The organism is Aeromonas sp. BIGb0445 (genome assembly GCF_024809075.1).
In the GTDB taxonomy this organism is placed as follows: Bacteria; Pseudomonadota; Gammaproteobacteria; order Enterobacterales; family Aeromonadaceae; genus Aeromonas; species Aeromonas rivuli.
Genome location: NZ_JANUES010000005.1, coordinates 111,520 through 169,190 on the forward strand (window position 1 = coordinate 111,520; position 57,671 = coordinate 169,190).

Here is a 57,671-nt window from a genome sequence, read left to right on the forward strand (position 1 = left end):
GTATTCGAAGTGGCTGGCGCCGCACCTGCCGCCGTGGCTGCCCCGGTTCAGGCTGCTGCTCCCGTGGCTGCTGCCCCGGTTGCCGCCGCTGCCAAAGAGGTCAATGTTCCTGACATCGGTGGCGATGAAGTCGAAGTGACCGAGATCATGGTCGCCGTCGGTGACAAGGTCGAAGCCGACCAGTCCCTGATCGCCGTGGAAGGTGACAAGGCCTCCATGGAAGTGCCAGCGCCCTTCGCCGGCATCATCAAAGAGATCAAGGTGAAGGCGGGTGACAAGGTCTCCACCGGCTCTCTGATCATGGTGTTCGAAGTGGCTGGCGCTGCCCCTGCTGCCGCCCCGGTTGCCCAGGCTGCTGCCCCCGTTGCCGCACCTGTTGCTGCCGCTGCGCCAGTTGCCCAAGCTGCCGCTCCGGCTGCTGCGTCCTCCGACTTCGTTGCCAACGATGCCTACGTGCACGCCTCTCCGGCTGTGCGCCGCCTGGCCCGTGAGTTCGGCGTCAACCTGGCCAAGGTGAAAGCCTCGGGTCGCAAGGGTCGCATCGTCAAAGAAGACGTGCAGGCTTATGTGAAGGATGCGGTCAAGCGCGCCGAGTCCGCCCCGGCCGCAGGTCAAGGCACTGGCAACGGCATGAGCGTCGTCGCCTGGCCCAAGGTTGATTTCAGCAAGTTCGGCCCGGTCGAAGAGCTGGAACTGACCCGGATCCAGAAGATCTCCGGTCCTGCCCTGCACCGCAACTGGGCCATGATCCCTCATGTCACCCAGTTCGACGAAGCCGATACCACGGATCTGGAAGCGTTCCGCAAAGAGCAGAACATGCTGGCCGAGAAGCAGAAGCTGGATGTGAAGATCACCCCGCTGGTGTTCATCCTGAAAGCCGCCGCCAAGGCCCTGGAAGCGCACCCGCGCTTCTGCAGCGCCCTGTCCGCAGACGGCAGCAAGCTGATCATGAAGAAGTACATCCACATCGGTGTGGCGGTAGACACCCCGGGTGGCCTGGTGGTTCCGGTGGTTCGCGACGTCAACAAGAAGGGCATCCATGAGCTGTCCCGCGACTTGGCCGAGATCTCCAAGAAGGCCCGTGCCGGCAAGCTGACCGCTGCCGACATGCAGGGCGGTTGCTTCACCATTTCCAGCTTAGGGGGCATCGGCGGTACCAGCTTTACCCCGATCGTCAACGCGCCGGAAGTGGCCATCCTCGGTGTTTCCAAGTCCGAGATGAAGCCGAAGTGGAACGGCAAAGAGTTCGTGCCGCGTCTGATGCTGCCGCTGGCACTGAGCTATGACCACCGCGTCATCGACGGTGCTGACGGTGCTCGCTTCGTCACCACCCTGAGTGGTGTGCTGTCCGACATTCGTCGACTGGTTCTGTAAATGTAAATGAGAGGGCGAGCACAGAGCTCGCCCTTTTCACTTCTCATTTCATTAACAAAATTATAAACTTGCCCCGTTTTTTTCACGGCTGCAGCCGCCTTCTTTGGCATAAGACTGTGCTGTCCGGGGATATAGAACGACAAAGAGGTCATGATGAGTAAAGAAATCAAAACTCAGGTCGTAGTACTGGGTGCTGGCCCTGCCGGTTATTCCGCTGCTTTTCGTGCCGCCGATCTGGGTCTGGAAACCGTTATCGTCGAGCGCTACTCCACCCTGGGTGGCGTCTGCCTGAACGTGGGTTGTATCCCGTCCAAGGCGCTGCTGCACGTCGCTAAAGTGATCGAAGAAGCCAAGGCGCTGTCCGATCACGGCATCGTGTTCGGTGCCCCCCAGACTGACATCGGCAAGGTGCGTCTGTGGAAAGAGAAGGTCATCAATCAGCTGACCGGCGGTCTGGCCGGCATGGCCAAGATGCGTAAAGTTCAGGTTGTGAACGGCTTCGGTAAATTCACCGGCCCCAACACCCTGGAAGTGACCGGTGATGACGGCAAGACAGTCGTTACCTTCGACAACGCCATCATCGCCGCGGGTTCCCGTCCGGTGAAGCTGCCGTTCATCCCCCATGATGACCCCCGCGTATGGGATTCAACCGATGCGCTGGAACTGACCACAGTACCGGGCAAGCTGCTGGTTATCGGTGGCGGCATCATCGGTCTGGAGATGGGTACCGTTTACTCCTCCCTGGGTTCCGAGATCGACGTGGTGGAATTTGCCGACCAGCTGGTACCGGCTGCCGACAAAGACATCGTCAAGATCTACACCAAGCGCGTTGCCAAGAAATTCAACATCATGCTGGAGACCAAGGTCACCGCAGTTGAAGCCCGTGAAGATGGCCTGTACGTCTCTTACGAAGGCAAGCACGCCCCGGCCGAGCCGGTTCGTTACGACAACGTGCTGGTCGCGGTCGGTCGTGTACCGAACGGCAAGCTGATGGACGCCGAGAAAGCCGGTGTTGCCGTCAACGAGCGCGGTTTCATCGAAGTGGACAAGCAGCTGCGTACCAACGTCGCTCACATCCACGCCATCGGCGACATCGTCGGTCAGCCGATGCTGGCCCACAAAGGTGTGCATGAAGGCCACGTGGCGGCCGAAGTCATCGCCGGCAAGAAGCACTACTTCGACCCGAAAGTGATCCCGTCCATCGCCTACACCGAGCCAGAGATGGCATGGGTTGGTCTGACCGAGAAGGAAGCCAAGCAACAGGGCCTGAACTTCGAAGTCGCCACCTTCCCCTGGGCAGCTTCCGGCCGCGCCATTGCGTCCGATTGCTCTGACGGCATGACCAAGCTCATCTTCGACAAGGACAGCAACCGCGTCATCGGGGGTGCCATCGTCGGTACCAACGGCGGTGAGCTGCTGGGCGAGATCGGTCTGGCCATCGAGATGGGTGCCGACGCCGAAGATCTGGCGCTGACCATCCACGCTCACCCGACTCTGCACGAGTCCGTGGGTCTGGCCGCCGAAGTGTACGAAGGATCCATCACCGATCTGCCGAACGCCAAGGCCAAGAAGAAGAAGTAATGCTCTTCTCGCACTCCATATGAAAAAGCCGCTCTTTTGAGCGGCTTTTTTGGTTTACAGGGTCTGCGAGCGAAAGCGCTCAGCAACGGCTCTGCTTGGCCTGGCCCGGCGGGCAGAAGGTACCATTGCCCCCGATCGCCATCCCTGACCCGGATATCGTCCAGGCTCACATCGACATCGTGCACCCGGAGAGGGCCACTGCGGTCGCCCGAGCCAGGATAATGCTCATCACCCGCTCGTTCATGACACTGCCACGATTTTCCTGATTATGCCGCAACGGGATAGCAATAAGGATGGGCAGGCACAGGGCTGCGGCATGACGTCAAGACAAGAGGGAGCACCATGGTGCTCCCTCTTGTGTCAGACATGCTCCATGTGGCTCAGAGCCGGAAGTTGCCTACCAGCTTGTCGAGCTGGCCGGAGAGCTGCTGCAGTCCGCGGCTGGAGTCGGTGAGCCTGTGGGCAATGTCCGTGGTCTCCATGGTGAGCTGGTTGATGTCCTCCACGTTGCGGTTGATCTCGCCCACCACGCTGGACTGCTCCTCGGTGGCGGTGGCGACCTGGATATTCATGTCGCTTATCTGGGTGATGTGCGAGGTGATATGACCCAGGGCCTCGTTGGCCTTGTCGGCTTGCGCCACCACGGCCAGGCTCTGGCTGCGCCCCTCGGCCATGGCGCTCACGGCGCGGGCGGACTGTGCCTGCAGGCTGTTGATCATTTTCTGGATCTCCTCGGTGGAGGCGGCGGAGCGGCTGGCGAGGTTGCGCACCTCATCGGCCACCACGGCGAAGCCACGACCCTGCTCACCGGCCCGGGCCGCCTCGATGGCGGCGTTGAGTGCCAGCAGGTTGGTCTGCTCCGAGATGCTGCGGATGGTATCGAGTATGCTGCCGATGGCATCGGTCTGACCGGCCAGGGAGCCGATCACCCCGGAGACCTCCTCCAGCTCATTGGACAATCCCACTATGCCATGGCGGGCTTGCGCGACCACGTCCGCCCCGGATTCGGCCTGATCGTTGGCCTGCTTGGCCACCTCGGCGGCCAAGGAGGCATTGCCGGCTATCTCGCCGACGGTGGCGCCCATCTCGTGAATGGCGGTGGCGACCTGCACGGTGCGATCCCGCTGGGCGGTGCAGTTGTGTTGGGTGAGCTGAGCCTGGTTGGCGACGTCGGCAGCCGTGCTCGCCAGCTGGCGCGAGTTGTTCGCCACCTCTTCGATGGCGCCATGGATGCGGGACACGAAGTGGTTGAAGCTGCGCGCCACCTTGGCCAGTTCATCCTTGCCCTCGATCTGGGCCCGGCTGTCGAGGGCCAGGTGTTCGGCCGCCTCGCCGATGTGCCGTTGCAAGAAGCTGACCCGACGGCGCAGGCTGGTCAGGATCTGGCTCGAGACCAGCAAGGAGATGAGGATGGCGACCACTATGATGATCATCATCTGGTTGCGGCCGCTGCCATAGCTCTCTTCACTGAGCTGGTTGCGCTGCTGGGCCTGGCCGATGAGGCCATCGAGCAAGGCGTTGGCCCCCTTGCGCATCTCCCCATAGGTCTGGCTATAGCGATCGCGATAGATGCCGCGCGCCACCTCCATCTGATCACTCTCCAGCGCCTGCAACATGGGGGTCAGCTCGTTGCGCTCCATCTGCTCGAACTGGCTGAGCAGTTTCTGGGCCTCGGCCCGCGCGCTGGGATCAACCTGGGCGTCCACCGCCTGTTGCATGGCCTGACGCATCTCGGGAATGTCTTCGGTGCGCGTCTCCTTGACCCGGGTCAGCACCCCCTTCTCGTCGCGCAGGGAGCTGTCTTGCAGCAGCATCATGTCGATGCCGACCCGCATGCGCGGGATGCGCGAGGCCACTTCGGCCATGGCCCGCATCGGCGTGGCCGTATTCTGATAGAGCTCATCGGCCTGATGCTTGATGTCGCCCATGCTGCGCAGGCTGGCGCCGCCGACCAGCAAGAGGGCAATACAGGGCACGGTGACGGCCAGGATGAGTTGAGACTTGAGGGTGATCTTTCCTGCGAGCATGGTGACTCCTTTAAGCTGCTGGGTTGGCCGCTAATCTAGCCGCTGTCGATGACAATTAGCGGTCTGGCACTGGGTGGGCCGCCGGATATCCCTACCCGGTCGATGTGCCCGCGCGGGGCCAGGGTCATCTCAATCGTTGCAAAGAGCGCCCCTGGCGCTCTTTGGTCAATGTCATAGCCGGAAGTTGCCGACCAGTTGATCCAGCTCGCTGGAGAGCTGCTGCAGACTACGACTCGATGCCGTCAACTGGTGGGCGATGTCCGCCGTCTCCATGGTGAGCTGGTTGATGTCCTCTACGTTGCGGTTGATCTCGCCGACCACGCTGGACTGCTCCTCGGTGGCGGTGGCGACCTGGATGTTCATGTCGCTTATCTGGGTGATGTGGGCGGTGATCTGGCCCAGGGCCTCGTTGGCTGCATCCGCCTGGTTCACCACGGCCAGGCTCTGGTTGTGACCCTCGGCCATGGCACTCACGGCGCGAGCGGATTGCGCCTGCAGGCTGTTGATCATCTTCTGGATCTCCTCGGTGGAGGCGGCGGAGCGGCTGGCGAGGTTGCGCACCTCGTCGGCCACCACGGCGAAGCCCCGACCCTGTTCACCGGCCCGGGCCGCCTCGATGGCGGCGTTCAGCGCCAGCAGGTTGGTCTGCTCCGAGATGCTGCGGATGGTGTCGAGTATGCTGCCGATGGCATCGGTCTGGCCGGCCAGGGAGCCGATGACCCCGGAGACCTCTTTCAGTTCACCGGAGAGCCCGACGATACCGTGACGAGCCTGGGAGACCACACCGGCCCCGGCCTCGGCTTGCTCGTTGGCCTGCTTGGCCACCTCGGCGGCCAGGGAGGCATTGCCGGCTATCTCGCCGACGGTGGCGCCCATCTCGTGGATGGCGGTGGCGACCTGCACGGTGCGATCCCGCTGGGCGGTGCAGTTGTGCTGGGTCAGCTGGGCCTGGCTGGCAACCTGGGCGGCGGTGGCCGCCAGCTGACGGGAGTTGCTGGCCACCTGCTCGATGGAGCCATGGATCTTGGCGACGAAGTTGTTGAAGCCCTTGGCGACCTCGCTCAGTTCATCCTTGCCCTCGACCTTGAGGCGCTGGGTCAGGTCGCCATCACCGCTGCCGAGTGCCCGGAACAGGCGGGCCAGTTCGTTGAGGGGGCGGCTGACCGACCCCGCCAGCACCATGCCAAGCAGGCCCATGCCCAGGGCGATGACCAAACTGACCAGCACTATGTTCAGGCGGGCCTTGTCGAGTTCCCCATAGATCTCGGCCTCGGGCACTTGTACCACCAGGTACCAGTCGAGCAGGGGGATATAGGTGGTGGCGAGCACCACGCCCTGGCCATCGACCTCGGCGTGGCTGGCGGAAAATGCCTGCTTGGTAAGCAGGGCGGCGGCATCCGGGCCGGCCAGCTGACTCAGCGTATCCCGGTCGATGCGGGCGGCATCCGGGTGCAGCTTCACCTTGCCACCGCCATCGGTCATGAACACGAAACCGCTGTCGCCGACCCGGAAGTTGGAGAGGGTGGCGACCATGGTATCCAGAGACTTGGCGAGCCCGGCCAGGCCGCGACCATTGAGCTGCTGGAAGTTGACGAACAACTTCATCTCGCCATTGGCTTCGCGAAAGATGCTGAGCATCAGATCCTGGGGACTCTTGGTATAGCCATAGAACCAGGCGTCCTGCTCCGGGGTCAGGTTGCGCAGGAAACCATCCTGGTTGTAGTAGGCGGCGCTCTGCCGATCGGCGAAGGAGGCGGTCACCAGGTCATATTGCGCCGTGAGATCCTTGAGCTGACCAATAAGGATGCTCTCTTGCTCCTTGGGCATGCCGCGGGCGACCCAGTCCAGCACGAAGCGGTCATTGGCCAGCTGTTTGGCGGCGTTGGCCACCGAGTTGAGATCCTTTTCGATGTCCTTGCTGATCCGTTGGGTCAGGTTCGGCAGCTCCTGTTCGAACATGCGGCTCTCGATCAGCTGCTGGGCCGAGCGCTGACTGAAATAACCCACCAGCAGGCAGGAGAGCACCACGGCCAGGGTGACGGTAGCAATAATTTTCTGTTTGAGGGTCAGGCTTGCAAGCATGGCGTTGACTCGGGATCCGGTTGAAAAGGAGGTCATGATAGTAGCGGCCGGGGGAGGGCATTCTTGAGGCTGGACGGGTTTTTATTCAGGGTTTGCGTTTGCGCGCACAGCAGACGAGGGGGGCTCGGTGTCATCTGGCATCAGCGTTCGTGTGCCTGGGCCCTGGCTCGGGTGGATAGGGGCTCCGGGATCGGTGCCGGGCGCCATGGCACCTGGTCGGGATAGAGGCTTGCTGTTCCTTGATTGGCTCTTATAGTAGGCTGCAATCATTGCAATGCCGCATCGACCCCATGGACACTCATATGTACGCTGCTCGCCGGGAATGGACCCGCACTCTGCTTCTGCTGCTCGGCTGTCTGCCGTTGCTTGCCCTGTTTGGTGGCCAGGCCATGGCGAGTGAACGCCCCAAAATCGCACTGGTACTCAGTGGTGGCGGCGCCAAGGGCTCGGCTCACATAGGGGTGCTCAAGGTGCTGGAGGAGAAGCGGATCCCGGTCGACATCATCGTCGGCACCAGCATGGGCTCCTATGTGGCGGGCATGTATGCCATGGGCTATAGCGCCGAGGAGGTGGAGCGCACCACGCTGGCCATCGACTGGAACAAGGGTTATCAGGACAAGGTGGGGCGCAACGAACTCTCCTTGCGCAAGAAGCAGCAAAATGAGCAATACCAGCTGCGCGCCGACATCGGCGTCAACGGCAATACCACCCAGTTGCCGGATGGTTTCTTCCAGGGCCAGTCCATGGCCAGCCTGCTGCGTTTCGCCACCTCCAACCTGCCGGTACAAAAGAGCTTCGACGATCTGCCGATCCCTTACCGTGCGGTCGCGACCGACATGGAGACAGTCACCCCTTATGTGCTGGACCACGGTAGCCTGGCCAAAGCGATGCAGGCTTCGATGTCGATCCCCGGTGCACTCAAGCCGGTGGAGTGGGAGGGGCATATCCTCGCCGATGGCGGCTCGGTCAACAACATGCCGGTCGATGTGGCCAAGGCCATGGGCGCCGACATTGTCATCGCCATCGACATCGGTGCCAAGCTGCGCACCCGGGAGGAGCTCAAGTCCGGGCTGGCCATGATAGATCAGCTCACCACTTACATGACGCAAGTGGGCACCGACAAGCAGAAGGCGCTGCTGGGCCCCAAAGATATACTGCTGGTGCCGGAGTTCGGCGGCATGGGCATCGCCGATTTTGCCCTGATGCCGGAGGGCATTGAAAATGGTGAAGCTGTGGCCAGGCGGGCCGCCAGCCAGCTCGACGGGCTCTCGCTCTCCAAGGCGGACTATGCCGATTATCGCAATCAGAAGCTGAGTCGCCGCGCCGAGCGCAGCGGCCAGCCAGCCTACTTCATCGACAAGGTAGAGCTGGTCAACAAGTCCCGTCTCTCTGACGAGACCATGATAGCCACCCTCAAGGTTCGCCCCGACAAGGTGCAGACCAACGAGAGCCTGGAAGCAGGTATTCGCCGCCTCTACGCCCTGGAGTCCTTCGATCGCATCACCTATCAGGTCGAGGAGCGCAACGGTGAGAACGTGTTGGTGGTCGATGCCAGCGAGAAGAACTGGGGGCCGGGCTATCTCAACTTCCAGCTCGGCTTCTCCGATGATTTCCAGAGCGACTCCAACTACAACGTCGGCATGTCCTACACCCTGACCAATGTGAACGATCTGGGGGCCGAGTGGCTGACCGAGGCGTCGCTCGGCACGGCCAAGCACGTCAAAACAGACTTCTATACCCCGCTGGAGTCGTCGCAGACCTTCTATGGCGAGGCGAGCCTGGGCTATGACAAGACCCAGCGTCGGCTCTTTGTCTCACCGGACGAGGCGGGGTTCTTGCCGGTCGACTTTGTGGAGTCGGAATATAACTTCTTCAGTGCGGATGCCTCCCTTGGCTGGAACCGCCAACCCTGGAGCCGCGTCTCCATCGGCTTGAACGGCAAGATAGGCAAGATAGATCTGCAAAACTTCAAGGATGCCACTGTCGATGCCACCGCCTGGGGTCCCTACGTGCGCTTCGAACACGACACCCTCGACAGCCGCTACTTCCCCTATGAAGGGGTGCAGTGGGATGTCAGAGCGGGTTATACCCGGGTCTCAACGGACGATAACACCGGTCTGGATGGCGACAACCATTCGTCGGGTGTCAGCTATCACCTCTCCCTCATCAAGCCCTGGTCCTGGGACAGGCACAGTATCAACCTGTTGCTCGAGGGCGGAGGCCTGGACACCGATGAGGTTATCCCCCTCGACATTCAGGATCTCGGCGGCCTGTTCCGTCTATCCGGTTACCAGCGCTATGAGCTCTCCGGGCGCTACAGCCTGTTTGGTGGCCTGCGCTATATCTACCGGGTGGCGGATAACGACTTCGGCGCGCTGCGGGCGCCCCTCTATCTGGGCGGCTCCATCGAACGGGGCGGGGTCTGGAACAAGGGCGAGGATATCAGCCTGGAGAGCTCCATCCTCGCAGGTTCCGTCTATGTGGGGATAGAGAGCTTCCTCGGCCCCATCTTCCTGGGCTACGGCATGGCGGAGGGCGGGAATGATGTCATCTATCTGCAGCTGGGCAGTACCTTCGAATAGGGTGTAAATGCTGACAACTTGTTAAGTTGAATTTTCTGTGTTTTCTGTTAACAGCCAAAACATCAGCAACTTTAAATGGTTAGCTGGTTGAGGTGAATAAGTGTGCAGGGATTGGATTTTAATTACTCGTTAAAACTTATATAGTGGGGGGCACCCTAAGGGTGTCCCGCAAGGACGATCGCCGCCAGCCTGGGCGAGCCCCAAAAAAGACCAAAGAGGAATTAGTCGTGCTTGAAACCTACCGTAAACACGTCGAAGAACGTGCCGCCGAGGGCGTGGTTGCCAAACCTCTGAACGCAGAGCAAGTTGCCGCACTGGTTGAACTGTTCAAGGCCCCCCCCGCCGGCGAAGAAGATTTTCTGAAAGAGCTGTTGTCCTCCCGCGTCCCGCCCGGCGTCGATGAGGCCGCCTACGTCAAGGCAGGCTTCCTGACCGCGGTCGCCAAGGGTGAAACCCTGTCGCCTATCCTGAGCGCCGCCCAAGCGGTCGAGCTGCTCGGTACCATGCAGGGTGGCTACAACATCCAGCCGCTGATCGACCTGCTCGACCACGCCGAACTGGCCCCTCTTGCTGCCAAGGGCCTCTCCCACACCCTGCTGATGTTTGACTCCTTCCACGATGTGCAGGAGAAAGCCGAGGCCGGTAACGCCTTCGCCAAACAGGTATTGCAATCCTGGGCCGATGCCGACTGGTTCCTGAACCGTCCGGAACTGGCCGAGAAGATCACCGTCACCGTGTTCAAGGTGACCGGTGAGACCAACACCGATGACCTGTCCCCCGCACCGGATGCCTGGTCCCGTCCCGACATCCCGCTCCATGCCCTGGCCATGCTGAAGAACGCCCGCCCAGGCATCACCCCGGACAATGACGGCACCATAGGTCCCATCAAGACCATCGATACGTTGAAAGAGCAGGGCTTCCCGCTGGCTTATGTCGGCGATGTGGTCGGTACCGGCTCTTCCCGTAAATCCGCGACCAACTCCGTGCTCTGGTTCATGGGTGACGACATTCCGTTCGTGCCGAACAAGCGCGCTGGCGGCGTTTGCCTCGGCGGCAAAATCGCCCCGATCTTCTTCAATACCATGGAAGATGCCGGTGCGCTGCCCATCGAAGTGGATGTGGCCAAGCTGAACATGGGCGATGTGATCGACATCTTCCCCTATGAGGGCAAGATCAAGCTCCATGGCACCGAGCAGGTGTTGGCCGAGTTTGAGCTCAAGACCGATGTGCTGATCGATGAAGTGCGTGCCGGTGGCCGTATTCCGCTGATCATCGGCCGTGGCCTGACCGACAAGGCCCGCGAAGTGCTGGGTCTGCCGTTCTCCACCGTGTTCCGTCGCCCGCAAGCGGTCGCCGATACCGGCAAGGGCTACACCCTGGCCCAGAAGATGGTCGGCAAGGCGTGCGGCGTGCAGGGCATTCGTCCCGGCACTTACTGCGAGCCCAAGATGACCACGGTCGGCTCCCAGGACACCACGGGCCCCATGACCCGCGATGAGCTCAAGGATTTGGCCTGTCTGGGCTTCTCCGCCGATCTGACCATGCAGTCCTTCTGCCACACCGCGGCTTACCCCAAGCCTATCGACGTGCAGACCCACCACACCCTGCCGGACTTCATCATGAACCGCGGCGGTGTAAGCTTGCGTCCGGGTGATGGCGTCATCCACTCCTGGTTGAACCGCATGTTGCTGCCCGATACCGTGGGTACCGGTGGTGACTCCCACACCCGTTTCCCCATCGGCATCTCCTTCCCGGCGGGTTCTGGCCTGGTGGCCTTCGCCGCCGCCACCGGCGTCATGCCGCTGGACATGCCGGAATCGATTCTGGTGCGCTTCAAGGGCGAGCTGCAACCTGGCATCACCCTGCGTGACCTGGTCCATGCCATCCCCTACGCCGCCATCCAGAAAGGGCTGCTGACCGTCGAGAAAGCGGGCAAGAAGAACGCCTTCTCCGGCCGCATCCTCGAGATTGAAGGTCTGCCGACCCTGAAAGTCGAACAAGCCTTCGAGCTGGCCGATGCCAGTGCCGAGCGCTCCGCCGCCGGTTGCACCATCAAGCTGGATCAGGCCCCCATCGCCGAGTACCTGAAGTCCAACATCGTCATGCTGAAATGGATGCTCTCCGAAGGCTATGGCGACGTGCGCACCATCACCCGTCGTATCAAAGGGATGGAAGAGTGGCTGGCCAACCCCGTGCTGATGGAAGCGGACAAGGATGCCGAATACGCCGAAATCATCGAGATCGATCTGGCCACCATCAAGGAACCTATCCTCTGCGCACCGAACGATCCGGACGATGCCCGTCTGCTGAGCGACGTGGCGGGTGACAAGATCGACGAGGTGTTCATCGGCTCTTGCATGACCAACATCGGCCACTTCCGCGCCGCCGGCAAGCTGCTGGACAAGTATCAGGGCTCCTTGCCGACCCGGATGTGGATAGCGCCGCCCACCAAGATGGACCGCGATCAGCTGACCGAAGAGGGCTACTACGGCATCTTCGGCCGGGTCGGTGCCCGCATCGAGATACCCGGCTGCTCCCTGTGCATGGGTAACCAGGCGCGGGTCGCGGAAGGGGCCTCGGTGGTCTCCACCTCCACCCGCAACTTCCCGAACCGTCTGGGCAAGGGGGCCAATGTCTATCTGGCGTCTGCCGAGCTGGCCGCCGTTGCAGCCATCCTGGGCAAGATCCCCTCCGTGGCCGAGTACCTTGAGTACGCCAAGACCCTGGATGCCACTGCGGCTGATACCTACCGTTACCTCAACTTCAACGAAATCGCCTCCTATACCCAGAAGGCCGATGCGGTGATTTTGCAGCAAGCGGTATAAGGATTGGCGCCGACTGGCGCAGGCAGTCTGAAGAACAGCCCCGGTCCATGCCGGGGCTTTTTCATGGCGCTGGCTGAGGAGATTGCGGATCCTGCGCTCTGCCGTGGGCGATCCAAACGGGGAGCATCACGGCTGTCACTCCTTGTCGGCTCATCCCCATGACCTCTCGCCGCATTTCTCGTTTTATTGAGCAAAAACTGATCTGGTTCGTGAGCGCAATGGATCGGCCGCTGTATCATGCCTCGCTTTTTGGCTACGACTCTGTGCTTCATGCCGGCAAGGTGCCGACGTCATGGGGTTGGTCGTTCTATCCGCCTCATTTCTGGATGATCAGACGATGTCTCTATTGGGATTAGATGCCACGCGCCCCTGTTGGCGACTGCTATGTGCCTTGCTGGTGTTCGCATGCCCGGCCTCGGTGGGATTGTGGGAACTGCACAACAACTACCTGCACACCCTGGACAAGCAATCCGAGCTGGCGGCCACCAAGGCTGTGCGCCTGATAGAGGCCATGCTGCATCATGCCGAGGGGGTCAACAGAAACATCTTCCCGCTGATCAGCCACCCCTGCAACACGTCGCTGCTGACCCTGCGCAAGGAGGTGACCTTGACCCCTTTCGTTCGCAGTGCCAGCCTCATCAACCACTATGGGGTCTACTGCAATTCGCTGTTCGGGGATGTGCACTGGGAGGATGACGTCGGTCGCTATAGCGGGGGCTTCCTGCGGCTGCTGTCGGGCAACCCGGTCAGGGCCAATCACCCCATGCTGGTGGTGCGCACCGAGTCGCAGGATGGGGCCGTGCTCAGCACCATCGACAGCGAATACCTGAAGCTGATGCTGGCCCTGAGTGCCCCTGTCTCGGGGAAAGCGCAGCTGCATGTGGGCAATGCCTGGCTGGACGAACAGGGCCATCTGGTGGAGGGCTATCACAGATTGCCGACCCTGGCGGTGCACAAGGCCAAGTCCGAACACTACCCGCTCTCCGTCTATGCCGGTTTCGAACTGCCCTCCACCTGGGAGGCGCTGTGGCGTGTCAGGCATCTGACCATCTTGATGTTGCTGGGCTTCTCCCTGACCATCTCACTGCTGGTGTGGTGGCTGCTGGGGCGACCGGGCACCATGGAAGGGGAGCTGAAGCGGGCGCTGCGGGCCAGGGAGTTTGTGCCCTACCTGCAACCGCTGATAGCCAGCCGAAGTGGCAAGCTGATGGGGGCCGAGGTGCTGATGCGCTGGCAGCACCCCACCTCCGGCCTGATCCGACCGGACTTGTTCATTCCCCAGGCGGAAGCGTGCGGCGTCATAGTGCCCATGACCCAGCTGTTGATGCGGGATGTGGCCCAGCAGCTGGGTCAGCGGCAGGAGAGACTGCCGGACGGCTTTCATGTCGGCATCAACATCAGTGCCGTCCACTGCCGGGACTTCTCCTTGCTGACGGACTGCCGCGCCTTCCTTGGGCACTTCGTACCGGGTCAGGTGGTGTTGGTACTGGAGCTCACCGAGCGTGAGCTGTTGGTGGCGGACGCGCACACCCTCGCGCTGTTCAAGCAGCTGGATGAAATGGGGGTCAAGCTGGCCATCGATGATTTCGGTACCGGCCACTCCAGCCTGGCTTACCTGCAGCAGTTTCATGTGGACTATCTCAAGATCGACAGATCCTTTATCGGCCGGATCGGCACCGAGTCGCTGTCCGAACACATCGTTGACAACGTCATCGATCTGGCGACCCGGCTCGGCCTGGCGTTGGTGGCGGAAGGGGTCGAGACCGAGATGCAGGCCGACTATCTTCGCGGCAAGGGGGTGGATTACCTGCAGGGCTATCTGTTCGGTCATCCTGCGTCGCTGCGGTCTTTCTGTGATGCGTTATCAAAAGCAGAGGTGGGGGATAAGCAGACGCTTGTCAGGGTGGCCTGAGTCCCGGCTCTGCTGCGGATTGCGCCCAGTCATCGCCCCGAGTGTCAGGTTCTCGCACGCCGGACCTCAGTACCCTCGAGGGGAGAGTGTTTTTTGTACGGTTAGGTCAGGGTTCAGTTACAGCTGTTAGAATATCGGCCTCTTTAGTGGCTGGATCCGTTATGCCTTATAGTCCCACGTTCGATACGACTCGCCCCCGCTTGCGCCTGCTGATCACCTTGCTGATGTTCTCGCTGCCCATGCTGCTTGGCAGTTTGGCGCTGCATAGCCGTTATCAGACCGAACTGCTGCAGCAGTCCAATGCCGCGGCAGCCCGGACCATGATGCTGATGGAGACCATGCTGGGCCATGCACAGGAGGCCAATCGCAAGGTCTTGCCACTGTTGGGCAAGCCCTGTGAGGTGGCCCTGGATACCTTGCGGGAGCAGGTTGCTCTGGTGCCCTTCGTCCGCTCGGTCAATCTGGCGCGGCAAGGCAAGATCTATTGCACCTCTTTCTTCGGTGCGATCAAGATGCCTTATAGAGTCGAACAGTATAGCCAAGGCAGTCTGTTGCTCGGCAATACCAGCCCGGCACGCAAGGATCACCCTTTCCTGGCGATGCGGGCGAAACAGGGCGATGCTGCCGTCGTCACCCTGGTCGATGGCGATTACTTGAACTTCATCCTGCATCTCAGTGATCCCTCCCTCGAGGTCATGTTGAATGTGGGCGGGCGCTGGCTTGACGAGCAGGGCCATTTCTTTGACAAGACGCCGTTCTGGACAGGTCTGGCCCAGGTTAGCCTGAGCTCCGAGACCTACCCCCTCACTATTCGCGCAGGGCATCGGCTCGCCTCCAGCTGGCTGAGCCTGTTGCAGTATCACAGTTTCGGGTTGATATTGCTGTTCAGCTTCTGTGTCGGTTTCGCCTTCATCATGTGGTGGTTGCTGGGCCGGCCGCGGTCGCCGACCAACGAGCTTGCCCGCGCCTTGCAGGCCAGAGAGTTTGTCCCCTTCCTGCAGCCTTTGGTGGCCAGTGATAGCGAGCGGGTCATGGGGGCCGAAGTCTTGATGCGCTGGCAACACCCCACCGCAGGGCTGATCCGCCCGGATCTCTTTATTCCCCAGGCGGAGGCCAGTGGCCTGATCGTGCCCATGACCCATCTCATCATGACGGAGGTGGGAGCGGTGATGGCGACCAGGCAGGCGCAGTTGCCCGATGGTTTCCACATCAGCTTCAACATCAGTGCCGCCCATTGCCGTGACAATGTGCTGCTGGATCAGTGTCGTGAGTTCCTCTCGCGCTTCAAGCCGGGCAAGGTCGTCTTGGTACTCGAGCTGACCGAACGGGAGCTGCTGGTGGCGGATCCCCACACCCTTGAGCTGTTCAAGCAGCTCGATGCGCTGGGAGTGCAGCTGGCGATGGATGATTTTGGCACCGGCCACTCCAGCCTGGTCTACCTGCAGCAATTCCATATAGATTTCCTCAAGATCGATCAATCCTTCATCGGCCGGATCGGCACCGAGTCGCTCTCCGAACACATAGTCGACAATGTGATCGACTTGGGCAGCCGACTCGGTCTGGCCCTGGTGGCAGAAGGGGTCGAGACTCGGCAGCAGGCCGACTACCTCAAGGGCAAGGTAGCCTGCTTGCAGGGTTATCTGTTTGGCCGCCCCGTGCCTGTCCGGCAGTTTTGCGATGAGCAGTTGGCGGATATGCCCGAGGGGGAGAGTGATGCCCGGCTGAGGCTCCTTGAATCGACCTGACGCGGGTCTGCCATCTGAACCGAGCTGCCTCTTGCACATTGTTACTGGATTCAAGAGAGCATGATGTGACGCTGTATCCGGCGGTTTGCTGGTCGATGTGGCCCTGTAGCTGGCCCTGGCTGCGTCATGGCGATCACTGCTCTGGGTGGCGCCATTGTTATCCACCCTCGACTGTAGGGGCTTGTTTTTCATGCCTTGGCGCTCGCTTTTCGGTAGAATCCAGGCTCATTTTGAAGTCAGATGAGGCGCGGTATGACGGTCAGGTTCCAGGCATTTCATAGCATCAAGGCGATCGCGGATCGGGAGGTGCTGTTCAACTGGTCCAGAACCAACCCCCTCGGCGCCCTGGATCAGGTCTGGCGTCCCGGCAGTCATGAGGAGCTGCAGCGTCTGCTGCGCGAACAGCCTGGCCGCAAGATCCGGTTGCTCGGCTCCGGCCTCTCCTTCGAACCCATTCACAGCGTCTATGCCGAAGGCAGCCAGGCGCTGCTGGTGGATCTCTGCAAGCTGACTGGCCAGCTCGGGGTGACGGCAGACAGCGTGACTTACCACGCGGCGACGCCGCTCGATACCATCTATGGCGAGCTCATCGCCATGGATCGCATGCTGCCAGCCTCCCCCGGGGTGATCGGCATTCAGACTCTGGGCGGTGCACTCAGCACAGGCACCCATGGTCAGGGGCTGCACCAATCCACCCTGGGGGATGCCGTACTGGCGCTGCGCATCATGCTGGCCGATGGGGAGATCCGCGACATTGACCGCGCGCATCCCCAGTTCGGTGCCTTCGTGATGGGACTGGGACTGCTCGGTATCTTGCTGGCAGTCACCCTCAGGACGGTGCCAAACCGCATCATGCGCTGCACCAAGTTCACCACCGATTATCCTTTCCTGCTGGCCCATAACGAGCGGCTCAATCGCGAACATGGCTTCGTGAAGAGCTGGTGGTTCGCCTGGACGGGGGAGAGCCACATCTGGCTGGTGGACCCCGCCAGCGATGAGGAAGTAGCCCGCTACCGGGCAGGGGGCAGCGAGCCGCTGCTGCTGGAGGGTGACATAGACGCCCGCATGAACGCCACCATAGACGCCACCTTGCAGAAGATGGCCAAGGACACCAAGGATGAGGCCCTGGCGGGGGAACATTTCGAGACGGTGCGCCGCTTCAAGGATGCCTCTGACTTAGTGGGCAACGTCTATCAGATCCTCTGCAAGGGGATACCGGCGCCGCAGATCAACTGTGAGGTAGCGGTGCCCTTGCACCGCATGAACGAGGCGCTAGAGATCTTGCAGGCGTGGCAGGAGGCGAACCCCGGCGTGCTGCACTACCCCTTCATCCTGCGCTGCACCGGACCTTCCGAGGCCTGGCTCAGCGGCGCCTATCAGCAGGACGTCTGCTGGATAGGCTTCCTGGTCTACCTGGCGGCGGATGGTACCTTCGTCAATGGCTCCATGGAGCAGATGCGCGAGCTGCAACAGCTGCTGGTGCCGCTCGGTGGCATTCCGCATTTTGGCAAGCACCTGGCGATGGATCTCTACGACTTCCCGACCCTGTTGCCACGCTGGCACGACTTCATGGCGCTCAAGGCCGAGCTGGATCCCCAGAGCCGCTTCGAAAACCGTTGGCTGGGCCAGCTGTTTGCCCCGGCCGCCCCGATGGCAGGAGAGAGCCATGACTGACAACCAGGATACCCGCATTCCCGTGACCCTGCTGACCGGCTTTCTCGGCAGCGGCAAGACCACCTTGCTCAACCACTGGGTCAAGCAGCCTGAACTTGGCGAGTGCGCCGTGCTCATCAACGAGTTCGGTTCCATCGGGCTGGATCATCATCTGGTGCAGCAGATAGACGAGCAGGTGGTACTGCTCGATTCGGGCTGCATCTGCTGCTCGGTGCAGGGCTCGTTGGTGGAGGCGCTGCAGGGGCTGTTTATGAAGGCCATCCAGAAGAAGATCAAACCCTTCAAGCGACTCATCATCGAGACCACGGGTCTGGCGGATCCCGCTCCCGTGCTGTTCACCCTGCGGGAAGAGGGCTTCATCGCCCAGCGCTACCGCTTCGATGGCACTGTGACTGTGGTGGATGCCGGCCACATCGAGCAGCAGCTGGCGAGCCAGTACGAGGCGGTCAAGCAGGTGGCGCTGGCGGACTTGTTGGTGATCAGCAAGGGCGATCTGGTGGATGTGGAGACGCTGGTGCGGGTGGAAACCCAGCTGGTGGCGCTCAACCCGGCGGCCCCCATCGAACATGTCACTCAGGGGGCGCTCTCCCCGACCGTGCTGGAGACCCTGGGCGCTTACAACGAAGGGGCGGGGCGGGATGTGCGCCGTCTGCTCGCCTGGCTGCGCACCGAGGCGCCCAGGCAGGGGCTGGCTTCCCCAATGCAGCAGATAATGCAACCCAAGATGCAGCCGTTCGCCGCCAAGGTGGGCACGGCCGCGCCGACCCATTTCGAACATGGCAACATAGAGAGCTTCTCCCTGCGGATCGGTGAGCCCCTCAAACCGGCCCGGTTATTGGCCGCCATCGAAGCGGTGCAGCTCACCCACGGGGATGCCCTGCTGCGGCTCAAGGGCATACTGCAACTGGAAGGGGAGAGTCAGCCCGTGGTGATCCACGGTGTGCACGGCCAGCTCTATCCGCTGCAGACGCTGCTCGACTGGCCGGAAGGGCGGGCCCAGTCCCGGCTGGTCTTCATCGTCAAGCGCGCAGAGCGCGCCGGGATAGAGGCGCTGTTTCTGGCGACCCTCAAGGCCCAGGAGCCAGGTCTGGCGGCCCAGCTCAGGGCCATGCTGGGTGCCCCCGACGCCTGAGTGGTGCTGTGTGGGTCGGCCAATCCGACCCATGTCATGAGCGTCATTTGGATTGATTAGCCCGATGCTGCGCTTGCGGCACCCGGGTCTGTGCCATGATGCACCGGACGCCGGCTCTGCGCCGAGGCGGGGCTTGTGCAAGTGGGTGAGATCCTGCGAGACTGGCTGGGGCTGCCCAAACAGCAAGGGCTGTTCTATCAGCCTGTCAGCACGCCGCCTTGTCGCGGTTGTTGCTCTGACAAGACCGGATCGGATGTGGGACCTGTTCCCTGGCGCTAACCCCTGACGGAGATCTCAATGACGCAGCCACACCCGGAACTCTCGGCGGCCCAGCTCAAGTGGTTGCCCTGGCTGACTGCGGTCGGCTTCTTCATGCAGACCCTGGATGGCACCATCCTCAACACCGCGCTGCCGAGCATGGCCGCGACCTTGGGCGAGAGCCCGTTGCAGATGCAGTCGGTGGTCATCGCCTACATGTTGACGGTGGCGCTCTTGATCCCGGCTTCCGGCTGGCTGGCGGACAGATTTGGCACCCGCCGTGTCTATCTGTGGGCCATCGCCCTGTTCAGTTTAGGGTCGCTGGCCTGCGCCATGTCCAACACTCTTGCCATGCTGGTGGCCGCCCGGGTCTTGCAAGGGGTGGGCGGTGCCCTGTTGATGCCGGTGGGGCGTCTCGCCGTGCTGCGTGCCTTCAGCAAGCGAGAGCTGCTCAAGGTGATGTCGTTCGTGACCATCCCAGGCCTGGTCGGCCCATTGATAGGGCCCGCACTGGGGGGCTGGCTGGTGGAGGTCGCGAGTTGGCACTGGGTCTTCCTCATCAATCTGCCGGTGGGGTTGCTCGGCTTTATCGCCAGCTGGCACTACATGCCGGAGATGCGGCGCGAGACCCCCAGATTCGACTGGCGTGGTTTCGTGATGTTCAGTGCCGGCATGGTGCTGGTCTCGGTGGGTCTGCAGGGGCTGGGGGAGCACAGCCTCTCCACCGGCTGGTCTCTGTTGCTGCTCATCACCGGTCTGGCGGCCATGGCGAGCTACTGGCTCTATGCCGCCAATGCCGAGCGGCCCCTGTTCAGCCTGGCGCTGTTTCAGACCAAGACCTTTGCCATCGGCGTCTGGGGCAACCTCTTTGCCCGGCTCGGCAGTGGCGCCATGCCCTTCCTCACCCCCCTGTTTCTCCAGCTGGGCCTGGGCTTTTCACCGAGCGCGGCCGGTATGACCATGATCCCGACGGTCATCGGCGCCATGTTGACCAAGACCCTGGTCAACAAGTTGATCCCGCGCATCGGTTATCGCCGTATTCTGGTGGGCAATACCCTGCTGCTGGGCGCCCTGATCGCCAGCTTCTCCCTCATCGACAATGACTTGCCCTACTGGGCACTGCTCATCTGGCTGGGGGTATTCGGCGCCGTCAACTCCTTGCAGTTCTCCGCCATGAATACTCTCACGCTGCAAGATCTGAGTGCCGAGCACGCCAGCAGCGGCAACGGCCTGCTCTCCGTGGTGATGCAGCTCTCCATGAGCCTGGGGGTCGCCATCGCCGCCAGCCTGCTGGGTCTGTTTGCGGCGGCGCACAGTGAACAGTGGTTGCATGGTTTTCACCTCACCTACCTCTGCATCGGTTTGATGTCGATGCTGGCGGCGATGATCTTCGCTCAGCTCAGGGATGAGCGGGAGGGAAAACGTTCCGACGCGGCCTGAGCGGGCTGACAGAAAGAGTCGAACGGAGCAGGCTGATACTTGCGAGTGGAGAACGACAAGGGCGGCCCGGGGCCGCCCTTGTTATTTTCAGGGATCAGACCCGGAACTGATCGACCGCCTGGTGCAACAGACTGGCTTGCTCGGCCACATTCTGGCTGGCGCGGCTGTTCTGCTCGGCCTGCTCCATGGCCTCGTTGGCGATGTCGCGGATCACCACGGCGTTGCGGTTGATCTCGCTCGCCACCGAGCTCTGCTCCTCGACTGCCGTGGCGATTTGGGTGCTCATGTCCATCATCTGATCCATCTGGCGGGTGATGTTGGCAAGCTGCTGGCTCGCCTCGGCGGCGGCTTCGACGCTGCGCTCTCCCTGGCTGCGGCACTCGCCAATCAGGCTGACCACGCTCTGGGTGCGGGCCTGCAGCCCGCTGACGATGGTGGCTATCTCGCTGGTGCTCTGCTGGGTACGCATGGCCAGATTGCGTACCTCGTCGGCGACCACGGCGAAACCGCGGCCCTGCTCCCCGGCCCGAGCGGCCTCGATGGCGGCGTTGAGGGCCAGCAAGTTGGTCTGCTCGGCGATGGCACGGATCACCGCCAGCACATTGCCCACCTGCTGACTCTCTTCGGCCAGCTCCTGCACCACCTGGCTGGAGGCCTCCAGCTTGGCAGAGAGGGAGTGAATGACCGCCATGGTGGTCTCCACGCTATCCCGGCCCTGCTGAGCGCTCAGGTTGGTAGTGCGGGCGCTGTCGGCGGCACTCTCAGTGTTGTTGGCGATCTCTTGCACCGTGCTCTCCATCTCGGTGGCGGCGGTGGCGACCAGATCGCTCTCCTGCAACTGCTGCTGGGTCCCTTCCCGGGCGGCGTTGGCGTTGCGCTGCAGCTGGGCGGTGAGCTGCTCGAGATCCGTGACCGAGGCGATCACCTGGCCGATGACCTTGTTGAAATGCTCAAGCATGGTGTCGAAGTCGCGCCCCATGGCGCCGAATTCATCTTTGGAGGTGATGCGGGCGCGCAGGGTGAGATCGCTGCTGGCCGTCACCCGACGCATGGTGTCGGCCAGCCGTTGCAGGCCCGTCATGACATCACGACCAATGAGCAGATTGAGGCCCAGGGCCACGAATATGCCGAGGCTGCAGAGCAAGCCCATGATCCAGAGGATGCGATCATGGGTGGCCTCGGCTTCCCGGGAGAGTGCCTGAGTCAGCCGCATGCCCGCCTGGCGCATCTGCTCGGCGCTGAGGTTGAGTTCGGCGCGCAGCCCCTCCTTGGCACTCAGACCCAGGCGCTGCTCCTGGCTCACCAGGGCGAGGAAGTTCTGGCGGTATTGCTCGAGCAGGGCGGCGAGGGCAGGTTCGCCAGCGAGGGCTGCGCTCAGGGGGGCCAGGTCTTGCTCAAACTTGTCTCTATAGCGCAGCTCACGGCGCAGCATGAAGTCTTTCTCATCCCGGCGCAGTTGCAGCATCAGCAGGCTCTCCTGCTGCTGATCCCGGCGCTTCAGCTCTTGCTCCAGGGCGTGGATGGCACCGCGCAGGGCACCGTAATAGCCGCTTTCCGGGGTGAAACCTATCTTCTCCTGCTGGGCACGCAGGGCCTCGAACTGGCGGGCATAATCCTGAAGCTGAGTAGCAAACTTGAGGATGTCGGCCTGCTGGGGGCCCTGATGGTCTCTGGCCATGTCGGCGAGCAGGCGGCTGGCTTCATCCCGCAGTGCGCCGAAGGCGGTGGCTGCCACGGGGTCTTTGTGTAGCAGAAACTCCTTCTCCTTCAGATTCAGGGCGAGGAGATCGGCCTCTACCTGCTTGGTCAGCAGCATCTCGGCGCTGCTGCGCGACTCCTGGGCGGAGAAGTAGAACACGACCCCCATGACGATGGCCTGGATCCCGGCCACCAGGATGGCGGATAACAAGAGTTTTTGCTTGACGCTCACGGCGACCTCACGAGCAAATGGTGTGCAAGGGGTATCGGCTCGCGAAGGTATATCTTGAAGGCGGCTTTATCCTTTTATGTCGGGCTGAGCGGCGCAGGGGTCGATGGATTTTGCCACGCCATTGTCATACAGATAAATCACCTGATTGGTCAATCGAGCCAGCAGGATGGGCAGCGTCTCGCTATCCAGCTCCAGGGTCACGTCGGGCAGGCCCGGGGTCCAGGTGAATGCAGAATGGGTCAACAGGGCGGGGTCAACCAGCAGGGGGATATCGGGACGGGGCAGGAAGGGGCAGAGGGCACCGGGCAGGCAACCTGTCTCTTGCTGCATCTCGGCCGGGTCGCAGATGGAGGGGCTGGCGCCGAGGTGAGCACGCACGGTCCTGGCATCGAGGCGCCCCTCCCTGTGGGTCAGCAAGAGGGCGAAGCGGCCATCCTTGAAGCGCAGAAACAGTGTCTTGCTGAACACCCCAAGCCAGCCGAGACGCGCCTTGACCCGTTCGTCCGTGGCGTAATCGAGTATGGGTTCATGGTTGTATTGGCGATGGGGCAGCGCGTTCAGCAGTTGCAGGTTGAAGGCGTGGATCTGTTGCAGGCGGTCGAGATCGGCCCTGGCAGTCGCGAGGGTGGTGCTGTGGTCTTGGGGCATGATGGGCTCCTGTGTGGCCCCCATAGTGCCCTCTCTCCCCTCGACTGACCAATCAGCACTGCTTATCAGAGATTATCCCCTCAGCGCATGGGTTAGCTGGCGGACGAGAGGCTGGCCCACCAGCGCGCCGAGGATCAGGCCAGGGCGTGAGCGGGTATCCAGGCAAAGGGAATGGGGGTGAGTCGCTGGGAGGCTTTGTCGTAGGCTGCCCAGTGCTCGGCCAGCGGCTGGCCCGTCTCGGGATGGGGCAACGCGGGGGCCAACTCGGCCAGGGGCCAGAGCACGAAGGCGTTCGTCAGGATCTCGCCGCGGGGCAGGGCGACGGGCTCCTGGCAGACGAGATCCCCATAGAGCAGCAGGTCGAGATCCAGGGTGCGGGGGGCAAACTTCTTGGCATCGGGTTCACGACCGTGGGCAAACTCCATGGCCCTCAGCTGGCGGCAGAGCTCGGCCAGTGGCAGCGCCGTCTCGGCACCGACCACCAGGTTGTAGAAGGGGCGACCGGCAAAACCGACCGCCTCGCTCTCAAACACCCGGGAGACCTCAAGGGGGCCACACAGTTCGTGCAGGGCATCGAGTCCGGCACGGATGTGGTGATCCCTCTCTATGTTCGACCCCAGACTGATGTAGATACGTGTCATCGGATCTGCTCCCGTTGCATCTGGATGCGGATGCTAACGCGGGTCATCACTGTTCGCTCGCGGTCGGGGTGCGATGGCGCAGAATCTCGACCCCCACTCCGGCGGCGTTGGGCACGGCCCCCGGCTTGGTCAGCGTCACCTTGACCCACTGCACCCGAAAGTCAGTCAGTATGAGGTGGGCGACCTGCTCGGCCATGGTTTCCACCAGTTCCACCACCTTGCTGCTGGCGTACTCCGACACTTTCTGGGAGAGGGTGGCGTAATCGAGCGCCAGCGTGATGTCGTCGCCTGCGGCGGCGGGGCGGTTGTCAAAGCCCATCTCGAGGTCAAAACGGAGCTTCTGGCGAATGCCTTTTTCCCACTCGTATACCCCTATGGTACTCAAAACCTCGAGTCCACGAATAAACACCTTGTCCATGACAGTACTTCTTCTTTACTCTTGATGGGCTGTGAAACAGCGCAGGGATGCTGGCCTGAGATCACGTGCCATTGACGAACGGCCCGGGTTACCCGGACCGGAGAATGTGGCCCGCATCATACCCCATTCATATCGTGGTAAAAACGACCAAGATGACGGCCCTGACGATTTTGATGATTATTCTGGCCTATCTGGGCGGATCCCTGTCCAGTGCCGTGCTGGTGTCTCGCACCAGCGGCCTGCCGGATCCGCGAGACCATGGGTCCCACAATCCGGGGGCGACCAATGTGCTGCGCCTCGGGGGACGGGGAGCCGCCCTGCTGGTGCTGCTGCTCGACATGCTCAAGGGCATGGCTCCCGTCTATCTCTCCTGGTTTCTTGGTATCAAGCCCATCTATCTGGGCTTTATCGGCGTGGCATCCTGCCTGGGTCACATGTACCCGCTCTTCTTCCACTTTCGCGGTGGCAAGGGGGTCGCCACCGCCCTTGGCACCATGCTGCCCATCGGGCTCGACATGGGGGCCATGGTGGTCGTGAGCTGGCTGCTGGTGGCCCTGCTCAGTGGTTACTCCTCACTGGCGTCCATCGTGACCGTGCTGCTGGCGCCCCTGTTTGCCTACCTGCTCAAACCCGAATATACGCTGCCGGTGTCACTGCTCTCCTGCCTTATCCTGATCCGCCACCACGAAAATATTGCCCGCCTGCTCAAGGGGGAAGAGCCCAGACTGTGGGGCAAAAGGGGACAGGATCGGGGTTGAGCCGGATGAGAAATGCACAAAAGTCTGCTTGTTGTGCAAAAAAGAGACGAACGAGACAAAAAGTAAAATTTCCCGTTGACCCCCAAGGGCAAAATCCGTTTAATAGCGGCCACGCCCAGATAGCTCAGTCGGTAGAGCAGGGGATTGAAAATCCCCGTGTCGGCGGTTCGATTCCGTCTCTGGGCACCATATTTGGTGCCATGAAGTAAAAATTTGGTTCATGCACAGCAGTTTGAGTGTGCCGGCTTAGCTCAGTAGGCAGAGCAACTGACTTGTAATCAGTAGGTCACCAGTTCGATTCCGGTAGCCGGCACCATTTATAGATTGCCCAGATAGCTCAGTCGGTAGAGCAGGGGATTGAAAATCCCCGTGTCGGCGGTTCGATTCCGTCTCTGGGCACCAAGTTAAAGTGATGAGATAGCAATATCTGGTCTCAAAAGTACAATTCCTCCTTAGTTCAGTCGGTAGAACGGCGGACTGTTAATCCGTATGTCGCTGGTTCAAGTCCAGCAGGAGGAGCCAACACAAAAGCCCAGCAGCAATGCTGGGCTTTTTCTTTATGCAATTTTCCCCATTCCTCTGGCCATTCAAGCGGATGGCTGCGCTCATCGAGATGGCCAGCAGACAATATGGTTGCAAGTGGGCCACGCTGTTTCGCCCTACGGCAGAGGCTGTCGTCTGGTTGTGTTGGCGGGGCCACAAATCTGCGTGTGCGCAGGAAAAAAGGGGCTATATTGGGCTGCGCCGCCCTGCGGGGCGGCTCTCCCAGCCTTTATAGAGAGCGCATCATGAACCGTGAATTTACCGCCCAGTTTATCAAAATGCTCACCAACCTCGACCAGTTGCTGGTCAAGGCGGCGGCCCATGCCGAGATGAAGAAGTACGACGTGAATAACTTCTTCGGTGATCGGCTCATCGTCGATATGTTGCCACTGAGCAAGCAGGTACTGATTTGCTGCGAATCGGCCAAGGCCTGCGTGGCGACTGCCAGCCACAACGACAATCCGAGTTTCACGGACGAACCGGCCACCATGGCGGATCTTCGTGGTCGTATCCAGGGGACCATCGACTTCCTCAAGGGCCACCTGGATGCTGACTACAGTGCGTTCGAGAGCGGCAAGTACTTTCCTTACTGGGCCAATGGCAAGTGGATGGATGGCAAGACCTGTTTCTACGAGTACGCGCTGCCGAACTTCTATTTCCACCTGACCATGACCTATGCCCTGCTGCGCCGGGCCGGGGTCGAGCTGGGTAAAGGGGATTATCTGGGCGCGCTGGCATTCCATCAGCCGGAATAAGACAAACGGGATGCAAGACAGACGGGCCTGCCAATGTGGCAGGCCCGTTTTTATTGGTCGGTCTCTAGATTGGGAAGCTGCGCGACTCAGCCCCTGAGAGGCAGATAGACATGTTGATAGGCCAGAGATGCGGCGGAGTAGAGCAGCAGGGCGGCCATGATGAGGTTGAAGTACCTGAACCAGCGTGGGTCTCGAATGTGGCGGCCAACGCGATCCCCCAGCAGTGAATAGCTGCCCGGTGCGCCCGCCGCCAGCAAGCCAAGCAACAGGGACCAGGGCAGCAGGCTCCAGCCGTGGATCTGCGCCGCCGGGAACTGGATGCTGGTGATGGGCAGGGTCGCTATCATGGCCTTGGGATTGAGCAGATGGATCATAAATCCATTGCCCATGCCGAGCGGGCGGGCCGAGGATGCTTGCCCGTTGACCTCGCCCTTGTCGAGGGCAATCTTGATGGCGAGATAGGTGATGTAGAGGCAGCCCACCAGACTGACATAAATCAGGGTATCCGCTCCGACCAACCGGGCCCCCAGCCATCCAAACAGAAGCAGTAGCAGGCACATGGCCATGCCGACCCCGATGAAGAAACCGAGAGAGGCACGGGCCCGGCCGCCCAGGCCGGCATTGAGGCCAATCAGGTTGACGGGGCCAGGGGTATACATGATGCCAATGGCATAGGCGAGGATCTCAATCATGAAACTGTCCTTGGGCTCAGCGGTTCAGGTTGGCGCTGTATTGGGTCGGGGTCATGCCGTAGATGCGCTTGAAGCGGCGGTTGAGGTGGCTCAGATCGGTGAAACCGTAGCGATACACCAGATCCTGCACCGACTCCCCTCTCTCCAGGGCGCGGCGCGCCGCATTGATGCGGCAGTTGATCACATATTGATGGGGTGTGATGCCGAGCTGCTGGCGAAACAGACGCAGGAAATGGTACTTGGAGATATTGGCCGCCGCGCTGATGTCGGCCAGGGAGATATCCTGCTGGAAGTGGCCATGGATGAAGTCCCTCCCCTGTAACAGGAGCCTGTCGATGCGGCTCACCCTGGTATCCGGTTCGAAGCGGCCCGCCTGCTGCATCACCCGGGCGGCGAGTCGATAGAGGGCAAACTCCTGCTCTATGCTGGCGGCCTGGCTGTTCACCGCCTGAGCCAGCTCGAGTATGCAGTCGCTCAGCCCGCTGTCGCGTACCAGGGGTTGCTGTAGCCGGTATTGCCCGGTGTGCTCCCCCGCCGCGTTGGCAAACAGCGGCGTGAGTTCGTGGGGAGGAATATAGAGCATGGTGTAGTCGAGGCTGGCGTTGTCTCCCGCATGGCCATCATGGACATCCCCTGGATTGAACTGGATGACGCTGCCCGCCGGACTGGAGTGGAAGCTGCCATGGCAGAAGAAGTTCTGCCGTCCGGCCAGGGTGACGCCGAAGGAGTACTCCTCGTGGGCATGACGGTCGTAGCGAAACGCTGTCATGTTGACCCGCAGCGCAGTCAGGCTCGCCAAGTGCTGGCTCTGTGCGAATATGAACTGATTATCCTGCGCCATCTCTCCCTCTCTTGACCGCGATGCCATGCCCTAATCTACCGGCAAGAGGGGGCTAGCCGCTTGGACAATCTTGCTGTTTGTGGTCGATGTGGCCCTGCTAGGGGAAGCAAATCACTGAGATGTAGTTTGTCGGGTCATGCTCAAGTTAGGTGTCAATGAGTTTAGGTAAACACTCGGGTTGAAATTTTCATATAATGACGGGGACAGCTTAATAGGAGGTGGGACAGGGTGTTGAAGTTTAACTATGGTGAGATTAATGAGTTATATAAGAGCCTTAACATTAATACCAACTCGGGGGATGTTGAGCGTCTTGCCACTCGGGAACTATATCATGCCGGAGTCAAACCGGTTATAGAACCGGGGTTCATATATTTCAAAGAGGATGGTGTGGTTTCACTGGCAATAAATAATGACCCTCGTATCATTGGTGATTTGATAGATTCCATGCCCATAGGTCTCTTGGAACATTACTGTCCTATCGTGACCTTTCATTATTATTGTATGACACCGACGACCTTACTGAAGCTGAGACAAGAAGATTTCGATAGTATTTTCTTCAATACAGTGCCAGAGAAAATGAAAGAGCTGACCACAGTATTGTCATTTATGTTGATATTTTTGCTGGATATCCATGTCGAGCGTCGCAGTGATTCTAGCTATCACACCATAAAGTCCATGCTATATAGATACCTGTATCGCCAAAGTGTTGGCGGCCATGAAAATGAAGGTATTGCCAACTTCATTTTACGCAGAACTAATTTTTCCCGTAGTTATGTTTTTCGTGTACTAGCTGACTTGAAGGATGGCGATTATATCACGGTGAAACGAGGTAGGTTAATATCAATTAATCGTAAACTGCCAAATGATTATTGATGTGCATGGTTGGTTTGATATTAATAAAGGATTTATTAAATCCCTTAAAGGGGGATAATACAAGGCTCGATACGTCGGTATCGAGCCTTGTTAGTTTAAATGTTAATCTTCTTTGTTTATTTTTGGTGGTGTCCAGGTACCATCCAGGATGGACTGTTCCCCCCAATAGGCTCTGATGTAGAGGGAGAAGTTACCCTCTGGGGCTGGTAGCCAGTTATTCAATTTTTCTTTTCCAGGGGTTTGGTGCCCCACATATATCGTCAGTGAGCCATCGTCATTGAGTTTCAGATCCTTGTTCTTGGTGCCCAGCGAGTAGCGATTGAGCTCATTGGGGCTGAACAGGTGACGGTCGTTGTACAATGTCAGTGACCAGAAGCCTTTTACTGGCGGTAGCTTTCCTTTGGCAAAGGTGATGGTGTAATTATGTTTGCCATCGAGTTGCACATCGGCGACATCATTATCGGTATAGAAGTATTGGGTCTCATCCGGCTTGTTATCAAACATATTTGATTTGGATGTACCCGTGCGGTTGTAATAATCCACTCCAAACTGGGCATTGTTTTTTGAACGGTTCCAGTTATTCCCGGCTGGAACACCGTTATGCTTCCATTTGAAGAAATCGGCAATAATAGTTTGGTTGGTTTGCTCGGCAGATTCATTCATCCACTGGCGAACCTGGGGGTTATTTTTTCCCGTTGCAATCAGGTGACGGAACTGTGCATACATGGCTTCTTCGCCAGGCAGAGGGGAAACTTTATTCAGCACGTTGTCGAGTTGATCAAAGAATTTTTCCGGCACAACCCACTTAACCTCACCAGCGTTGGGATCTGGCTTCTCGCCAATACTGGGGATCTTCGAGTAATCGAATGATTTCATTTTTCCATCAAACTGGCTGAGCGGATAGGACATGATTTGGCGGATGGGCGCCTGAATGGCAAGGCGATCTTCGGGGGTATCATCCATCTGAACGCGTGGGATCATATTGGCCATTTCTGTCGAAGAGTGGATCACGCCCTCGATGCCTTTTGGGGTCTCACCTTTCCAGTTGGGCCCAACCAGCAGATAAAAACCAGGCTTGGTGCCGTAGGGTTTGCCGACATTACCCACTTGATCGGTACGGGCATCGTAAATGGCATACACCCAGAAACGGCTGCCAAAATCAGGTACTTGAATGACAACAGGCTCTTCATCCAGGGCATAGAAGCCCAGGCCATAGGCCACATCCTGGTTAGGGCAGGTGACGAAGGTCTCTGCGGGCTGGATGTAGTCGGTGAGCATGCTGAGCTGGCTCATCGGCGCCACTGGCACTATGCCACCATTCAGGGCTGGGTAGGGGGCCTGAGTGATGGTCGCACGGCGGTTGAACTGGTTCACCATGGGGTAGCCCCAGATGTAAGCCTGCTGCGCAATGGCCTTCACATAATGCTCGGACATGATCACCCCAGCAGCGGGTTGAGCGAGTTGCTCAATACTGGTGGCGTGCGGGATGGTGAGTGGTACAGATTGGGCCAAGGCGCCGGTACTGATGGCCATGGCCGTGAGCAAGGCAAGATGCTTGAGTTTCATATTATTCTCTCTCGGTAAGAAGATGTATCCCTCAAGTCGGAGGCGGCTGAATGAAGGGGCATTGATATCGTTTATTTGCTGACTTGTACCAGATCGTCCGGGATCCAGGTCTGGTCATAGAAGCCATCACCAGTGCCATAGAGCCGCAGGGCAACGAGGAAATTACGGCCCGCAATAGTTTTAATAAAGGCGTTGTCTGCAACCCCGTCCGGCTTGGATGGTCCGAACCAGAGGTCGATAGAGCCATCTTTGTTCTTCGGAATATCATAATAGCCATTGGTGGAGGGTAATAACTGATCTGTCTCCGGCATGGTGCCGTCGGTGATGTTGTACGCTGTTACCGCCCAGAATAAGTCAGCGGGTGGGTTAGCCGGCAGGTGCAACTTATAGCTGTTGCCACCCTCAAGGAACTTGCCATCTTTGTCATGGCTCGTATAGGGATATTTTGATCCGGCGCCAGTGGTGTGCATTACCATGGCGGACGCGCTCGAATAAGCTATCTGGAAGAAGGCCGCGCGTTGGTTCTTGTCCAGGGTGCCAAATTGCATCCACTCGGCGGTGGCGCCTGCCCAGGAGTTTTCCCACTGGCGATCTTTGTAATAGAGCTGGCGCTGGTCATCACGACCCATCTGGCGGCGAGCCAGGATCATGCGGGGGGCCGTTTCCACCGCTTTTTTCAGCAGGGCTTGCTGAGCTTCCGTCGGATTGAAGGGTTTGCCCTTGACGATGCCAATGCTCAGCAAGGCACTGCGGGTCTCTGCCGGGATGGCGGTCAGGGGTTCGTATTCAACGAACTCTTTCAGTTTCATCCAGTAGTCATTGTCGACGGGATACATCATGGTCACGCGTTTGCCGCTGGCATCGGGAAACTTCATGGGCTTCACATCTTTTTCCACATCCCACAGCGGGTAAATACGTGTTGTTTCAGCATTTTTCACTGCTGGAGCGGGATCTGGCTTGCCGTCGCCCTTGGCCATTATGGTACGGAAAAACAAGAAAACGTTGTTGGTCGAGGATTTGAAGGCGTAGTAACCCTGGGGGATGGGGCCCTCATAATCTGGCGGCAACAGCAGGTAAAGGCCGCCACGAGCACGGTCAGGGCCAATGGCACCCACATCAGTGATGGTTTGCTGGAAGAAGTCGGTGAACATGCCTATGACGTTGGCGGGTGCCTTGACCACCAAAGGACCCGTTTTTTTCAAGTCGAGATAACTCATGGAGTAGATCACGTCGCCATTTGGCGTGGGGACAACGGCACGGCTGTCCATGCGTTGCTTCCAAATGGGCAGCACGTTGTAACCACTGCCAAAGGCTGCCTCCGAACCATCGCGCAGACCAATGGTGTTCATCAGCGGCAAGGTTGCGATATAAGTCTGGATTGCATCCTGATAGTACAACTCGTCGCTGAGGCTGTGCGCCTCTTGTTGGGACAACCAGTTGCCACTGTTGAGCTGTTTCATCAAGGGTGACATGGGGGCATCTGCTGCCATAGCAGCGGTGCTGGCAAGGCAAGAGATCAACACCGCACTGGCCAACAACCGGATCCTGAACCTGTTCTTTTTCATAGAAAACTCCGTGAAAATATAAGTTGCTGAAAAATATATATTTTTTAAAGTATTGCCGCAGGTATTCTCGTCACTGAATAGAGTAGTAGTAATTGCCAGCAATGGTGGCAAAGGCAGAGATATCAGATAATCATGTCACTCATGCTGCACGAAATTAATCAAGGCTCTACTTGATTGATATTCACTATGATCTTACCTGACCAGATTAAATCCGAAAGTCCAGCTCGGGACTTTTGCTGATTTAATTGTTTGCGGACCTTGAGATCGAGCAGGCGGTACCACAGTAAATTTCGCTATTCAAGGAAGCGCATGATAGCCGTGCAGTATGAGCATATAAGGCTGTCAGGTGGCTGATGAACAAGCCACAAAGGGGGGATATCGAGCTTATAAGCGAAATATGCTTGCCACTGATGTTTGTGGTATGAATTCATGACCAATGACTATTGAGACTTATCAACATTATATTGGTCAGGCTATTAGTCTGAGGTGGCGTTTAAAACGATATGAATATGTGAATTCATGAGCTTTCCGGGAAAGCGTTGGCTGCCGGGCATGATTATTTCATGCTGTTTAATCGATGATGACAAACAGGGCTCAGCAGCACTTTCTGTCATGGGCGCTAAATGCCCGCCAGCTCCTCTGCCGTCATGGGGCGCAATACCCGGCAGGGGTTGCCGACCGCGACCACATTGGCCGGGATATCTTTGGTGACCACGGATCCCGCCCCTATGATGCTGTTATCCCCTATGGTGACACCCGGGCAGATGACGGTGCTGCCCCCTATCCAGACGTTGTTGCCGATGCGCACCGGCTTGCCGAACTCGACGCCGGCCACCCGAGGGGCCACCGCCACCGGGTGGGCGGCGGTGTAGATCTGCACCCCGGGCGCCAGCAGCACGTTGTCACCGATGTGCACCTCGCACACGTCGAGGATGGTGCAGTTGACGTTGGCGTAGAAGTTCTCGCCCACGAAGATGTTGGCGCCATAGTCACAGAAGAACGGCGGGTTGATGGCGCACAGCTCGCCCCGGCTGCCGAGCAGTTCGCTCAGCAGGGCGTCCCGCTCCGGCTGCTCCTGCCAGCTGGTGTTGAAGCTGTGATAGAGGCTGCGGCAGCGCTCGCGGGCCGCCTTCAGCTCGGAGTGACCCGCATCATAGGGCTCCCCCGCCACCATCTTCTGCCATTCGTGACCGCGCACCGCGGTCTTCGTCATCACCTCGCTCATCGCCTACTCCATCAGCCAGATCAGGGATTCATAAGAACGCAGCTCGCAGGATTGCGGGCGGGCCGGGCTGTCTGGGTAGTTGCCGAGCAGCAGGCGACCCTTGTCCGCTTGCATCCCCGCAGGCAATACAAAATCGACCGCTTCGCCGTAGAAGTTGCTCACTATCAACAAGGTCTGTCCTTGCCATTGCCGGCGATAGGCCCAGATCTGAGCGTGCCCCGCCAGCAGCTCCTGATAATCCCCTTGCGTGAAGATGGGATGTGCCTTGCGAAGTCGTACCAGATCCCGGTAGTGCCAGAACACGGAGTCAGCATCGGCCAGCGCCGCCTCGGCATTGATCTCGGGGTAGTTGGCGGCGGGCTTGAGCCAGGGTGTGCCTTTGGTAAAACCGGCGTTGGGGGCGGCATTCCACTGCATGGGGGTACGGGAGTTGTCCCGCGACTTGGCGCCCAGAATGGCGAGGATCTCGGCATCCTCCATCCCTTCGGCACGCTTGATGGCGAAGATATTGTGGCTCTCCACATCCTGATAGTCATGGATGCTGCCATAGCCGGGGTTGGTCATGCCGATCTCCTCCCCCTGATAGATGTAGGGTGTGCCTTGCAGGCCGTGCAAGGTGCTGGCCAGCATCTTGGCGGCAACAACCCGGTGTTCGCCCTCATCCCCGAAGCGGGAGACGATGCGCGGCTGGTCGTGGTTGCACCAGAACAGCGCCGACCACCCCTTGCCGTGCATGCCGCTCTGCCAGTGGTTGAAGATGCGTTTGAGCTCGATGAAATCGAAGGGCGCCTTAGCCCATTTGTCGCCATTGGGGTAATCCACCTTGAGGTGGTGGAAGTTGAACACCATGGAGAGCTCGGAGCCATCCAGTGCGCCGTAGCGCTGGCAGTGCGCAAGCGACGTGGAGGACATCTCCCCCACCGTCATGGCGCCAACGGGAGCGAAGACGTCGCGGCTCACATCTTGCAGGAACTCGTGGATGCGCGGCCCGTCGGTGTAGAAGCGGCGGCCATCGCCACTGTCGTCGTTCGGGAAGGATTGATCCTTGGAGATGAGGTTGATGACGTCGAGGCGGAAACCGTCTATCCCCTTGTCAGCCCAGAAGTGGATGATCTTTTTGACCTCCGCCCGCACCGCCGGGTTTTCCCAGTTGAGATCCGCTTGCTCGCGGGCGAACAGGTGCAGATAGTACTGGTTTGTGGCGGGGTCCAGCTCCCAGGCGCTGCCGCCAAACTTGGATTGCCAGTTGTTGGGCAGGCCGCCAGCTACCGGATCGCGCCAGATGTAGTAGTCGCGGTAGGGGCTGTTCTTGTCCCCCAGCGCCGATTTGAACCAGGCGTGCTCGGTGGAGGTGTGGTTGACCACAATGTCCATCACGATGCGGATGTCGCGCGCGTGGGCCGCTGCCAGCAGCGCCTCGAAATCGCTCATGGTGCCGTAGGCGGGATCGATGGCCAGGTAGTCGGCGATGTCGTAACCGTTGTCCACCTGAGGGGACACATAGACCGGAGTCAGCCAGAGGGCATCGACACCGAGGGTCTTGAGGTAATCGAGGCGGGCCATGATCCCCTTGAGATCGCCGGTGCCACGGGCGCCGGAATCTTGAAAGCTCTTGGGGTAGATCTGGTAAATCACGGCACTCTGCCACCAGGGAGTCTGTTTCATGGTCGGGTCGCTCTTCTTGTTGAAACGGATGGTTGAATAGTAAAGAGGCATGAAAAGGGCGGAGCCTGGGCTCCGCCGCGGTACTTGTCGATCAGGTGGCGCTCAGTTCCAGCTTGCCAGCCGCCTGCTGGCGTTTGTAGACCAGCATGGTCAGCGCCAGGGGAACCACGATGGCCACCAGCATGGCGAGGGAGTAGATGCCCCAGAACTCTGGCTTGATGGTGAGGATACCTGGCAGGCCACCCACCCCGATGCCGTTTGACATGACATGGGCGAAACCACAGATGAGGGCCGCACAGCTCGAGCCCACCATGGCGCACAGCATGGGGAACTTGTACTTGAGGTTGACGCCGTACATGGCCGGTTCGGTCACTCCCAGATAAGCCGAGATGGCGGCAGGTACCGAGATCTCCCGCTCATTCTCCTTGCGGCTGATCAGTATGATACCGAGCACGGCGGACGCCTGGGCGATGTTGGACAGGGCGATCAGCGGCCAGATCGGGGTACCACCTATGTCCTTCATCAACTGCAGATCCACGGCATTGGTGGTGTGGTGGATGCCGGTGATGACCAGAGGCGCATAGAAGAAACCGAAAATGGCGGAGCCAATGGGGGCGAAATCGCCGGTCATGGCGGCTCTGGCGGCATAACCCACGCCTTCACCTATCCAGCGGCCAAAGGGGCCTATCAGGGTGTGAGCCAGGATGACGGTCACTATGAGGGCCACAAACGGCACTATGACCATGTAGAGATAGGCCGGGATGATGCGTCTGAGATTGGTTTCGAGCCAGGCCAGCACTACACCCGCGAGGATGGAGGGAATAACCTGGGCCTGGTAACCCACCTTCTGGATGGTAAAGATCCCGAAGTCCCACACATCGGGGGTCGCGCCGCCGATGCCATAGGCATTCATCAACTGCGGCGACACCAGGGTGATCCCCAGCACTATGCCGAGGATCTCGGATCCCCCCATCTTCTTCACGGTGGACCAGCAGACGCCGACCGGCAGGAAGTGGAAGATGGCCTCACCGATCAGCCAAAGGAAGGAGTGAACCCCGGCCCAGAACTGGCTGATTTCGACCAGAGTATGGGTACCATCATCGAACATCTTGATGTCGCCGATGACGTTGCGAAAACCCAGGAGCAGGCCACCGGTGATGATGGCGGGCAGCAGAGGGACGAAAATCTCCGCCATATGGGAGATGGCTCGCTCCAGGGGATTCATGTTATGACGCGCCGCCTGCTTGGCGGCTTCTTTGCTGCCGCCACTGACCCCGATCTCCTCGGTGAGCGCCTTGTACCACTGGTCCACCTCATTGCCGATGACCACCTGGAACTGGCCGCCCTGAGTGAAACTTCCCTTCACTGCCGGTATGGTCTCTATGGCCTTGGGATCGGCCTTGGCCGGATCGGCCAGCACGAACCTGAGCCGGGTCAGGCAGTGACTGACGGTGGTGATGTTCTCTTTGCCGCCGATCCGTTCGATCAACTGCGCCAGATGTTGTGTGTTGACTTTTGACATGAGCCTTCCCTCTGTGACTCCATGAATAATGGTCGTTTTTTTGCTGGCTAGCCAATGACCGCCCGCTTATTGGTATCGTTCCCAACCAGCATGAAGCCAGTGGCCATCATCGGCAATGGGAACGTTCCCAATTCGTGGGGGTGGTCACAAAAAGCGCAAAACGCCGAGGTGCAGGAGGAAAGATAGACTACAGGGGCTGACAGGGGGCTATGGTGGCTCTGGGGGCCTGGCCCTCTTCAATCTGGTCGAGAAGCTGTCTGGCGGCCAGAATACCGGCGTCCTTGTAGCCAAAATCCAGGCTGAGGGCGTTGGCAAACAGGAAGGTGAGCATGGGATTGCTACCCAGGCCACTGACCAGAATATCGGTGCGCCCCTGCTCTTGCAGGTATTTGGCAGCACCTATGGCCAGGGTGTCGCTGGCGCAGACCAGGGCCTGGGTCGTCGGGGTGAGCAGCTCGGCCGCCAGCCGGTAACCGCTCTGCAAGCTGAGATCGCCGAGGGCGGCATGGGGAGTGCGGCCATGCTCCTTGCAGTCATCGAGATAAGCCTGATGGCGGCGCAGGCCCGTGGTGAGATCCTTGCGATCAACCCCCAGATAGGCCACCTCATCAATGCCGCGCTCCCTGAGGTGCGCCAGCACGGCGCGCACCGCCCCCTCGTCATCGTAACAAACGGAGGAGAACCCGGGGCGCTCCCGGGCCATCAGCACCAGCTTGTCGGTCAGCGGCGCCATGGCGGCATAGTCGAGGTCATTGAAGGCGAACAGGATAATGCCATCCACCCCCCGCCTCGACAGCACGGCCAGATGCTCGCTCACCTTGGCCGGAGAGAACTTGCTCTCCATCAGCACTGCGTCGTAGCCGCAGCCATAGAAGGTCTCCAGCATGCCGCGTACCGCCTGATTCTCCGAGCTGGAATCGAGCCGTGATACCACTATGCCTATCACACGCTGACTCTGACTGCGCATGGCGCGGGCCGACTTGCTTGGCACAAAACCGTGTTGGGCGATCACCGCCTCCACCCTGGCCCGGGTCTCGGGATTGACCTTGGGATCCTGATTGAGCACCCGGGAGACGGTCGACTTGCCGACCCCGCTGAGGCTGGCTATATCGAGGATGGTCAGTTTCTTTTCCATGTGGGATCCGTGGCAGGGGAGCAGGGCAGAGGACAATGTGCAGACATTGTTGTGATTAAGGCCTGTGAATACAAGTCCATAGCGCTAGAATGGGTCCTCCGCCCGCGAGGGCGCCCTCTGTTGCACAGGACGAGCACCATGGATTTGACCACCAGTCTCAATTTCTCACTCTCCATCACTGGCCCCATTTGCGTGGTGCTGATCCTCGGTATCGTCCTCAAGCGCCTCGGCCTCTTGCCGGACAGCTTCACCGAAGCCGCTGCCAAGCTGGTCTTTCAGGTCACCCTGCCGGCGCTGCTGTTTTTGAGCATAGTGCGCACCGATCTGGATGCCATGCCGAGCCCCTGGCTCATCGCCTATGGTCTGGCGGGTACCCTGATAGGTTTTCTGGTGCTGGAGCTGTTGGCGGCGCGCTTCATCGGCGATCGGCGGCTACGGGGCATCTTCGTGCAGGGCAGTTTTCGCGGCAACATGGGCATCATAGGGCTGGCCTATGTGCAAAACGCCTATGGCCAGGCTGGGCTGGGGGGCGCCGCCTTCTTCGTCGGCGCCGTGACGGTGCTCTACAACATACTCGCCGTCATCACCCTCACCCGTAGTCTGGGTGGCGACCCCGGTCTCAAGCCCATTCTCAAGGGCATCATCAAGAACCCGCTGATCCTTGCCATCCTTGCCGCACTGCCCTTTACCATCTTCGGGGTACAGATGCCGCAACTGGTGCTGACCACGGGCAGCTACTTTGCCAACCTGACCCTGCCCCTGGCCCTGCTCTGTACCGGGGCCTCCTTGAGCCTCAAGGCGTTGCGCGGCGGGGCCGCACTGACTGGTTATGCCACCCTGGCGCGTCTGTGTGCCATCCCCTTTCTGCTCACTCTGGGTGGCTGGTTCATTGGTTTCACCCCGCTTGAGCTCGGTATTCTCTTCCTAGTCAGCTCGACCCCGACGGCGGCCGCCAGCTATGTGATGACCCGCGCCATGGGCGGCGACAGCGTGCTCGCTGCGAACATCATCGCCACCACCACCCTCGGTTCACTGGTGAGCACCAGCCTGGGGGCTGCCCTGATGAACTATCTGGGATTGATGGGGTAATGAAGGGCTGTTGACTGAAGAAAATCGGGGCTTGACCTTACCGCTGACGGCAGCATTAGGCTGGGATCACATCAACAGAGGAGACACAGTATGACCATCGAACTCACCGTATCCGGCATGTCCTGCGGTGGCTGCGCCGCCAGTCTGCAAAAAGCCCTGCTGGCCGCGCCCGCCGTCACTCAGGCCCGGGTCGATTTTGACGGCAGCAAGGCTGTCATCGAGGGTGAGCTGAGCAAGGCCGAGTTGATCGCGCTGATCGAAGCCAAGGGATTCAGTGCGGAGTGACTTATCCCTATATGGGTAAAAGTTAGACCAATATTCTGTTTATCTGTTTTTATTGGTGAGAGTGATCACTTCAATTTGGGTTAAAAAGAATAAAAATGCTGCAATCACTTACCCAGAAGGATTGCAGCATGACCCTCCCTATCCGCAAGACCCTGCTCGCCGCCGTCGTTGGCCTGACCCTCTCCCCCCTGGCCATGGCCCTGCCCAGCGTGCACATACTGGCGACCGGCGGCACCATCGCCGGTGCGGGGCAGTCTGCCACCCAATCCAACTATGAGGCAGGCAAGGTGGCCATCGAGACCCTGATCGCCGCCGTGCCCGAGATGAAGAACGTGGCCGAGGTGCAGGGGGAGCAGGTGGTCAAGATAGGCTCCCAGGACATGAACGATGAGGTGTGGCTCACCCTGGCCAAGCGGGTCAACGAGCTGCTGGCCAAGGATGAGGTGGATGGCATCGTCATCACCCACGGCACCGACACCATGGAAGAGACCGCCTACTTCCTGAACCTCACCGTCAAGAGTGACAAGCCGGTGGTGCTGGTCGGCGCTATGCGTCCCTCCACCGCCATGAGTGCCGATGGCCCGCTGAATCTGTATAACGCCGTGGTCACCGCCTCCGACCCCAGCTCCAAGGGCCGTGGCGTCATGGTCGCCATGAACGATACCGTGCTGGACGCCCGGGACGTCACCAAGACCAACACCACAGGGGTGCAGACCTTTGCCGCCCCGAACTTCGGTCCGCTCGGTTACATCCACAACGGCAAAATAGACTACCAGCGCAGCCCGACCCGCCTGCACACCAGCAAGACGCCGTTCGACGTGAGCAAGCTCGACAAGCTGCCGCAGGTGGGCATCGTCTACAACTATGCCAACGCCACCGATCTGCCCGCCAAGGCCATGGTGGATGCCAAGTTCGACGGCATCGTCAGCGCTGGTGTGGGCAACGGCAACCTCTACCACAGCCTGTTCGACACCCTGGCCAAGGCGAGCAAGGACGGCATCCGCGTCGTGCGCTCCGCCCGCGTACCGACCGGCGCCACCACCCTGGATGCCGAGATCGATGATGCCAAGTACGGCTTCGTGGCCGCCGGCACCCTGAACCCGCAGAAGGCGCGCATCCTCTTGATGCTCTCCCTCACCCAGAGCAAGGATCCGGCCCAGATCCAGCGCTGGTTCCAGCAGTTCTGATCCCGGGGTTCAACCCGCTAACCTAAATCCATGAAAAAAGGGCAGGATCGGATCCTGCCCTTTGTTATGGCGCCATGTTCACATAGAGCGCGCCCTCAGCTCACCATCAGCCAGCCGCAGAAACCCAGGTACACCACACCCACGCAGGCCAGTCTGCCCGCCGTCATCCGCTCCCGGCTGAAGCCCCACCACAGCAGTGCCACCGCCAGCAGGGTCACTAGCGAGGAGGCCAGCATGGTGCTGTCGAGCAACCAGGGGGTGAACAGCAGACAGAACGCCTTGGGAATGGTGCCCTGGATCATCATGGCGCCGGAGATATTGGCCAGTGCCAGCCGGTATTTTCCCTGACGCACCCAGATCAGCACGTTCATCAGCTCCGGCATCTCGGTCGCCACCGGGCTCAGCAGCAGGGCCGCCAGCACGGGGGAGAGGCCAAGCAGCTCGCCCATGCTCTCCAGTTGATGAACGAACAGCTGGGCCGCCAGCGCCACCACCACCAGGGCTCCCAGGGTCTGCAGCAGCACCTTGCGAAGGGCCGGGATCTCGGCCTTGGGATCCAGCTTGAGGGGCTCTGGCAACGGGGTCTCGTGGCTGTCGCTCTGTTTCAGCTCGCGCCGCACATAGACCAGATACACCAGCACGAACAGCGGCGCCAGCCAGGTTTTGCCGGTGAAGGCCACCATGCCGAGGGCCACCGCCACCAGGAAGATAGCGACAAACCAGGCCTGATCCCGACCAGTCTCTCGCTGCACCTCGCCATCGATGGCCCTGTGTTCAGGGCCCATGCACAGCAGCAGGGTCAGGCCGACGGCGGCGTAGCCTATGGTGGAGAGCACCAGGGGGCCGCCGAGGGCGGCCCCTATTCCTATCTGCTGCTGGGCGGGGGTATCCCCCATCAGCAGGGCGGTCAGGGTGACGATGCATTCGGGCAGGGCAGTGCCGAGGGCCGCCAGCAGGGAGCCGGTGGCGCTTTGGGAGAACTTGAGGTGATGACCGGTCCATTCGATGCCGTTGACGAAATATTCGCAGGCCAGGTAGATGGTGACGGCAGAGAGCAGAAATAACAGCAGGGTGATCAGCATAATGGGCAACCGCCAGGCGAGCAGAACAACCGATGGACCCGATATGGCTCGCCCGGCTGGCTTGCGTATCGAGGCCAAAGGTCTTGCAGAGCGATGATGTTATCGCCGCCCATGCCATGGATCTGATGATCCAAGAATGTTGACATGAGCCCTGCCCGGATCTCGGGCGGGTTGCTACTCCCCAATGACAGTGCGGGTTTTTTACCAAGAGATGGGTTGCCCCACAAGGAAAATGGCGGCCCGTCCCCCCGGCAACTTGTAAGGGGATGTAACCTGGCCACAGACCCATCCCATCAGCTCTACCCGCCAGGATCCAGATCCCTCCCACAGAATCCTCGCCTTGGCACAGGGATTGCTATGAGTTGACTACTGTCCACATTGACTTGGGAAGGGTGAACGATGAAACGGTGGATCCAACATTTTTATCAACTGAACCGCCTCAACTGGCTCATGGTCTGGTTGCTGCTGTGCTGCAGCATCATATTGCTGTTCCCGACCGGGCTGATGAAGGGGGCCGTGAGTGCCTGGGCCGAACTGCACGCCGCCTGGCTAGGGGTCGGCATGCTGATCGCCATCTCTTACTTCTGTAGCCAGGGCATGTTGATCCTGTGGGAGTGGGCCTGTGGCGAATGGTTGTCCCGCAAGCAGAAAGATCAGCTCTCCCGGATGATTGCCTTCCTCGATTTCAACGAGAAAGCGGTGCTGCGCGAGTTCGTGCTGCAGCGTAAAAGCGTCATAAACCTGCCGATCACCGAACCCGCCGTCAAAAATCTGATTGATGCCGGTGTGCTCACCTATGCCTATGGCAAACCGGTGCGGGAGAAGGATGACGAAAACCAGATCCGGGCACTGATGATAGCCCTGCCGGCTCGCCCCTTGCTCACCTACAAGGTGCTGGGTCTCTCCCGTGGCAAGATGAGTGACGAACAGGTGGAGCAGATCATGAACGCCAGACCCAAGTTCGCCCAAAAAAGCCTGCAGCGCTGAACTCTGCACGCTCACCCATAAAAAAGGCGCCAGATTGGCGCCTTTTTCCATTCCGCTATCGACGACTCTCTATTGGGTACGTGCCTTGAGGTAGCCTGCGTAGTCCGGGATCTGCACGCTGAATGCCTGATCCATGTGAGGGCTGTCCATGATGAAGTCGGCGGTTGCCTCATTGGTTGCCATCGGTATGTTCCAGACGGCGGCCAGACGCAGCAGCGCCTTCACATCCGGATCATGGGGCACGGCGTTGAGGGGATCCCAGAAGAAGATGAGTACATCTATCTTGCCTTCGGCAATCAGGGCGCCGAGCTGCTGATCGCCGCCCATAGGGCCGGAAAAGAGGCAGGTGATGGGTAACTGCGCCGACTTGCTGAGCAGGGAGCCGGTGGTTCCCGTGGCATAGAGGTGATGCAGCTTGAGCGCCTCCTTGCGACGGCCAACCCAGTTGAGCAGCGCCGTTTTCATATTGTCATGAGCCACCAGGGCCACCCGTTTGTGGGGAGCCATTTCCCGTGCAATCTGTTCCATCTTGGTATCCGAGGGTGAAAAGTTGAGATGCCTATCCTAATCGAAAGCGCGTCCCCCTGCCTATCGGTGCGCCATAACTGTGATCCGGGTGAAACTTGGGTGTTGGGCACGATAAAAACCCGCCGAAGCGGGTCTGGGTATCATCGGTAGGGTGAAGAGCGCCGAGGGTCAGGAGCCTTGATGAAGCTGGGATTGCTGATAATTTTCGAGACCGATGCGACCGATAAGATCGATCTGAGTCTCCAGCCAGTCCACATGCTCCTCTTCATCTTCGAGGATCTCCTGGAACAGATCCCGGCTGACATAGTCATGCTTGGATTCGGCATAGCCGATGGCAACCTTCAGATCCGGGATGGCATCCATCTCCAGAGAGAGATCACAGCGCAGCATCTCTTCGACCGTCTCACCGATGCGCAGCTTGCCCAGCTCCTGCAAGTTGGGCAGTCCCTCCAGAAACAGGATGCGCTTGACCAGTTCGTCCGCGTGTTTCATCTCGTCAATGGATTCGTGATACTCCTTGTGCCCCAGAGCCTTGAGGCCCCAGTCATCATAGATGCGGGCATGCAGGAAATATTGATTGATGGCGACCAGCTCGTTGGCCAGCACCTTGTTCAAATGCGCGATAATCTTGGCATCACCTTTCATCGTCAATCCTCCTTGCTGGATCGATCAAGCTTAGACCAGGAAGGTGACAACAACAGGGCGAGCGGGCAGATGCCCGCTTATGGAAGGGGGAGGTGAGATCGAGAAGGTCAGGCTACCTGATAGTAGCTGGGCGCCTGGTCGAGTTCGGTCTTGATGATCGCCTTGGCCATGGGCAGGCACTTGCCACACTGGCTGGCCAGTCCCAGCTCTTTCCTGAGTTGACGAAGATCCTTACCTGCCTGTACCGCCTGACGTATCTGGGTATCGGTAATGCCACGGCACAAACAAACGTACATATTTACACCTCACCTTGGGATAGGCTGAAATCTAAATGAGAATGGTTTGTAGTGCAAATAACAATTGGGAATAAGCCGAGCCACTTGCCAGCCCCCAGCCCCTTGAGGACAATGTCCCATCACCACGGAGGTTCCATGCTCAAGACCCTGTTCAAGTCACTGTTTGGTGGCGCAGCTCCCGTCGCACCTGAGGTCCCCCCCACTGAATATGCCGGCTATCTCATCTACCCAGAGCCTATGGCCGAGGGGGGGCAATATCGGCTGGCGGGGCGCATCACCAAGGAGATTGATGGCGAATTGTGCAGTCACAGATTCATTCGCTCAGACCTGTTCGTCAATCCGGCTGATGCCGAACGATTCATGGTGCAAAAAGCCCAGACATTCATCAATCAGACGGGGGATCAGATGTTCGAACCCAGATCCGGTCAGGGCGCATGACCGGATTACGCCAGGCGCTGAGCAGGGTGGGGGAGCGGCGTCTGGTCTGGCTGGAGGGCTCTGAGGCCGAGACCCAGGCTGCCGCCCAGGCATGGTTGTCCGGCGATATTTTCTGGCTCGGCGAAGGACCATCGCAATATGCCCCCCTGCCGGCGGCCAAGGCGCTGCAACGGCTCGGTCAGGAGTGCGATACCCTGGTGTTCAATAGTTTCAGCGGCTTTCACCCCGATGCGTTCGGCGCCCTGGCGGGCACCCTTCGCGCAGGGGGCTTGTTGATCCTGCTCACCCCGCCACGGGCTGAGTGGCCCGCTTTCGCGGATCCAGACAGGCTACGTCTGGTCTCAACGCCGGACGAGTTGCCGCGAGCGGGTCAGGGTTTTATTGCCCGGCTGGCACGGCTGCTGCCTGAGGATCCCGCCCTGGATCTCGCACTGCCGAGCGGATCTTCCCCCTGGCAACCCATCCGGGCCGATCGCCCCATGACGGCGGGGCAGGCCAATGCCATCCAAGCCGTTCGCCAGGTGCTGCAGGGCCACCGGCGGCGGCCCTTGGTGATCAGTGCCGATCGCGGACGAGGCAAGAGTGCGGCGCTGGGATTGGCCGCCGCGACCTTGCTGCGCGAGCAGTCCGGGCTGCGCATCGCCGTCACGGCGCCCGCCAAGGCCACGGTCGCCAGCCTGCTCGAACATGCGGGATCTGCTGGCCAGACTCTGGACGGAATCGGCTTTTACTCTCCCCAGCAGTTAATACAAGAAGAGATAAGCTGCGATCTGTTGCTGGTCGACGAGGCCGCTGCGATCCCGACCCCGCTGCTTGAGGCCATGTTGGCGCGTCACAGTCGCATCGTCTTTGCCACCACCGAGCATGGCTATGAAGGGACGGGACGCGGCTTCCACCTGCGCTTCAAGGCCCATCTCGACGGCCATGCCCCAGGCTGGCGTGAGCTGCACCTTGACGAGCCGGTGCGCTGGCGTGCCGGTTGCCCGCTGGAGGCCCTGGTGTTTCGCCTGCTGGGGCTGGCTGCCGAGGTGAGCGCGCCACTGCCCGCGCTTGCCCCGGTGCGGCGCCAGATAACCCAGCAGGCATTGGCCAGCGACGAGGCTCTGCTCAATCAGGTCTTCGGGCTGCTGGTGCTGGCTCACTACCAGACGACCCCCAGCGATCTGCGTATCCTGCTGGAGAGCCCGGATCTCGACATTCATCTGTTGGAGCAAGAGAGCGGTCTGCTTGGGGTGGCACTGGTAGCGCGGGAGGGCCATATCCCGGCCGAGCTGGCCGAGGAGATCTGGGCGGGGCGGCGGCGCCCCCGTGGTCATCTGTTGCCACAATCCCTGCTGGCGCACGCTGGCCTGCGGGAGGCCGGAGATCGCAGCTATGGCCGGGTGCTGCGCATCGCCGTGCATCCCGAGTTGCACAGACGCGGGCTGGGCAGCTTGCTGCTTGACCAGTTGGTGAGCCATTACCGGGAGTCCGGGTTCGATTACCTCGGCGCCGCCTTCTCTGCCACGGCCGATCTGCTGCCCTTCTGGCGCCGGGCGGGCCTGCAGGCATTGCGCATCGGTCTGCAAAGAGATGCCGCCAGTGGCAGCCATGCCGCCCTGTTGCTGCGTGCCTTGCGCCCCGAGCGGGAGGCCGAGCTTGCCCGCTGGCACGAGCGCTTTTGCCGCCAACTGCCAACCCTGCTGGCCGGTGAGCTGCGGGAGCTGGATCCCGAACTGGTCTGGCAGTGCGTAGCCCCCGTTGAGGGGAAGGAAGGTGAAAAAGGGGAACCGACGGACAGATGGCCAGGGTGGGAGGCGTTTGATGGGGATGAGCTGACGTGCTTTGCCCATCATCACAAGCCGTTCGAGCTGTGCCAGCCCAGTCTGCAGCGCTGGCTGGCGGCCCACCTGAACCGCCTGCATGGATTGCAGTCCGCAGAGCGAGCCCTGCTCATCGCCAGCATCTGGCAATACGCCCCCTGGGAGGGGCTGGCCCGTCGCCAGAGGCTCAGTGGCAAGCCGGCACTCATCAAGGCATTGCGTGGCTTGCTGGCGCGGCTGTTGTAGTGCAAAGCCCGGGATACAAATCCTGCCTCCAGATAGAAACAAGGCGCCCTGAGGCGCCTTGTTTCTATCAAGGGTGGCTCAGCGTGAGCTGGCCGCCGGGATGACCGGAACCCGGCTGACAAACTTGCCCATGTAGGCGAAGGCGATGGTCAACAGAATGCAGGTAAAGCTCAACCACATGTAGGGCAGGTAATCGAGGGTCGCCACCCCGAGCACCCCGGCCATGAAGATGCCGTTGTCGCTCCAGGGCACCATGCCGCAGGTGAGGGTGCCGCCGAACTCGGCGTTGCGGGAGAGGTTCTTGCGTTCAAGTCCCAGCCTGTCGTAGTTCTTGGCCATGATCTTGGGGGTCAGGATCAGCGACACATACATGGCCGAACCGAACACGTTGGCCAGGAAGGCGGTGCCCAGGGTATGAGTGGTCAGGCTGCCGACGCTGTTGATGCGCTTCTCGAAGGCGCTGGCGATCACCTCAAGCAGTCCCACCTTCTCCAGCAGACCGCCGAAGCCCAGTCCGAAGATGATGACCGCCACCGAGCCCAGCATGGACTCCATGCCGCCGCGACCGAGGATGTTGTCGATGAAGTCGACCCCGGAGACGATGGCGAACGGACTGTAGGCGGAGTGCATCGCCTTGACCGGATCCATGTCCTGGAAGGCGATGGCCCAGACAAGTCCGAGCAGAGCGCCGAAGCTGATCACCGGGAAGGCGGGCTTGCGGTTCGCCAGCAGGCCCAGCACCAGGATCACCGGCACCACGGCCAGCGGGGTGATGTTGAACTGCTTGTCGAGGGCCTCCATCACCAGGTTAACCTGCTCCAGGCTGACATTGCCCGAATACTGCATGCCGACCACGGTGAACAGGGCTGCCGTGATGACATAGGAGAACAGGCTGATGGGCAGCATGCCCTTGATGTGCTCCACCACGTCGACGTTGGACATGGTCGAGGCCAGCACCACGGAATCGGAGAGGGGGGAGAGCTTGTCGCCAAAGTAGACGCCGGAGAGCACGGCGCCGGCGACCAGCGGGGCGGGTACCCCCAGGCTGTGGCCTATGCCCATCATGGCGATACCCGCGGTGGCGGCAGAGCCCCAGGAGGTGCCGGTAGCCAGCGAGGTGAGTGAACAGATGAGCAGGGTCGCCAGCAGGAAGATGGAGGGGTGTATCACCTTGAGGCCGAAGTAGATGATGCTGGGCACTATACCCCCCGCGATCCAGGTACCGACCAGGGCACCGACGGAGACCAGTATCAAGATGGCTCCCATCCCTTTGGCGACGCCGTCGACGGCGGCCTGCTCCAGGGACTTGTAATCATGGCCGAGCTTGATGCCGAGGCCCATGATGACGAACCAGGCGATGAACAGGGCCAGCTGGATCGGCAGATCGAGCAGGCTGGTAAACGAGAATGCCAGTGCCAGAAAGATGGCCAGACAGGCCAGCACCTGAAACATGCTTGGCAGACGGGGATGTTGTTGGTTTTGCATAGATACTTCCTAAACTCTTGCTCGCCAAGGTGGGGACCTCTCATCCTGTGAACCTGTCATGTCCCGAGGCACCCACCCAAAATGAGGCGGCAATCTACCACAGAGTCTCCCCTGAAAATTCAAACTTACCGGGCAATTTTGAACATTTGATTGATAAACTTACACAAAATTTGATTTTGTAACGGTTTTTTAGGAGGAGGGAGCCCACTGGACTCCTGGGGTCCGCGTGAAGAGGAAGATAGTCATTGCACTGGAACTGGCATCAAATGATAATCATTTCTATTTATGATCTATGGAGATGGCAATGGGCTGGATATATAGGGTCGCCCTTTTCCTGGTGCTGGTGTTAGTGGGGATCTGGGGCCATGACAAGCAATACGGGCTCTGGAGCCTGGGTTTTGTACTGGCCGCCTGGGTCATGGTTGAGCCCAGACTCAGGCCTGTACTCATATTGTTGCCCGTCGCGGGCATGACCGGAGTGGCGGCCTTGCTGTGGCAACATCCCTGGCTCTAGCGGCCAGTCAGTCACGGCTGGCCGAGCTCTGCACTCGCACCAGCGCATGGGCAAGGGAGAGCCTGACCTCCTGCTCCATGGCGTCCCGTTTTTCCTGGCTGAGAAAATAGATCATGTCCACGTCATGGCGTATGTAGTGGGCGGGGAGCTGATTGAGGGTGAGACAGCAGAGGTCGGCGAGCTCATCGTCACTCAGGCGCCTGGCCAAGTCTTGCTGGACGATAGCCTTGCTGACCAGCTGCTCATAGAAATTGTGGATCTCGGTGCTGAGTTTCATGGACCCGTCTCCTTGGTGTTGACAGGGCAAGGATAGCTAGCCGGGGTCAAATACAAAAGGCCCATGACTGTCGTCATAGGCCTTTTGCCGAATAGATGGTGCGAAGAGAGGGACTCGAACCCTCACATCCGTGGGACACTAACACCTGAAGCTAGCGCGTCTACCAATTCCGCCACCTTCGCACACTGTTTTTCCCAACCTGTTTTACATGGAGTTGGCCATGCACTGTCTGTTTTTACATGTCAGAATCATGGTGCGAAGAGAGGGACTCGAACCCTCACACCCGAAGGGCACTAACACCTGAAGCTAGCGCGTCTACCAATTCCGCCACCTTCGCACATTGTGTTACCAGTTTTGATTTACATGCTGTCTGGAGAAGCATGGTGCGAAGAGAGGGACTCGAACCCTCACACCCGAAGGGCACTAACACCTGAAGCTAGCGCGTCTACCAATTCCGCCACCTTCGCACATTGGGTCATCAATCTTGTTTTACATGCCACTGATGAAGCATGTTGCAGTATGGTGCGAAGAGAGGGACTCGAACCCTCACATCCGTGGGACACTAACACCTGAAGCTAGCGCGTCTACCAATTCCGCCACCTTCGCATCACTGCGGACGGGGATTTTATAGAGTTTTGAAGGGGCGTCAACAGCCATAATGGACTTTTTTCGCCCTTGGCAGAGAAAGCCGGGTCAAGGGGACAAAACTTCAGCAATTCTCGAATGATCCGAGCCTAGCGAGCGAGGGCATCCCGATATATTTGCACGTATTGGTCCACCGAATCTGGCCAGTCGAAGCGGGTCTGCATGGCACGACGCTGTATCAGAGCGAAACGTTCGGGTTCTTGCAGGAAATAGAGCAGGCTGCGGCGCATGGCATCGAGCAGGCCATGGGCGGTGGGATCCACAAAACAGAAACCGGTAGCCTCTTCATCGCCCTGGTCCCAGTCAACTACCGTGTCCTTGAGGCCACCGACGGCCCGCACCAGGGGCAGGGTGCCATAGGCCAGGCTGTACATCTGGTTGAGGCCGCAGGGTTCAAACAGAGAGGGCATCAGGAAGATATCGGCGCCCGCCTCTACCAGATGGGCCAGCCGGTCGTCGTAGGTATTGATGAAGGCGAACCTGTCCGGATGTTGCTGGGCGATGGCTTGAAGCTGAGCCGCCAGAGAGGGATCCCCCGAACCGACGATCACCACCTGCACCCGGTGGCGCAGGAAGTCCTCAAGGGCGGGGATGAGCAGATGAACACCTTTCTGCTCCGTCAGTCGGCACACCATGCCGTAGATAGGGTCGCTCACCACCGGCAGGCCCGCATCTTGCTGCAACTGGGCGCGACAGCGTGCCTTGCCGCTCAGATCCTGATCATCGTAGTTGGCAGGCAGGTGGAGGTCGGTGGCGGGATCCCAATCCTGATAGTCGCAGCCGTTGAGGATGCCGCGCAGGTCCGCCGCCCGCTGCTGGAAGGCCGATGCCATGCCATGGGCGCCCAGGTGGGTCAGCAGCTCGTTGGCGTAGTTGGGGCTGACCGCATTGATCTTGTCGGCGTAGAGCACGCCACACTTGAGCAGGTTGATGTGGCCATAGTCATAGGCCACCCGCTGTTCGTAATGACTTATCTCAGGCACGGCGGCAAATTGCACCCGATCGAATACCCCCTGGAAGGCGGCATTATGGATGCTGATGACGCTGCGGGTCTGGGCGAAGAAGGGATTGTTGGCGTGTCGAGTCTTGAGCAGCAACGGCAGCAGACCTGTGTGCCAGTCGTTGCAGTGGACTATGTGCGGGGCGAAGCCGAGCTGCTCTGTGGCATGGAGGGCGGCGGCGGCCAGAAAGGCGAATCGCTCGCCGTTGTCCCCATAGGCCTGGTTATGCTCGGCATAGAGCTCAGCCCGCTCGAAGTAGCGGGGGCAATCGACGAGGTAGACGGGGAACCCGTCCAGCTCGAGTTGATGCAGGCGATAACCGATATCTTCCTGTCCGGCCGGGGTGGGTAGCCAGCGTGAGGCCAGCAGCCTGGCTTCGTCACGGCGCTTCATCCCCTTGTAGAAGGGCAATATGATGCGCACATCATGGCCCTGCTGGGCCAGATAGCGTGGTAGCGCACGAGCCACATCGGCCAGGCCGCCAGTCTTGACCAGCCCCTCGACCTCTGAGGCCACGAACAGAATTTTTAATGGGTTAATAGCCAACTCTCGCTCCCCTGGGTATCACGACAATACCCCCTTCAGATACGGTGAACCTTTCCCTGTCATGGGTCAGATTCTCACCGATCACGGTGCCGGGCGCAATTTCAACATTTTTGTCTATGATGGCGCGCCGAATTGAGCAGCCCTCACCTACCTTCACATCCCCGAGCAGCACGGACTCGCTGATATGGCTGCAGGGGCCTATGTTGCAGCGAAAGCCCAGCACTGAACGCTGGATCTGGCTGCCCTGAATGAAGCACCCTCCAGAAATCAATGAGTTGGCAATTTTTACCTTGCAATCCTCAGTGTCAACGAAGGTGGCGGGCGGCAAGGGGGGGTAGTGGGTATGCAGTGGCCATTTGCGGTTGTAGAGGGAGAAGGGCGGGTTGTCGGCAACCAGGTCCATGTGGGTTTGCCAGTAGCCATCGAGAGTGCCGACGTCGCGCCAATAGACATTCGGGCCTTCCCCCGGGATCACGTTGGTACTGTAGTCATAGACGTAGACAGGGGCACGGGGAAAGAGGTGAGGGATGATGTCTTTGCCAAAATCATGGCTGGAATGCTCATCATCCCCGTCTCGTTTCAGCTCGCGATAGAGCGCTTCGGTTTCGAAGATGTAGTTGCCCATGGAGACCAGGGCCTGGCTGGGGTCACCCGGTATGTGCTTGGGATACTTGGGTTTTTCCTCAAAACCTATCATCCTCCCCTCCTGATCCACCTCGATCACGCCGAAGGCGCTCGCCTCTTCAATCGGCATGCGCAGCGCCGCCACCGTCAGGGCCGCCGCCTTCTGCTTGTGGAAACTGACCATCTGGCTCACGTCCATCTTGTAAATATGATCCGAGCCAAAGATACAGACATGTTCAGGGTCGGAGATCTCGATGAAGCGCAGGTTCTGGTAGATGGCATCGGCCGTACCGTCATACCAGCGCTTGCCCATCCGCATCTGGGCCGGGATGGGGTCGATGAAGCGATCCGTGATGCCGACAATGTTCCAGCCTTTCTTCATGTGCAGATAGAGGGATTGGGACTTGAACTGGGTCAGCACATAGATCCGCAGGAAGTCGGCGTTGACGAAGTTGTTGAGTACGAAATCGATGAGACGGTAGCTGCCGCCAAAGGGGACTGACGGCTTGCTGCGAGTGGTGGTCAAGGGTTGCAGGCGGGTGCCTTCTCCGCCCGCCAGTATCATAGTGAGTATGCCTGCCATGGTCTGTGTATCTCCGGTGCTGCTGCTGTGAAAAGGCTTTCAGAGTATCGCAAAAAAATACCCCCAAAGGGGGTTGTTAAACGTTTGCGAATACCATAACAGATTCCAGGTGAGACTCTACACAAGATTTGTGACAGTCGTTACAGGCTGCTGCGATAGACCCTGAACTTGGTATCTGCCGCGCGGATCTCGGTCCGCGGGAAGCTGGCTTCCAGTATAGGTTGATAACGCAGGAAGAGATTGGCCACTATGGTCAGGGTGCCATGGTGGGCGAGATGTCGAGGCGCCTCGGCCAGGAAGGTCTCGGTGGCGGCGTAATGGGTCTTGAGCCCGGCGTGGAACGGCGGATTAGACACTATCCGATCGAAGCGACCGGGCAGCGCCGAGTAGACGTCCGAGGCCAATACCTGAGCCTTGAGACCGTTGGCGGCCAAGGTGCGGCGGCTCGATTCCAGGGCCAGGGCGTTGATATCGACCATGGTCACGTCGAGGCCGGGATTGCGCTTGGCCAGCACAGAGCCGATGACCCCGGCGCCGCAGCCAAAGTCGAGCAGCGTGCCGTTCATGGCCGGCAGATTGGCGAGCAACATCTTGCTGCCCAGATCCAGCTCGCTGGCGCTGAACACACCGGGCAGTGCCTGTATGGTCAGCTGGGTGTCGCCTATCTGGCACTGGTACTGGCTGAGCCACTCTTCGAGTAGGAAGGGCGTGACCGGCTCGCAGAGCTCGCCATGATAGAGGGAGCAGCGCCGCGCCGAGTCGCGCTTGACCGGCTTGCCGGCATAGGGGGCGATCAGCTTGTCGGCACCATTGATGCCGCCATTGTTGTCCCCGGCGAGGAAGATATCGGCTCCAGGGTGCAACAGGGGAGCCACCATGGCGAGCAGGAAGCGAGCCTCGGCCTTGGCCTTGGGCAGCAGCAGCAGCAGGGCATCGAAGCGGGCCTCTCCCCCCAGCTCATGGCCGAAATGGATGCGTTCGCCGAGCGCCTCCTGCTGGGTCAGGAAGTAGCTGTAATCCGTGGTAAAGACCATCAGCTCGCGGGCGATCCCGGCCAGTTCACGGGGATAATCATCTTCCAGTGCACCGCACACCAGCAGGCTCTTGCCCTCGAACAGGGCTTGATTACGTTCCAGCATCTGGCTGACGGCACTCAGGGGATGACTCATGACTCTCTCCGGGGGTTTTTGGCCCGCTAGTATACATGGCTGCTTTCGCCTTGACATTTATGCCGTGTTCCAGAAAGATGCCCGAACACTCATTTTTCCTCGGGGATGGCGTGATGCGGTTCAACGCGTTGAAACGAAAGCATAAAAAGAACCCAAAACCTGGGTTTGCTGGCGTGCGCGCGTAACCCTCTCACCGCCCTGAGAAGTTTCAAACCCCGCTGCGCACTCCGTAGCGGGGTTTTTTGTTGATGTCGAGAGTCGACGGAGAAGGAGATTCCATGTTTCAAGGTTCGATCGTTGCGCTGATCACCCCCTTTCGTGATGGCCAACTGGATGAGGTGGCACTGCTGCGCCTGGTAGACTGGCACCTGGAGCAGGGTACTCACGGCATAGTGCCGGTGGGCACCACGGGGGAGAGTCCGACCCTGAGCCACGATGAGCACTGCCGGGTGGTCGAGCTGGTGGTCAAGCAGGTGGCGGGTCGGGTACCGGTGATCGCCGGTGCGGGCTCCAACAACCCGGTGGAGGCCATCGAATACACCCGTTTCGCCGAACAGGCGGGGGCGGATGGCACCCTGCATGTGGCCGGTTACTACAACCGCCCGAATCAGGAGGGGCTTTATCATCACTTCAAGGCCGTCCATGACGCGACTAGCAAGCCCATCATCGTCTATAACATTCCGCCCCGTGCCATTGTCGATGTGCAGCCAGCCACCCTGGCCCGGCTCGCCGAGTTGCCACGCATCGTCGGGGTCAAGGATGCCACCGGCGATCTGTCCCGCCCCCTGACTGAACGTCAGCTCATCAAGAAGCCGTTCGCCTGGCTCTCGGGTGAGGACGCGACCGCCGTGGCCTACAACATAGGTGGCGGTCAGGGCTGTATCTCGGTGACCGCCAACGTGGCCCCCAAGCTGCTGGCCGAGGTGCAGAACCTGACCCTGGCCGGTGACTGGCAAGCCGCTCGCGCGTTGCAAGATCGCCTGATCCCGCTGCACCAGGCCATGTTTGCCGAGCCCAGCCCGGCGGGGGCCAAGTATGCGGCCTCTCTGCTCGGCCTGTGCAGTGAAGAGTGCCGCCTGCCCGTGATGCCGCTTGCCGAAGCAACCAAGCAGCGGATCCGCGATGCCATGCTGGCACTGGACCTGCTCTAACGGCGAAAAAATGGGCTCTGGATCGACCTTTTACGCGTTAATTGAATCACTATGAACCCGGCTCTATATACTGCTCGGGTTCAGTTGAGGATGATTGACATGCTGGAATGGGATCCGGAGCACTTCACCAGTTTTGAGCACCTCTGTGAGGTGACACTGGCGACTATCAGGGAGAAGACAGAAGCCGATCAGATCTATCTGTGGTTGAATCGACCGCAGCCTGAGCTGTTCGCCTTCCATCCCGAACGGGGTCTGGTGACCCTTGAGCCCCATCATGCCAGCATGCTGGGGTTACCCCTGCCTTTCATCGAGCAGGCCCTGGCCAAGGGTCAGCTGCTCATCGAACTCAAGAGTGATCCCCATGGCTGGTGCGAAGCGGTAGAAGCTCCTCCGGCCCAACTGAGAGCCTGTTTTCCACTCAAGCGCCAACAGGGGCTGGAGGGGGGCGTCTATCTCGAAACCCGTCGTCGCCTTGACCGGCTCACTCCCCGCCAGAAGCAGGGCATACAGCTGCTGATGCACTATTTGGCCGCCGAGCTGGAGAGCCGCATGTTGAGCAGTCTGGTTAGCCGGGAGCGGGACGAACGGCTCACCACAGAGGCATCCCTGGTTCAGAGTCAGGCCTTGCAGCAATCCTTTCTCGATCTGTTGCAATCCCTGCATCAGGTGGGGGTACAGCTCTCCAGCTGCCGCAGTGAGTCGAGTCTGCTGCACGATGCCGTGCTGCTGGCCCGCAGTCTGCTGCAATTCGACAGGGTTGCCGTCTTCCTGATTGATCCGGACTTCACCACCATGCAGGGCAGTTGGGGCACCAATGAGGCGGGAGAGATCACCGACGAGCGTCACTTCGTCAGCCCGATCCCGGAACATCCTGTGGTGCAGGAGGCCTTGCGCCGCAAAGACTATGTGCTGGTGCTGGAAGATGCGCCGCTTTATTACGAGCAGCAGGAGGTGGGGCGCGGCTGGAACGCCATGGTCTCCCTGTGGGACGGGGATAGCCCCATCGGCTGGATTGCCGCCGACAACCTGCTGCAGCGCAAGCCTATCAAGGCCTACCATGGGGAAATCTTCAAGCAGTTCGCCGCCATGCTCTCCCAGATGTTGATCCGCCAGCGCAATCATGCCGCCCTCGAGCAATTCAACCGGGATCTGGAAGAGCGGGTCGCGGCACGGACTCGCCAGCTGGCCGAGACCAATGAGGCGCTGGAGTTGGTGAATCAGGCGCTGGCGCAGGCCAACGAGCAGCTGGCCCTGCTCTCCATGGAGGACCCGCTCACCGGCATCGCCAACCGCCGCCAGTGGGATCTGACGTTGGCCCGGGAGTGGGAGATGGCGCGTCGCCAACATCGGCGGCTGGCCGTGCTGATGATCGATGTCGATGAGTTCAAGGCCTACAACGACCACTTTGGCCACGGCAAGGGGGATCTCTGCCTGCGCCAGGTGGCCCAGCTGCTGCAAGAGTGTGAGCGACGCCGCACCAATCTGGTCGCCCGTTACGGTGGCGAGGAGTTCGTGATCTTGCTCTGTAATCCCCAGCCTGGCGAGGCGGAGTTCCTCTGCCAGCGTATCCATCACCAGCTCGCCAAGCTTGCCATTGAGCATCCGGCCTCCAGGGTCAAATCACAGCTCACGGTGAGCATAGGATTCAGCTACTGGGCCCCGGATCAGGGCGTGCAGTGGGAGCAGCTTATCGAGCGCGCGGATCAGGCGCTCTACCGTGCCAAGTCAGCTGGCCGTGCCTGCAGTCGGCTCTTCGAACCGCAGTCGTTGCCCACGGAGCAAATTTCCACCGTCTAGGCCATGGCCTCCCGCTCAGGGACTGCTAGAATGGCTCTCTTTTTCGATGCAGAGCTGCCCATGATCCTCTCCCGTTTTCAAGGCCTGGTCTTCGACCTGGACGGTACTTTGGTTGATTCCATGCCGCTGCACCTGGCGGCGTGGGAGCATGCTTCCCGCGAATTTGGTTTCAAGTTCGATGGTGACTGGTTTTATGAGCTGGGCGGCATGCCGAGTCGCAAGATAGCCCTGCTGGTGGCCGAAGAGCAGCAGATAGCGCTGGACCCCCTGGAAGTGACGCGCTGCAAGACGGCCCACTATGTAGCCAACCTGCATAAGGCGACCGTCTTCCCCGCCATGCTTGAGCTGGTGCAGGCCCATCATGGTCATCTACCCATGGGGGTGGGCACTGGCTCGCCCCGCATCAATGCCGAGGCCGTGTTGCGCAATACCGGCCTGGATCGCTACTTTCCCGTGGTGGTGACCGCGGATGATGTCATCCAGCACAAGCCACATCCCGATACCTTCCTGCTGGTCGCCGAGCGGCTCGGGGTCGAGCCTCGCGGCTGCCTGGTGTTCGAGGATACCGGCATAGGCCTGGCCGCCGGGCAGGCTGCCGGCATGCAGACCTGTCTGGTCAAGGACGGGGTGCCGGCTGCATTGCCGGACTGAGCCATATCGGATCGTTCATGGGATTGCTCGCTATCTTGAAAGGCAATGCGCGCGCAAGCGCACCCTCAAGGTGGTCAGGGTGTTGGATAACCAACGGGAGCGGGCTCGGTCATAACTGTCATGGTGGCGGCTCGGTCATCACACAGGGGCGCTGGGTGTGCAAACGATGCCGAGTCGACCCCGCCTCGCTGAGGGCGATAGGGGATCTCTGAGGGGAAACGGGTGGTCTACTCCCCGGCGGGACAGGTTGGGAGGGGAGTAGACATATCTGTCACGGATTGACGCAAGTCGCGACTGCGACCGTCACGCGGGCCTCTGTGACAGAGAAAGCTCTGGCTTACTGCTCGCTGCTGCCACCCTGATCGTTATTGTCATAACGGCCGGGGGCGCCATGGGGACGCGGTGCCATGGAGACACGGGGCTTGCGGGCGCGCTGAATATTGACCTGGGGGCGACCCGAGTGCATGGCGATGGTGGAGATCTTGGCCTTGTACACCAACTGCTGGTTGCCATGGGCGTCGGTCAACAGCACGCTGTACTGGTCAAAGCCACTGATGGTGCCTTCCAGCTTGATGCCGCTCACCAGGAAGATGGCAACCTGACTGCGGTTTTTACGAAGCCAGTTGAGAGCGGAGTCTTGCCCATTCCCGAGGGAGAAGGCCTGCTCTATGGTGGCGTAGCTGGGGGATTCGGTTGTCATAAATTATTGTCCCGCGGAAAAAAAGTGGCGTTTGATTGTGCTAAATGGCCACTGGCTTGTCAAAGTCATTCTGTTGCCACCTCAACTATGGGGTGAGATAGGGACTGGCAGCCTGGGCGCCCTGCTGCGATAATCGCGCTTTCACGGTCCGTGATGGACCCAGACAGAGATATTCATTTGCCATCAAGTTCCGAACTGAGCCCATATCGTGCCGATCCAACCGCGTGCGAAGAGTGTGATTTGCTGGCTCCCGCCACCGAGTTGGCGCTGGGCGAGACGCAACATTGTGTCCGCTGCGGTCACACCTTGACCAGTCACCTGCCGGATCAGGCGAGGCGGCCGCTCGCCTATGGCCTGGCCGCCATCATCATGTTCGTGCTCACCAACTGCTTCACCTTCATGTCTTTCTCCGCCAAGGGGCTGGGCCAGGAGATGAGCTTCCTGCAGTGCATCACCACCCTGGTGAATGAAGGTTATCTGTTTCTGGCCGCTGTCCTCAGCATGACGCTGATCGGTCTGCCCCTCGTCTATATG

General features: G+C 60.0%; 46 protein-coding genes, 8 tRNA genes, 1 pseudogene and 1 riboswitch (2 of these 56 only partly in view). Of the genes and pseudogenes, 27 read left to right on the forward strand and 28 right to left on the reverse strand.

Annotation, left to right across the window (positions count from 1 at the left end; genetic code table 11):
• Together aceF and lpdA are read left to right on the forward strand one after the other, a co-directional pair.
• Positions 1-1,374, forward strand: the 3' portion of a protein-coding gene (aceF, locus tag M2367_RS12430) for a pyruvate dehydrogenase complex dihydrolipoyllysine-residue acetyltransferase (protein WP_042041787.1). Its footprint begins 525 nt before the window's first position; only the last 1,374 of its 1,899 coding nucleotides appear in the window; its start codon lies off the left edge, out of view; the stop codon is at positions 1,372-1,374.
• 153 nt (positions 1,375-1,527) lie between these two features.
• Entirely contained in the window at positions 1,528-2,955 is a 1,428-nt protein-coding gene (gene lpdA / locus M2367_RS12435) for a dihydrolipoyl dehydrogenase (RefSeq protein ID WP_224431937.1), read from the forward strand.
• 380 nt (positions 2,956-3,335) lie between these two features.
• Here the strand turns inward: lpdA and M2367_RS12440 are convergent, their stop codons facing one another.
• Together M2367_RS12440 and M2367_RS12445 are read right to left on the reverse strand one after the other, a co-directional pair.
• Positions 3,336-4,982 carry a methyl-accepting chemotaxis protein gene (locus M2367_RS12440; RefSeq protein ID WP_259236853.1) on the reverse strand — a complete coding sequence of 549 codons (1,647 nt, stop codon included), beginning with the start codon at positions 4,980-4,982 and terminating at the stop codon, positions 3,336-3,338.
• 171 nt (positions 4,983-5,153) lie between these two features.
• A complete protein-coding gene (locus tag M2367_RS12445; RefSeq protein ID WP_259236854.1) occupies positions 5,154-7,064 on the reverse strand; it encodes a methyl-accepting chemotaxis protein in 1,911 nt (636 codons plus the stop codon).
• A 302-nt stretch (positions 7,065-7,366) separates the two neighbouring features.
• On the opposite strand from M2367_RS12445, the gene M2367_RS12450 reads away from it, so the two are divergent.
• From M2367_RS12450 to mdtD, 7 genes are all read left to right on the forward strand, one after another.
• Positions 7,367-9,646, forward strand: a complete 2,280-nt coding sequence (locus M2367_RS12450; protein WP_259236855.1) for a patatin-like phospholipase family protein — start codon at positions 7,367-7,369, stop codon at positions 9,644-9,646.
• Positions 9,647-9,873: 227 nt separating this feature from the next.
• Positions 9,874-12,471 carry a bifunctional aconitate hydratase 2/2-methylisocitrate dehydratase gene (gene acnB, locus M2367_RS12455; protein WP_224431941.1) on the forward strand — a complete coding sequence of 866 codons (2,598 nt, stop codon included), beginning with the start codon at positions 9,874-9,876 and terminating at the stop codon, positions 12,469-12,471.
• A 337-nt stretch (positions 12,472-12,808) separates the two neighbouring features.
• Positions 12,809-14,383 (forward strand): EAL domain-containing protein, encoded by a 1,575-nt coding sequence (locus tag M2367_RS12460; protein WP_259236856.1) that lies wholly within the window; start codon positions 12,809-12,811, stop codon positions 14,381-14,383.
• A gap of 161 nt (positions 14,384-14,544) precedes the next feature.
• Positions 14,545-16,128: an EAL domain-containing protein gene (locus tag M2367_RS12465; RefSeq protein WP_259236857.1), complete on the forward strand. Its 1,584-nt coding sequence runs from the start codon at positions 14,545-14,547 to the stop codon at positions 16,126-16,128.
• 252 nt (positions 16,129-16,380) lie between these two features.
• Positions 16,381-17,802: a D-arabinono-1,4-lactone oxidase gene (locus M2367_RS12470; RefSeq protein ID WP_224431944.1), complete on the forward strand. Its 1,422-nt coding sequence runs from the start codon at positions 16,381-16,383 to the stop codon at positions 17,800-17,802.
• Positions 17,795-18,934: a GTP-binding protein gene (locus tag M2367_RS12475; RefSeq protein WP_259236859.1), complete on the forward strand. Its 1,140-nt coding sequence runs from the start codon at positions 17,795-17,797 to the stop codon at positions 18,932-18,934. The genes M2367_RS12470 and M2367_RS12475 overlap by 8 nt, the downstream gene beginning before the upstream one ends.
• 297 nt (positions 18,935-19,231) lie before the next feature.
• Positions 19,232-20,632 (forward strand): multidrug transporter subunit MdtD, encoded by a 1,401-nt coding sequence (gene mdtD, locus M2367_RS12480; protein WP_224431946.1) that lies wholly within the window; start codon positions 19,232-19,234, stop codon positions 20,630-20,632.
• 94 nt (positions 20,633-20,726) lie between these two features.
• Here mdtD and M2367_RS12485 read toward each other — a convergent pair whose 3' ends face one another.
• From M2367_RS12485 to folB, 4 genes are all read right to left on the reverse strand, one after another.
• The gene (locus M2367_RS12485; protein WP_259236860.1) at positions 20,727-22,562 is read right to left on the reverse strand and encodes a methyl-accepting chemotaxis protein; all 1,836 of its coding nucleotides are present in this window, start codon (positions 22,560-22,562) and stop codon (positions 20,727-20,729) included.
• Between the two features lie 66 nt (positions 22,563-22,628).
• Positions 22,629-23,210, reverse strand: a complete 582-nt coding sequence (locus M2367_RS12490; protein WP_259236861.1) for a YbaK/EbsC family protein — start codon at positions 23,208-23,210, stop codon at positions 22,629-22,631.
• A gap of 134 nt (positions 23,211-23,344) precedes the next feature.
• The gene (folK, locus tag M2367_RS12495; protein ID WP_224431949.1) at positions 23,345-23,851 is read right to left on the reverse strand and encodes a 2-amino-4-hydroxy-6-hydroxymethyldihydropteridine diphosphokinase; all 507 of its coding nucleotides are present in this window, start codon (positions 23,849-23,851) and stop codon (positions 23,345-23,347) included.
• A gap of 46 nt (positions 23,852-23,897) precedes the next feature.
• On the reverse strand, positions 23,898-24,269 hold the full coding sequence (gene folB, locus M2367_RS12500) for a dihydroneopterin aldolase (protein ID WP_042041768.1): 372 nt from the start codon (positions 24,267-24,269) through the stop codon (positions 23,898-23,900).
• Positions 24,270-24,421: 152 nt separating this feature from the next.
• Here folB and plsY point away from each other — a divergent pair.
• From plsY to M2367_RS12530, 6 genes and pseudogenes are all read left to right on the forward strand, one after another.
• Positions 24,422-25,093: pseudogene (gene plsY, locus M2367_RS12505) on the forward strand (glycerol-3-phosphate 1-O-acyltransferase PlsY).
• A gap of 47 nt (positions 25,094-25,140) precedes the next feature.
• Positions 25,141-25,216: transfer RNA gene (locus tag M2367_RS12510), tRNA-Phe, on the forward strand.
• Positions 25,217-25,267: 51 nt separating this feature from the next.
• Positions 25,268-25,343 (forward strand) — tRNA-Thr (locus tag M2367_RS12515).
• A 10-nt stretch (positions 25,344-25,353) separates the two neighbouring features.
• Positions 25,354-25,429: transfer RNA gene (locus tag M2367_RS12520), tRNA-Phe, on the forward strand.
• A gap of 44 nt (positions 25,430-25,473) precedes the next feature.
• Positions 25,474-25,549, forward strand: a tRNA-Asn gene (locus tag M2367_RS12525).
• A gap of 266 nt (positions 25,550-25,815) precedes the next feature.
• Positions 25,816-26,325: a DUF1993 family protein gene (locus tag M2367_RS12530; protein WP_042041757.1), complete on the forward strand. Its 510-nt coding sequence runs from the start codon at positions 25,816-25,818 to the stop codon at positions 26,323-26,325.
• A gap of 86 nt (positions 26,326-26,411) precedes the next feature.
• Here the strand turns inward: M2367_RS12530 and M2367_RS12535 are convergent, their stop codons facing one another.
• Positions 26,412-27,017 (reverse strand): LysE family translocator, encoded by a 606-nt coding sequence (locus M2367_RS12535; protein ID WP_259236862.1) that lies wholly within the window; start codon positions 27,015-27,017, stop codon positions 26,412-26,414.
• Between the two features lie 16 nt (positions 27,018-27,033).
• Positions 27,034-27,858, reverse strand: a complete 825-nt coding sequence (locus M2367_RS12540; protein WP_259236863.1) for an AraC family transcriptional regulator — start codon at positions 27,856-27,858, stop codon at positions 27,034-27,036.
• Positions 27,859-28,086: 228 nt separating this feature from the next.
• Between M2367_RS12540 and M2367_RS12545 the strand changes: the two genes are divergently transcribed.
• Complete coding sequence (locus M2367_RS12545) at positions 28,087-28,731, forward strand: helix-turn-helix domain-containing protein (RefSeq protein ID WP_224431952.1); 645 nt, start codon at positions 28,087-28,089, stop codon at positions 28,729-28,731.
• A 102-nt stretch (positions 28,732-28,833) separates the two neighbouring features.
• Here M2367_RS12545 and M2367_RS12550 read toward each other — a convergent pair whose 3' ends face one another.
• From M2367_RS12550 to treR, 6 genes are all read right to left on the reverse strand, one after another.
• The gene (locus M2367_RS12550; RefSeq protein WP_224431953.1) at positions 28,834-30,297 is read right to left on the reverse strand and encodes a DUF1254 domain-containing protein; all 1,464 of its coding nucleotides are present in this window, start codon (positions 30,295-30,297) and stop codon (positions 28,834-28,836) included.
• A 71-nt stretch (positions 30,298-30,368) separates the two neighbouring features.
• Positions 30,369-31,862: a DUF1254 domain-containing protein gene (locus M2367_RS12555; protein WP_259236864.1), complete on the reverse strand. Its 1,494-nt coding sequence runs from the start codon at positions 31,860-31,862 to the stop codon at positions 30,369-30,371.
• 619 nt (positions 31,863-32,481) lie between these two features.
• Positions 32,482-33,087, reverse strand: coding sequence for a sugar O-acetyltransferase (locus tag M2367_RS12560; protein ID WP_224431955.1), 606 nt, complete (start codon positions 33,085-33,087; stop codon positions 32,482-32,484).
• A 3-nt stretch (positions 33,088-33,090) separates the two neighbouring features.
• Positions 33,091-34,752, reverse strand: a complete 1,662-nt coding sequence (gene treC, locus M2367_RS12565) for an alpha,alpha-phosphotrehalase (RefSeq protein ID WP_259236865.1) — start codon at positions 34,750-34,752, stop codon at positions 33,091-33,093.
• A gap of 91 nt (positions 34,753-34,843) precedes the next feature.
• Positions 34,844-36,274 (reverse strand): PTS trehalose transporter subunit IIBC, encoded by a 1,431-nt coding sequence (gene treB, locus M2367_RS12570; protein WP_042041746.1) that lies wholly within the window; start codon positions 36,272-36,274, stop codon positions 34,844-34,846.
• A gap of 187 nt (positions 36,275-36,461) precedes the next feature.
• Positions 36,462-37,409: a trehalose operon repressor TreR gene (treR, locus tag M2367_RS12575; protein WP_259236866.1), complete on the reverse strand. Its 948-nt coding sequence runs from the start codon at positions 37,407-37,409 to the stop codon at positions 36,462-36,464.
• Positions 37,410-37,547: 138 nt separating this feature from the next.
• Here treR and M2367_RS12580 point away from each other — a divergent pair, with 138 nt between their 5' ends.
• From M2367_RS12580 to ansB, 3 genes are all read left to right on the forward strand, one after another.
• Positions 37,548-38,498 (forward strand): AEC family transporter, encoded by a 951-nt coding sequence (locus tag M2367_RS12580; RefSeq protein WP_224431958.1) that lies wholly within the window; start codon positions 37,548-37,550, stop codon positions 38,496-38,498.
• Positions 38,499-38,588: 90 nt separating this feature from the next.
• Positions 38,589-38,783: a heavy-metal-associated domain-containing protein gene (locus M2367_RS12585; RefSeq protein ID WP_224431959.1), complete on the forward strand. Its 195-nt coding sequence runs from the start codon at positions 38,589-38,591 to the stop codon at positions 38,781-38,783.
• A gap of 128 nt (positions 38,784-38,911) precedes the next feature.
• On the forward strand, positions 38,912-39,970 hold the full coding sequence (gene ansB, locus M2367_RS12590) for an L-asparaginase 2 (protein ID WP_259236867.1): 1,059 nt from the start codon (positions 38,912-38,914) through the stop codon (positions 39,968-39,970).
• A 95-nt stretch (positions 39,971-40,065) separates the two neighbouring features.
• Here ansB and M2367_RS12595 read toward each other — a convergent pair whose 3' ends face one another.
• Positions 40,066-41,052, reverse strand: coding sequence for a sodium:calcium antiporter (locus M2367_RS12595; protein ID WP_259236868.1), 987 nt, complete (start codon positions 41,050-41,052; stop codon positions 40,066-40,068).
• Positions 41,053-41,056: 4 nt separating this feature from the next.
• A riboswitch (yybP-ykoY riboswitch) is annotated at positions 41,057-41,247 on the reverse strand.
• A gap of 204 nt (positions 41,248-41,451) precedes the next feature.
• Here M2367_RS12595 and M2367_RS12600 point away from each other — a divergent pair.
• Positions 41,452-42,039, forward strand: a complete 588-nt coding sequence (locus tag M2367_RS12600; protein ID WP_042041740.1) for a superinfection exclusion B family protein — start codon at positions 41,452-41,454, stop codon at positions 42,037-42,039.
• Between the two features lie 69 nt (positions 42,040-42,108).
• On the opposite strand, the gene M2367_RS12605 is transcribed toward M2367_RS12600, so the two are convergent.
• The 3 genes from M2367_RS12605 to M2367_RS12615 all read right to left on the reverse strand — a co-directional run bounded on the left by M2367_RS12605 (position 42,109) and on the right by M2367_RS12615 (position 43,508).
• Entirely contained in the window at positions 42,109-42,567 is a 459-nt protein-coding gene (locus tag M2367_RS12605; RefSeq protein ID WP_042041739.1) for a methylglyoxal synthase, read from the reverse strand.
• A 168-nt stretch (positions 42,568-42,735) separates the two neighbouring features.
• The gene (gene bfr / locus M2367_RS12610; protein ID WP_042041738.1) at positions 42,736-43,212 is read right to left on the reverse strand and encodes a bacterioferritin; all 477 of its coding nucleotides are present in this window, start codon (positions 43,210-43,212) and stop codon (positions 42,736-42,738) included.
• Between the two features lie 107 nt (positions 43,213-43,319).
• A complete protein-coding gene (locus M2367_RS12615; protein WP_042041737.1) occupies positions 43,320-43,508 on the reverse strand; it encodes a bacterioferritin-associated ferredoxin in 189 nt (62 codons plus the stop codon).
• Between the two features lie 135 nt (positions 43,509-43,643).
• Here M2367_RS12615 and M2367_RS12620 point away from each other — a divergent pair, with 135 nt between their 5' ends.
• Both M2367_RS12620 and M2367_RS12625 read left to right on the forward strand, forming a co-directional pair.
• Positions 43,644-43,946: an HlyU family transcriptional regulator gene (locus tag M2367_RS12620; protein ID WP_259236869.1), complete on the forward strand. Its 303-nt coding sequence runs from the start codon at positions 43,644-43,646 to the stop codon at positions 43,944-43,946.
• Positions 43,928-45,994 carry a tRNA(Met) cytidine acetyltransferase TmcA gene (locus tag M2367_RS12625; protein ID WP_404972875.1) on the forward strand — a complete coding sequence of 689 codons (2,067 nt, stop codon included), beginning with the start codon at positions 43,928-43,930 and terminating at the stop codon, positions 45,992-45,994. Before M2367_RS12620 ends, M2367_RS12625 begins: the two co-directional genes overlap by 19 nt.
• 78 nt (positions 45,995-46,072) lie before the next feature.
• Here the strand turns inward: M2367_RS12625 and nhaC are convergent, their stop codons facing one another.
• Positions 46,073-47,479, reverse strand: coding sequence for a Na+/H+ antiporter NhaC (gene nhaC, locus M2367_RS12630; protein WP_224431964.1), 1,407 nt, complete (start codon positions 47,477-47,479; stop codon positions 46,073-46,075).
• A 304-nt stretch (positions 47,480-47,783) separates the two neighbouring features.
• On the opposite strand from nhaC, the gene M2367_RS12635 reads away from it, so the two are divergent.
• Positions 47,784-47,993, forward strand: a complete 210-nt coding sequence (locus M2367_RS12635; protein ID WP_259236871.1) for a hypothetical protein — start codon at positions 47,784-47,786, stop codon at positions 47,991-47,993.
• Positions 47,994-48,000: 7 nt separating this feature from the next.
• Here the strand turns inward: M2367_RS12635 and M2367_RS12640 are convergent, their stop codons facing one another.
• The 8 genes from M2367_RS12640 to rsmC all read right to left on the reverse strand — a co-directional run bounded on the left by M2367_RS12640 (position 48,001) and on the right by rsmC (position 52,838).
• Positions 48,001-48,270, reverse strand: coding sequence for a late competence development ComFB family protein (locus M2367_RS12640; protein ID WP_042041732.1), 270 nt, complete (start codon positions 48,268-48,270; stop codon positions 48,001-48,003).
• A gap of 96 nt (positions 48,271-48,366) precedes the next feature.
• Positions 48,367-48,452: transfer RNA gene (locus M2367_RS12645), tRNA-Leu, on the reverse strand.
• A gap of 69 nt (positions 48,453-48,521) precedes the next feature.
• Positions 48,522-48,607 (reverse strand) — tRNA-Leu (locus tag M2367_RS12650).
• A 44-nt stretch (positions 48,608-48,651) separates the two neighbouring features.
• Positions 48,652-48,737, reverse strand: a tRNA-Leu gene (locus M2367_RS12655).
• A gap of 53 nt (positions 48,738-48,790) precedes the next feature.
• Positions 48,791-48,876, reverse strand: a tRNA-Leu gene (locus tag M2367_RS12660).
• Between the two features lie 128 nt (positions 48,877-49,004).
• Entirely contained in the window at positions 49,005-50,462 is a 1,458-nt protein-coding gene (gene glgA / locus M2367_RS12665) for a glycogen synthase GlgA (RefSeq protein WP_259236872.1), read from the reverse strand.
• A complete protein-coding gene (gene glgC, locus M2367_RS12670) occupies positions 50,452-51,669 on the reverse strand; it encodes a glucose-1-phosphate adenylyltransferase (RefSeq protein ID WP_259236873.1) in 1,218 nt (405 codons plus the stop codon). The genes glgA and glgC overlap by 11 nt, the downstream gene beginning before the upstream one ends.
• Before the next feature lie 140 nt (positions 51,670-51,809).
• Positions 51,810-52,838: a 16S rRNA (guanine(1207)-N(2))-methyltransferase RsmC gene (gene rsmC / locus M2367_RS12675; RefSeq protein ID WP_224431967.1), complete on the reverse strand. Its 1,029-nt coding sequence runs from the start codon at positions 52,836-52,838 to the stop codon at positions 51,810-51,812.
• 278 nt (positions 52,839-53,116) lie between these two features.
• Here rsmC and dapA point away from each other — a divergent pair, with 278 nt between their 5' ends.
• The 3 genes from dapA to M2367_RS12690 all read left to right on the forward strand — a co-directional run bounded on the left by dapA (position 53,117) and on the right by M2367_RS12690 (position 56,437).
• Positions 53,117-53,989 (forward strand): 4-hydroxy-tetrahydrodipicolinate synthase, encoded by an 873-nt coding sequence (gene dapA, locus M2367_RS12680; protein WP_259236874.1) that lies wholly within the window; start codon positions 53,117-53,119, stop codon positions 53,987-53,989.
• Positions 53,990-54,088: 99 nt separating this feature from the next.
• Positions 54,089-55,786, forward strand: coding sequence for a diguanylate cyclase (locus tag M2367_RS12685; RefSeq protein WP_259236875.1), 1,698 nt, complete (start codon positions 54,089-54,091; stop codon positions 55,784-55,786).
• 60 nt (positions 55,787-55,846) lie between these two features.
• Entirely contained in the window at positions 55,847-56,437 is a 591-nt protein-coding gene (locus M2367_RS12690; protein ID WP_042041942.1) for an HAD family phosphatase, read from the forward strand.
• Positions 56,438-56,774: 337 nt separating this feature from the next.
• Here the strand turns inward: M2367_RS12690 and hfq are convergent, their stop codons facing one another.
• Positions 56,775-57,137: an RNA chaperone Hfq gene (gene hfq, locus M2367_RS12695; protein ID WP_005895045.1), complete on the reverse strand. Its 363-nt coding sequence runs from the start codon at positions 57,135-57,137 to the stop codon at positions 56,775-56,777.
• A gap of 153 nt (positions 57,138-57,290) precedes the next feature.
• On the opposite strand from hfq, the gene M2367_RS12700 reads away from it, so the two are divergent.
• Positions 57,291-57,671: the beginning of a paraquat-inducible protein A gene (locus M2367_RS12700; protein WP_259236876.1), read on the forward strand. The gene runs 909 nt beyond the window's last position; only the first 381 of its 1,290 coding nucleotides appear in the window; its start codon is at positions 57,291-57,293; its stop codon lies off the right edge, out of view.

Bases quoted from the DNA above. Each gene is read 5' to 3' on its own strand.
- M2367_RS12465 (WP_259236857.1), top strand. From the start codon at position 14,545: ATGCCTTATAGTCCCACGTTCGATACGACTCGCCCCCGCTTGCGCCTG.
- M2367_RS12560 (WP_224431955.1), bottom strand. From the start codon at position 33,087: ATGAGCGAGGTGATGACGAAGACCGCGGTGCGCGGTCACGAATGGCAG.
- M2367_RS12460 (WP_259236856.1), top strand. From the start codon at position 12,809: ATGTCTCTATTGGGATTAGATGCCACGCGCCCCTGTTGGCGACTGCTA.
- M2367_RS12685 (WP_259236875.1), top strand. From the start codon at position 54,089: ATGCTGGAATGGGATCCGGAGCACTTCACCAGTTTTGAGCACCTCTGT.
- folK (WP_224431949.1), bottom strand. From the start codon at position 23,851: ATGACACGTATCTACATCAGTCTGGGGTCGAACATAGAGAGGGATCAC.
- treB (WP_042041746.1), bottom strand. From the start codon at position 36,274: ATGTCAAAAGTCAACACACAACATCTGGCGCAGTTGATCGAACGGATC.
- M2367_RS12615 (WP_042041737.1), bottom strand. From the start codon at position 43,508: ATGTACGTTTGTTTGTGCCGTGGCATTACCGATACCCAGATACGTCAG.
- treC (WP_259236865.1), bottom strand. From the start codon at position 34,752: ATGAAACAGACTCCCTGGTGGCAGAGTGCCGTGATTTACCAGATCTAC.
- hfq (WP_005895045.1), bottom strand. From the start codon at position 57,137: ATGACAACCGAATCCCCCAGCTACGCCACCATAGAGCAGGCCTTCTCC.
- M2367_RS12440 (WP_259236853.1), bottom strand. From the start codon at position 4,982: ATGCTCGCAGGAAAGATCACCCTCAAGTCTCAACTCATCCTGGCCGTC.
- rsmC (WP_224431967.1), bottom strand. From the start codon at position 52,838: ATGAGTCATCCCCTGAGTGCCGTCAGCCAGATGCTGGAACGTAATCAA.
- dapA (WP_259236874.1), top strand. From the start codon at position 53,117: ATGTTTCAAGGTTCGATCGTTGCGCTGATCACCCCCTTTCGTGATGGC.
- lpdA (WP_224431937.1), top strand. From the start codon at position 1,528: ATGAGTAAAGAAATCAAAACTCAGGTCGTAGTACTGGGTGCTGGCCCT.
- M2367_RS12600 (WP_042041740.1), top strand. From the start codon at position 41,452: ATGAAACGGTGGATCCAACATTTTTATCAACTGAACCGCCTCAACTGG.
- M2367_RS12490 (WP_259236861.1), bottom strand. From the start codon at position 23,210: ATGCCCCAAGACCACAGCACCACCCTCGCGACTGCCAGGGCCGATCTC.
- M2367_RS12595 (WP_259236868.1), bottom strand. From the start codon at position 41,052: ATGCTGATCACCCTGCTGTTATTTCTGCTCTCTGCCGTCACCATCTAC.
- M2367_RS12540 (WP_259236863.1), bottom strand. From the start codon at position 27,858: ATGGCGCAGGATAATCAGTTCATATTCGCACAGAGCCAGCACTTGGCG.
- bfr (WP_042041738.1), bottom strand. From the start codon at position 43,212: ATGAAAGGTGATGCCAAGATTATCGCGCATTTGAACAAGGTGCTGGCC.
- nhaC (WP_224431964.1), bottom strand. From the start codon at position 47,479: ATGCAAAACCAACAACATCCCCGTCTGCCAAGCATGTTTCAGGTGCTG.
- M2367_RS12535 (WP_259236862.1), bottom strand. From the start codon at position 27,017: ATGATTGAGATCCTCGCCTATGCCATTGGCATCATGTATACCCCTGGC.
- treR (WP_259236866.1), bottom strand. From the start codon at position 37,409: ATGGAAAAGAAACTGACCATCCTCGATATAGCCAGCCTCAGCGGGGTC.
- M2367_RS12470 (WP_224431944.1), top strand. From the start codon at position 16,381: ATGACGGTCAGGTTCCAGGCATTTCATAGCATCAAGGCGATCGCGGAT.
- glgC (WP_259236873.1), bottom strand. From the start codon at position 51,669: ATGGCAGGCATACTCACTATGATACTGGCGGGCGGAGAAGGCACCCGC.
- M2367_RS12605 (WP_042041739.1), bottom strand. From the start codon at position 42,567: ATGGAACAGATTGCACGGGAAATGGCTCCCCACAAACGGGTGGCCCTG.
- M2367_RS12530 (WP_042041757.1), top strand. From the start codon at position 25,816: ATGAACCGTGAATTTACCGCCCAGTTTATCAAAATGCTCACCAACCTC.
- M2367_RS12585 (WP_224431959.1), top strand. From the start codon at position 38,589: ATGACCATCGAACTCACCGTATCCGGCATGTCCTGCGGTGGCTGCGCC.
- M2367_RS12580 (WP_224431958.1), top strand. From the start codon at position 37,548: ATGGATTTGACCACCAGTCTCAATTTCTCACTCTCCATCACTGGCCCC.
- mdtD (WP_224431946.1), top strand. From the start codon at position 19,232: ATGACGCAGCCACACCCGGAACTCTCGGCGGCCCAGCTCAAGTGGTTG.
- M2367_RS12690 (WP_042041942.1), top strand. From the start codon at position 55,847: ATGATCCTCTCCCGTTTTCAAGGCCTGGTCTTCGACCTGGACGGTACT.
- M2367_RS12475 (WP_259236859.1), top strand. From the start codon at position 17,795: ATGACTGACAACCAGGATACCCGCATTCCCGTGACCCTGCTGACCGGC.
- M2367_RS12640 (WP_042041732.1), bottom strand. From the start codon at position 48,270: ATGAAACTCAGCACCGAGATCCACAATTTCTATGAGCAGCTGGTCAGC.
- M2367_RS12550 (WP_224431953.1), bottom strand. From the start codon at position 30,297: ATGAAACTCAAGCATCTTGCCTTGCTCACGGCCATGGCCATCAGTACC.
- ansB (WP_259236867.1), top strand. From the start codon at position 38,912: ATGACCCTCCCTATCCGCAAGACCCTGCTCGCCGCCGTCGTTGGCCTG.
- M2367_RS12555 (WP_259236864.1), bottom strand. From the start codon at position 31,862: ATGAAAAAGAACAGGTTCAGGATCCGGTTGTTGGCCAGTGCGGTGTTG.
- folB (WP_042041768.1), bottom strand. From the start codon at position 24,269: ATGGACAAGGTGTTTATTCGTGGACTCGAGGTTTTGAGTACCATAGGG.
- M2367_RS12445 (WP_259236854.1), bottom strand. From the start codon at position 7,064: ATGCTTGCAAGCCTGACCCTCAAACAGAAAATTATTGCTACCGTCACC.
- M2367_RS12620 (WP_259236869.1), top strand. From the start codon at position 43,644: ATGCTCAAGACCCTGTTCAAGTCACTGTTTGGTGGCGCAGCTCCCGTC.
- M2367_RS12450 (WP_259236855.1), top strand. From the start codon at position 7,367: ATGTACGCTGCTCGCCGGGAATGGACCCGCACTCTGCTTCTGCTGCTC.
- M2367_RS12635 (WP_259236871.1), top strand. From the start codon at position 47,784: ATGGGCTGGATATATAGGGTCGCCCTTTTCCTGGTGCTGGTGTTAGTG.